Genomic DNA, 57,671 nt, shown 5'->3' on the forward strand with positions numbered 1-57,671 from the left:
CTGAAACAGTTGAAATTGTCGGCCGTTTCAAACGCATATAAAAAGGTTAATAAATTAAAGGGCATAACATATTAGTCATATATAATATGTTATGCCCTTTGTTATTCAACTAACGTACCTTTTAGCATAATAAAATCACTAAGTTTATTACTACAAATCGGAGGATAGCATTCCATATACAATACTGTCTGTCCATTCATCTTTATTCCAAAAATCTTGTATGAAATGGGCTTCCTTTCTCATGCCTATTCGTTCACACAATTTTTGTGAAGCTGTATTACGTGCATCAAGATTAGCCTGTATACGATGTACATTGAATTCATTAAATAATTTCAATACCAAACTACTTACTGCTTCTGTCGCCAAACCTCTCCCAGCTACTTCATTTGAAAAACTATAACCAATCTCAACAGTGTCTTTCATATTTGTGTACCATACGGATAAATCACCAACTACTTTATTTTTGTATATAACTGCCAAACTTAATATTGTTTCTTTAGTAAGTACATGATTTGCTAGCTTCTTATTAAATCTTTTTTGCATGTCTTCATGAGTCCACTTATTATGTAATAGGAACTTACATGTATCATCACTATTATAAATAGCAAATACATCCTGTAAATCAGTACTCTTAAAAGGTCTAATTATTAATCTTTCTGTTGTGAACTCCAAGTTAGCTCTCCTCCCTTACATTCATGCTATAAAACATTTTTTATAGTATTTAGGCCTCATTCTTAGATCTCACCTTGATTACATATTTCATCATAATAAATTAAAATCCTTCTTCCACTAAACTGCACCGTTAATGGTATTTCCTTGCGCTTTTTATTTTTTACACTTATTACAAAATCAGATAATTCTATTATTATGTCCCTAAATGTGTTATAATGAAAGCAGACTCACAAAAAAAGAGTATATAGACTTGGAAGTTTCTCTTATTTTACAAGCAAAAAGAAACGAGCAGTCGGGTATATTTCAGACACCATACACGTAACGGTTTAAACAACCGATCATCTTAGTTACTCTTCAATGATCTTTTTATAAAAAGATACGTACAATTAAAACTCACTTCAATATACTATACCTACCTTTTTGACTTCCAAATCATCTTATTACATAAGGAGATGAACATATGAATCAATATATACGATATACAATAGCTGTCCTGTTTGCTATTATCGGCGGAACAATCTGCTTCTGGACAAACACTCAGCTTGGAGAGAATATCATCTTTAATGGAATCGAAACACTTGTAAGCGCTTCAATTTTAGGCGGATACATTTACTTCCTCTTCAATCCAGAAGAAAACGCTCAAAAAACAATGTTATTAACAATGATCGGAATCGTTGGTGGATGTATTTCCTACTCAATGACAAACTATACATTACCACTTCAATTAAGCTCAGCTTTCTTCCACGGTCTATGGACTTGGTTCATTGCATTCTGCTTAGCAGACGTATTCAACCTATTACAAGACAATGAAGAAGATAGCGGTCGCCAAATTGAAAGTAACTCTTAAGCTGGAAGATACTCTTCCAGCTTTTTTATGTTGGTTTGCATACCCCGCATCACGATAAAAAGAAGTTGCCTTCACGGCAACTTCTTTTCCATATACCCCACTTCGTATTCACTAAAATATATCAACGATTTTTCAAATATATCGATCGTTTCTCCACTTATATCAACGATTTTTTCATTATATCGACGGTTCGACACAAGATATCGATTTACCGACAACCTTCGACACTCAAAACGCACAACATACCCTATCCACCAAGCAACTTACTGCCGAACTCTACGATTAAAAAGATAATTAATAAGATCGCGAGTATCTTTAATGCTACATATGCCACTTTAAAAACAACATAAATGAGCAAGACGATTAAAATAATCGTTAAAATTTCCATCTAGAATTCCTCCAAGCTTTGCTCTTCTTATCTCATTTTACTCGTCCTAGGCTGTTTATGGAACGGCATAAGATGACATAGAAAAAAGAGGATACCTCACCCATCGTAAGATACCCTCTCTTTCAGCTGCTCAAACCATTCTCTTTCTAATTGTAAATATCCCATCTCACTCTTCTCGGCGCTCTCCAATTCTTTATCAGCTTTCTTCATATAAGTATGGGAAGCTTCTAGATCATTCTCTAAATATTTGATAATTCCTTGTGTACGATAATATCCGTTTAAGTCCATTTTTGTAATAGCCTTTGCATGTTCCTTTGCTTCTTGCAAAGAAAGACTATCCATCTGATAAAGGGCTTTATATAAAAGATACCAACTATGAAAACTACTAACGAAAAACTTATTTTCTTTCGTTACAGGTAATTGAACAATTCGTTCTATATACGGTATCGCTCTTTTCATTCCCTCTTGATCTGCACGAGCAAGGAAGACAAGCATAAGTCTACTCATTATCTCTCTTATCCCTTTATTCTCTTTTATTTTCTCCTCACTCAATTCTACTAATCTTTCATCCCAATCTTTCGGTCTTTTATAACTAAATAACTCACTCGATATTTGAATCTCATATAAATGATTTCTAGCTCTTTCATCATCTTTAATTAAAATAAGAAATTGCATCCCATCACTCATAAGCATTCCTTTTATCGGCACAATTGTAACCGCAAAGATTGCAAAATGGAAAAAGGAAAAATATAAAAGATATTGATAATAACTCACCATGTATATGTAACCGGAAGTAATACCAAACAGTAAACTCGTAATCGGTCCACCTAAAGTGAGCCATGCCCACTTTTTCGAAAGATTCGGTGTCTCTATAGAAGGTGGTACTAGTGTTGCAACGCCTCCAAAGTACGCCCATAATTTATTTTCTCGAATGCGTACTTTCCCCTTCTCTTTTTGAAAAGTAATCGGCCCTACTGTCATAAATTTAAAATGTAAACCACCTATTAAACCAAACACTACATGTCCTAGCTCATGAATGGCTAACACTAACAATAAAATTCCAACTATTGCCCATAGGTTCAAAATTACTTCTAATTTCCCAGTTCGGATTACTCCGTATAAAATGGACAGAATTAGCGCCACTGTCATTGAGCCAGCTGGCCTTCTTAAAATATCCACCTTTTTCTCCCCTTAATAAATCATTTTTCTTTGCATTTCGTACATGAACTTCCCGAGATGCAATATCCAAATAAATGAGATTAAGCCAATTAATACAAAATCGATATCACTAGCAGCTGTATATATAACGGCAGCCCACCATACATATGCCAATATTGTATTCGTAAATTCATACGCTTTATATCCAGCCTCATGCACAATGTGCTTTAATCCTTCATCTGCGTTTTTCGTCCACATTTTCATAGATTCCATATACGTTACACCTTGTTCAGGATATAGCTTATTATAACGATTTTTTGTTATAAGTCCGATAATTACTACAGTAGTTAAACAAACAATAGAAGCTACTAAATTCCACACCGCAAATGAAACATTTGTATCCTGCAACAGTGCACGTCTACATATAATAACTGCATATACAAACCATGCCTGCGTAACTATATCGCCTACACGTAAATATATACTTATAATGCCTAATTTTCTGCCTTGTACGCTCTCTTCTTCATCGCGTGCCTCTGCTAACATACGTGTATTCTTCCAAGTATAGTACATCATTAAGATTCCAAAAATAGTACATATACCTATAAATGTATTGGATGATAATTTTCTCGGTTCATCCGAGAGTAAATTTAAAGCTATATAAGACGTTAAAAAGCCCCCCATCATACTTAATGCTATTTTCCCCACAGAATCAAATTGTTTTTTTCGTTTACTCTTCATCGTCCTCTTCCCCCTCTACTAACGTAAATATTTCCTCCACCGGTACATTGAAAATTTGTGCGATTTTTAACGACAATACGATAGATGGTGCATAATCCCCGCGCTCAATTAAACTAATCGTTTGCCGTGATGATCCAATCGCTTTCCCTAAATCCCCTTGTGATAAACGATGCTTTGCTCGCAATTCCCTCACTCGATTTTGAAGCTTCATGTCTTCCCTCTTTTTCATTTATTTAATTAAAATTGTAAATAATATCCTTATCTTTGTCAATTATAATTGTCATTACGACTATAATAATTGACAAGATACTTATTTCTTATCCTGTATCAAATTCCTATAAAGAATGTAAAATGTGCATTAAACATAGTCTTAAAAATAAAAAAGTCAGTGCTTTTGCACTGACTTCCTAAATTCTGACATAGAATGGATTTCATATTAACTTGCGTTTTGTAGTAATACTCGTTTTAACTGCTTACGGAAACGAATACCTAACGTAACCGCTACAATCACAATAACTCCAAAAATGATTTTACCGATATGACCTTCTAGCACTCCAAAGATATCATGTAAGTTTCCACCTAACCAGTAACCACCGATTAAGAAGAATGATACCCAAAATAGAGCGCCTGAATAAATTGTAATGGCAAAACGACGGAATGGTAAATTAATAATTCCTGCAAAGTATCCTGTGAAATGACGTACACCAGGAATAAAGAAACCAATAAAAATCAGGAAGTACCCATACTTATCAAACCACATTCTCGTTAAGTCGATTTTTCTTTGCGTTAAAAATACGTATTTCCCATACTTTTGAATGAAAGGCATACCTAATTTATTTCCTAAAAAGTATTGAATCGTCATTCCTACACTTGTCCCAATAAAAGATAGAATAATTAAAATCGGTAAACTTAAATCACCCTTATGTGCTAAAAATCCCGCATATGCTAATGTTGGCTCTCCCGGAAACGGAAGTGCAATATATTCTAACAGCAAGCCGACAAGTACAACATAGTACCCGTATTGCTGAAATAATTCATGAATCCATTCCATGTCATCTCTCCTTTCAATCACGTACAACTTCTTACTATTATTGTATAAAAAAATTGTCGAAATAACTATCACAATAGCTTACATTTTTATTACATTTTTGTAAGGGTCACACTAATGATTTTCGTTCTTTGGTAAATAGTAAAAATCATTTTTCAGGTCGAAATAGCGAAAAGGCGCATTAATAACATGCAGATTTTATCCATTTTTTAGCACTAAAAAACCTCTCTTATTTTGTTCTCAATAAAAAACCATCACAAACTCATGCTAACTTCATATTAGCTTCATATACGTATTGTAAGATTATATCGGAATTTGTTGAAAAATTTAACCAATATATGACTAAGCATTAATTTGAATAAATATAAGTCGTTTTTCGAAATTGAAAAAAGGGTGAATACGAAATGGAAGCATATAAAATGCACGATTTTATTAATACAAATGTTGAATCTCATCAAAATGAAACCGTTTTTAATTTACAAATATGTGAAACAAGTGAATTTGACGTAAGTTTAACAAAATCTACAACACTATCTTTTATCGTTTCAAAAAAGAATATTAAAATTGTCACGAAAAAATGGATTAATTCAAATCAAGAAAGCATGATTGGCAAAAGCTACATCATTCCAACAAAAGCTTTTCATTATTTCTTACCAATCATCTCTGAAAATGAAGATGAGCTAAATATTCAAGTTCAAAGTTTTGGACTACGTGGTGAGCTTTTATTAAATGAAAGATTACTTATTGATAACAACAACAAACACAACAGCAAAATCACTACATTCTTTGAAACATTAGATGAAAATGTAAATAAAGCATTACGAGGATTACAACTTCATTGTATGTAAGACTCTTACGATAGTAAAAGGAGAATAACAATGAAAAAATTATTATTAAGCGCACTATTATCATTAGGATTTTTAACTCTTCCATTCGCTAGCGCAGAGGCAGCTACAACGAAAGATCAATTAATCGTAGACACTCAGTTAAATAAAATGGATTATTATCAGGATGGAAAATTTATAAAAAGTTTTACTGTCGCTACTGGAAAAGCTGCAACACCTACACCTAAAGGCACTTTTCAAATCGTAAATAAAATTAAAAATCGTCCTTATTATACAGGTAAAATTAAAGGCGGCGATCCACGTAATCCACTTGGTGACCGTTGGCTCGGATTAAATATGGCAGGAACTTACGGAACAACTTATGCGATTCACGGAACTAACAATAATCAAGCAATCGGCAAATGGACAACACTTGGTTGTATTCGTATGTATAACAATGATATACACTGGTTATTTGAGCGCGTTCAGCAGCAAGCTACTGTCACTGTAAAATAGCCTAAAAACAAGATTTATGTGTAGCCAAGAATTTTATGTCTTGGCTTATTTTATTTATTCATTTACAGTAGCAAAACAACTGTATTTACATATATAATAGGAATAGATTTGATTAGCTAATATTTAAACATTGATAAACGTAGATATTAAAATTATACAGTTATAATGTTTTATAAATTTTATAATACATACTATAATAGAACTACTGTAATTCTGAACCATTCAGTAACACTAAACTATTCCCCTTGCTACCTTCATGATTATTTTATAGCGGGGGCTTATTATATGTATAAACAATCTGAGTCACTCGAAAAATGATGAATTCGAATATTGCAGTAAAAAGCGTTATTTAGGAGGTGTTACTATGACGCATATACTGGTGATTGAAGACAACCCAGATATACAAGAACTTATTCGTGAATTTCTAATGGCACAAAACTTTACAGTTGATGTAGTTGGTGCTGGAACAGAAGGTATTCTTCTTTTCCAAAAAAATTCATACGATCTTGTCCTCCTCGATGTAATGTTACCAGATATAGATGGCTATAGTATTTGTAAAATTATGCGAGGACAATCTGATGTACCAATCATTATGTTAACAGGCTTACATAATGAAGAAAGTGAAATTAAAGGATTTGAGTTAGGTATTGATGACTATATTACGAAACCGTTCCATTACACTGTATTTATTAAGCGTGTAGAGGCTGTATTAAGAAGGGCAGCAACGAAGGAAGCAGAAGCTGCAACTATACTACAATTCCATGAGTTGATGTTAAACTCTACAGCATATGCAGCTTATGTTCATGGTAATCAAATTGAATTGACAACAAAAGAATTTGAAATTATTTATACTTTACTGCAAAATCGAGGAAAAGTATTATCAAGAAGTGATTTGTTGAATAAGGTATGGGGCTATGAACATTATGGTGATGTAAGAGTTATAGATACACATATTAAAAACTTAAGAAAAAAATTAGGAATTCCTTATATCAAAACGGTGAAAGGCATTGGCTACAAAATCGAATCGTAGCAAAGACAACATCACCAAAAATATTTTCATCAAAACCTTATTATTTTGTATTCTTTTATCACTTTGCCTTTATCAAATTATTTACTTTCTAGCTTCAAACTACGATAAAGAACGTTTTGCGAAAGAAAATGGAACGCCGACTACAGAACAGGCCGATTCAGATAAGCAAAACGACGGAAGTAAAACGAAGCAAAATAAAGCTGTGTCAGAGGGGAGCATTTCTAATTTCCAATCTTCTATTATAGATTATAAATCTCTTTCTACAGCTATCAATCACCTTTTGCAGCCTAGCCAAACTGTAAAGGCAAAAGAACATACACAAAATCTTTCGGGGAAAAATAGCACTTCTAATCCGCCTACAGAAGCAGAAAAGAAAGCCGCTAATAATGATGCCTTACATACACAAAATGCAGCAAGTAAAACAAATGATACAAATGATAATCCAAAGTTAGCAGATGCGTTGCAACAATTAGCTCCACATATTGGCGCGACAATGCTTGCATTATCACTACTCGGATCATTAATTTATACAAAACTAATTGCCAAACCTTTTCAATATATGAGTGATGCTTTAAAAGATATTATGAATCTTGATTTCTCAGATAAAAAGCTACTTAACAAAAATGCAGATCAAACAGATTTTAATTTGCAAGTAGCTGCTTCACAAGTACCAAATATTGTGAAGAATTTACATGCAAGCAATCAAGATTTAAGAAACGAGCTCAAGAAGGAACAACAATTAGAACAATCTCGTAAAGAATTTATGTCTATGGTATCCCATGAATTAAAAACACCAATCGCAGCCGTTATGGGACAACTAGATGGCATGATTCACGGAATTGGAGCTTATAAAGATAGAGATAAGTATTTGAAACGTTCCTACGAGATGATGCAAGACATTAACATATTAACGGAAAAAATGTCGGAATTATCCAAAATACAAAACCCTCAATTTAAACCGAATTTAGAAGTCATTTCTTTATCTAATATTATTGAGGATGTTATGAAGAAAGTAGATTACTTTGTATCTGTAAAACAATTAAATGTACAATCTAATATTAAACACGACGTACAAATTTTAGCTGATCCTAAATTTATTCAAACTGCTATTTTTAACATTATTTCAAATGCAATTCATTATACAATTGACCATCAGCACGTATATATAAAGCTTTATGAAAAACCAAATGGTTACGCATTAGAAGTATTAAATACAGGTTCACAAATTGATGAAGATAAACTTGCTCATTTATTTGAGCCTTTCTATCGCGCAAACCCTGATAAACACGGTTTAGTACAAGGTAGTGGTCTTGGATTATATATCGTGAAACAAATATTAGATAAACATCAGTTTCCTTACGGGATACAAAACACGCCTCAAGGTGTAAAATGTTCTATTGTATTCCCAAAAGCAATGTAACATTTACTATAATTACATACCCCAAACTTATACTTCATGTGTGAGTGGCGGAATTTTGTAGAGTGTCTTACTCTGTTTCGTTCGCCCGTTATCCTTATTTGGATAGCGGGCGTTTTTTATTACTTAAAAGGAGGATTTTTTATGGAGAAGTTTAAATATTCATTGCTCGTTTTATTCGGTGCTTGCAGCTATGGCATACTTTCAACTATTTTCAAACTCGGATTCATAAATGGATTTTCAGCACATCAACTATTAGGGGGACAATATGTCTTCGGATGGATTGGACTATTTCTACTCGTTCTTTTCTTTTCACGTCATAAGGTAACAAAAAAACAATTCTTTTCCTTACTAACCGTCGGAACAACAATGAGTATGACTGGGATTTTCTACGCTATTTCTGTAGAAGAACTACCCGCATCTATCGCTGTCGTCCTACTCTTTCAGTTCACTTGGATTGGTGTCATTATCGAAGCGATTGCAAATCGAACCTTTCCAAGCCGCGATAAGATCATATCTATCCTTATTTTATTTGCTGGTACATTGTTTGCAGGTGGTGTATTTGAAGGCCTCGGACAAAGTTTTTCTACGAAAGGGATTATCTTTGGACTATTAGCTGCAGTCTCTTTTTCATTCTATGTTTTTGCAAGCGGACGCGTTGCTACAGATGTTCCCCCTTATACGAAAAGCTTTCTCATGACAACAAGTGCGACTCTTATCGTATGTCTATTCTTCCCACCAACCTTTTTAACAGATGGTGCCCTCCAAGCCGGTCTATGGAAATATGCTTTCTTCCTCGGATTATTCGGCGTTGTTGTACCTGTCATTTGTTTTTCAATTGGCGTACCGAAAGTAGGAACCGGACTTGGTACAATACTAGGTGCAGCTGAATTACCAACTGCTATTATCGCTTCTATTACACTTGTACATGAAGTCGTAACATTCATGCAGTGGATTGGTATTATTTTTATATTGGTTGGGATTTTCACTCCTCAGCTGCTTACAGCTAGGAAAGAAAGGAAACACAATCGCGTGCATAGCGCTTGAAAAAATACAGAATTTATATAAAAGATATAACTGCAATTAAAATAAGTAAATTTATCTGGAGGTATAAATGACTATTTTAAGCATCGTATTTTTTGCTATTATGTGTATCTTCTTCCTAATAAGATATATGAAAGAAAAGAAATTTTACGATTTACTTCTCATTCCCGTTTGTATATATGCAGGAGCAGTGAAAACTCCTTTCGTAGAGTACTTAAACTTTAATACTACATTTAAAATAACGTATGATATTGCAGCTATTATTCTTGTAATCCTTGCTGTACTTTTCTTTTTGAAAGATAAGAAAGAGAATCATACTGCATAACAAAAGACCTTTCATTTACTTGAAAGGTCTTTTTCTCTATCTCATTTTATCGCTCCATACAGCTTCTCTATCTCATGCTCAATTTGTTTTACATCGATTCGCTCAAATAGTGGCTGCACACCATCAATTCTACTTGGCAACGTATTTTGAGGTGCCCAATTTCGTTCCACAATCGACAATGTGTTTCGAACTCTTTCACTTGAAAATGGTAAAAATGGTTCAAGGAGATGGGCAAAATTAGCGATAAGATACACACAGTTATAAATCGTTTCTTCACATGAAACTGGATCATCTTCTCTTTGTTTCCAAGGCTGCTTTTCATCAAAATATTTATTTGCAAAACGTACTGCATCAAATATTGTTTCTAACGCCACCTTAAATTTAGTTTGCTCAATCGCCTCTCCTACATGTTTATATAATCCTTCTACTTTATCTTTCAGCTCTACCTCAATACTTCCCTTCGGCACGATACCACCATAATATTTTTCAATAAACTTTAATGTCCGGTTCACAAAGTTCCCGTATGCACCTAACAATTCACTATTATGACTGTAAATAAATTCCCGCCATGAAAAATCAGTATCGCGATTTTCTGGTGCGTTGACGGTTAAAAAGTAACGAATAGAATCTGGATCATAGCGTTCTAATATGTCAGGCACCCATACTGCCCAATTTTTACTTGTAGATAATTTTCTTTTTTCAACTGTTAAATATTCATTCGAAACGATATGACGCGGGATTGCTTCCTCCCCTATTCCAAGTAATACCGCTGGCCAAATGACGGAATGAAACGGAATATTATCCTTTCCGTGCACATAATATGTTTTCGCTTCTCTATCCCAAAACTCTTGATCATCTTTCCCTGTTTCTTCAGCCCAATGTTTACTCGCTGAATAATAGCCTGTCACTGCTTCAATCCATACGTAAATTTTCTTATCTTCATACCCTTCTACTGGAATTGGTACTCCAATTGGTAAATCACGTGATACGGCCCTATCTAGTAATCCTTCCTTTACATATCTCTCTGTTAGTTGAATCGCATTGTCGCGCCATGTCCCTGTTTGTTTGGCAATTTCTACAGCCCTTTTAATTTGCTGCTGAAATGTATGCAATGCAAAATAGAAATGCTCTGTTTCCTCTACAGATGGCGTACTACCACATAACTTACATTTCTTTTCTAACAAATCGAGAGGATCTAAAATAGCAGAACAAGCATCGCATTGATCTCCTCTTGCTGCTTCATGGCAATGTGGACATATTCCTTCTACATAACGATCCGGTAAAAACTGCGTACACGTTTCACAATACGCTTGTTCCACTGTTTTTTTATAAATATGTCCTTCTCCTAATAAACGTAAAAAAACATTTTGAACTGTTTCATGATGGTGCTCACTATCTGTACGTGTATAGCAATCATAAGTAAAACCAAGGCTACGAAAACATCGCTGGAACTCTTCATGATACTTATCAGCAATTTCTTTCGCTGTCACACCTTCTTGTTTTGCTCTAATTGCAATCGGTGTTCCATTACAATCACTCCCTGAAACATACAGCACATTCTCACCTTTTGCCCTGTAATAACGCGCTAAAATATCTCCAGGTAACAAACTCGCAATATGGCCAAGGTGTAACGAACCATTTGCATACGGCCAAGCGCCTCCAATAAAAATACTCATCTTACATTCCTCCTTTTAAATATAAAAAGCCCCGCCCTTATCTTAAAAAAGATAAGGGCGGGGCTGTATAAACAGTCGCGGTACCACCTTATTTCGCCAATTACTCACATAATTAGCCTTAACAAGTACGGAGCTATGTGCTCTTATACTGTGGTTTTGATAACGAGTACCAACTCTCGTCGCCGCCTACTATTATCATTTGATAAGTTCAGGACGAAGCTCAAAGGCCATTGTTCAAATGAATATTCTTGCTTCTTCTCAGCTACCGAAGCTCTCTGGAAAGAATGTGTTCATCCTACTTTTCCTTTTCAACGCTTTTACGTATAACAAGTATTGTACGACTTAATCACAGAAAAATCAAACTTTTATCCGGAAAGAAAAGGAAATTCCATCCCCCTGCCGAATACCTATACGTTCACAAAAGGAGTGATAACATTGAACCAAAAACAACTAAGCACTATAAATGAAAAAAGCTGGAATGCAGCTGCTTATGAAGCTTGGACGAATCGCCATGGGGCACCGGAGGATTATGCAAAAAAAATTATGGAAGATCCCACACGCGAAGTAGCACATTATTTACCTTACATACAATCTCCAAAAGGAAAACGTATTATTAACTTACTCGGCTCAAAAGGAAATAAAGCTGTCGCACTTGCCCTTTTAGGCTCTGACGTAACAGTTGTTGATATTTCAGCAAGTAATGCAAAATATGCAAATGAACTTGCGGACGCAGCAGGTGTCTCTATCCAGTATGTCGTTTCTGATGTATTAAATGTGCAGCTCTCCGAATCATTTGATATCGTATTGCTGGAACTTGGTGTACTCCATTACTTTCTAGATTTAAAACCACTCTTTCAAAAAATTGCTCCTTTACTTAAGCGAGATGGAATGCTTATCCTTCGTGACTATCATCCTGTTTACACGAAATTATTAGGAGTCGACCACCCATCATTTCAGGCCAATGGAAATTATTTTGATGAAGAATTGATTGAAGATGATGTTGCTTATAGCATCCTTCTTACAGAAGCACAGAAAGAATCGCTACCTAAAACAACCATCCGTCGCTGGACGCTAGGAGAAATTATTACAACACTTGCGGAAGAACATTTTAAAATCGAAAAACTAGTTGAAGAACATGGATCTCATCAAAGATGGGTCTTTCCTTCTACTGCACCAGAAGGAATCGAAGAACGTATCCCTGGTCTATATACAATAATTGCGACAGCATGCAAAAAAGGATCCCTTCACGGATAGGATCCTTTTTGCATGCTCACGCATATAAGTTGAGGTTGGAGATTACCATAATTCTGTAGAATAGGACACAAGATATTTCAACACTTCGTCTCTGACTTACGTCGTCAAAAAGGGGTATGACCAACATAACGAAGAGTAATGTTTTCAGTTGATACTGATAATCGTTATCAACTAATTAGAAGTATACATGATGTCATTTCAAATTTCAATAGCATTTCTAATATTTATTTATGAATTTTATGATATGCAAATGTATACATTTTAAGAACTTTTTCTAATATCAATCTGACTCCTTCCATTATCTGCTATAATTTTCATTGAACAGATTAATAACTTCATAATAATGTTTTTATTAATTTTGTTTTAAATATCTATAAATCATAATAAATAGTTTAAATGAGGGTAGGGGTAACGATGAAATATGTTAGTATTCGAAAAAAACTACTGTTCACACTCTTAAGCATTTCTTCTTTATTTAGCATTGCTCTTATTGTTATTCTTTCATTCGCCATGAATCAAGCAAGTGAAATCAAAACGTTAAAAAATGATGTATCAAAAAGAGCGACGATTTTAAAAGAACGTGGCGATTGGTTCCAAGCACAAGTTGCTGGTTTACAAGAATATTTGCTATCACATGATCAAAAAGGATTAGATAAGTTCAATCGAGAAGGGAAAAAATTAGCTGATACTAGAGAGAAAGTAACAAGTGACAAGAAGCTCCCAGAAGGAATGAAAGAAGCTATTTTAATGGGGGGAAAATGGCGTAGCGTCATAGATAATGAGGTACTACCTCTTGCGCGTGAAGGAAAATGGGACGAAGCATCCAAAATTGCTTTAGCACAAACAGATTATGTAAATGATCTTTTAGGTCGTTTTAATAAATATACAAATGAAGAGAATGAGAAACGTGACGCATTAATTGCTGATGTCGAGTCTTCTTCATCACTTATTCAATATATTATTTTCTTCTCACTCATTACATGTACATTAACGTCTATCTTATTAGCATGGTGGTTCTCTGGTAAACTCGTTAAACCAATTCGACAAATTGATGAGAAGTTAAAAGAATTAGCTTCTCAAGATGGAGATTTAACGGCTAGATTACACGTAACAAGTAAAGATGAAATTGGTGACATTGCAAATTCCTTTAATCAAATGCTCACTAACTTACAGCATATAATAAAACAAGTTCAACAAACATCAACAAGTGTAAAAGAAGCTTCCGAAAATGTATTTATCGAAACAACCGCTTCTATGGAAAATACCGCAAGAACCCAAGAAACTATGAATGCTCTTGAACACAATATTCGTTCACAAGTTTCTAGCATTGAAGAAAGTTCAACCGCAATGGATGACATGGCAACGAGTGTTCAGCGTATCGCTGAGTCCGCCTCTTCTGTTACTAGTTTAGCTGTCACAACTTCAGAAAAAGCAGATGATGGGAATAAAGTCATTGAGAAATCTATTACACAAATGCATACAATTAACGAAGCTGTTAACGCTACATCACAAGTAGTTGAGCGACTCATTACACATACAAATCATATAGATACTGCACTTCAATCTATTTCGAATATCGCCGACCAAACAAATTTACTCGCTTTAAATGCTTCTATTGAAGCAGCTCGTGCTGGTGAACATGGAAAGGGATTCGCTGTTGTTGCCGATGAAGTTCGAAAACTTGCTGAACAATCTCAACTAGCCGCAACTGACATTAACCATTTACTTCATCAAATTCAAGCTGATACAAAAATAGCAAATGACATGATGACACAAGGTCAAACAGAAGCTTCTGAAGGAATTACGGTTATTCGTACCGCCGGATCTTCATTCTCAGAAATTGTTAACCACATTAACAAAGTCTCTACACAAATGCAAGAAATGTCTGCAACTGCTGAAGAGATGGCTGCAAGCTCTGAAGAAATGAACGCAGCTTTAAATAATATCGCTTCTATTTCAAACGAAGTTGCTGCAGAAACATCACAAACAGCGCATTCGGCTGGTGATCAAGTAAACAAAATGAGTATCGTGGCTAAAAAATCATCTGAAATGAAAACAATCGTACAAGAACTTGAAGTTCTCGTCTCTCATTTCAAAACAAACGCTTAAAGTGAAAATGACACGAGCTCAAAGGTATAGGAATGAAAGTTTTACAGGCTCTCTTTTTTCACTTTAAAATATCTCTTTCTATCTCTCATTCCGTCTGCTATAATTCCTAAAGGAAATAAGAAAGCTTTATTCCAACTGGAGTAAAGCTTTCTTTCAATTTTTTACATTTATTAATTCTAATACTAAGATTTCACAAAGGAGGCTTTTAATCATATGAATTTTGTAAGTATCAGAAAAAAACTTATGTTCATGATGGGAACGATTTGCGCTTTATTTGGTATCGCCTTAGCATTTATTTTATTTTTTGCTATCGATCAATCTCGTAAAGCTGAAACATTACAAAAAGAAATTTCTCCACTGGCAACAGAATTGAAAGAACGTGGGGACGCTTATCAAGTACAGCTCTCTGCTTTAAGAGGTTATTTACTACAACATGATCAAGTCGAATTAGACAAGTTTAATGAGATGAGTAAACGTCTTGAGGATTCAAAAGATAAACTTCTTTCTAATCCAAATCTTTCTTCGTCCGTAAAAAGCACAATGGAATTAGGGTCTACTTGGAGAAAGTTCATTGAAGAAAAAGTATTCACTCTTGCAAAAGAACAAAAATGGGAAGAAGCTTTACAAGTAGCTTCTTCAGAAAACGGAACGGTCTATAAAGTAATTGGTGACTTCACAAATTACAGTAATGAACAAGCTAAATTACGTGAACAATCTATTGAAAAAATTGATCAATCTGCACTCTTAATCGAATATGTTATTTTCTTATCACTTGTTGTATGTATTATCGTTGCAATTATTCTTGCATGGTGGTTCTCTGGTAAACTGGTGAAACCAATTCAACAAATTGACACGAAACTAAAAGAATTGGCCTCTCAAGAAGGTGACTTAACGGCACGTCTACAAGTAAATAGCAACGATGAAATAGGTGCTATCGCAACATCATTTAATAAAATGTTAGAAAACCTACAACATATCATTAATCGTGTTCAAAAAACATCAGTGGAAGTACAAACCGCTTCTGAAAATATGCTAGAAAAAACAACTACATCACGCGAGGCAACAATAAAAGTTCAACGATCGATGTCTAATTTAAATGAAAGTATTCAATCTCAAACTGCTAGTATGGAAGAAAGTTCAACTGCAATGGACGATATGGCAGTAAGTGTTCAACGTATTGCTAATTCTGCGTCCTCTGTAGCAGAATTGGCTGTAGCCACTTATGAACATGCGAATGATGGAAATAACGTTATCCAAAAATCTATTACACAAATGACAACGATTCACGAAGCTGTAAATGCTACGTCAGAAGTAGTCGAACGTCTAATCACTCATACGAAATATATTGATACAGCTTTACAATCTATATCTAATATTGCTGAGCAAACAAACTTACTTGCTTTAAATGCTTCTATTGAGGCAGCTCGTGCTGGTGAACAAGGAAAAGGATTTGCTGTCGTAGCTGACGAAGTTCGAAAGCTTGCTGAACAATCTAAAACAGCTGCAACAGACATTAATCAATTACTTCATCAAATTCAAAACGATACAGAAATTGCCAATTCTATGATGTCTCAAGGGCGATCTGAAGCATCAGAAGGTATTAACGTTATTCGTGAAGCAGGTTCTTCTTTCACAACAATCTTGGAGCAAGTAAATCAAGCTTCTACTCAAATGCAAGACATATCAGCAACTGCTGAAGAAATGGCTGCAAGTGCTGAAGAAATGAACGCTTCACTTAATAACATCGCTTCTATCTCTACTGAAGTATCGAGCGAAACTGCCGCAACGGCACAATCTGCTGAACAGAAAGTTATTGTTATGAATGAAATGACAGTAACTGCTAGAAAAATGAAACAAACAGTTGAAGAGTTAGATCAACTCGTATCTCATTTTAAAACAGAATAGATGTTCAAAAATATCCCTTCTTTGAAAGAGGGATATTTTTTTGAGCTCATTTCCTGCACATTATGCTCATTTCCGTTATAATGAGAATCGATATCATTAAAGTGTAGGAGGGGCTGCTTATGTCACAAGAAGCATTTGAAAATAAATTACTTGCCAATTTAGAAGCTGTTATTGACCCTGAACTAGGTGTTGATATCGTTAATCTTGGATTAGTTTATGATGTTACAGCAGATGAAAATAATAATGCTGTCATTACGATGACTATGACTTCTATCGGTTGTCCAATGGCTGGGCAAATCGTATCAGACGTTAAAAAAGTATTATCAACAAACGTACCTGAAGTTAATGAAATAGAAGTAAATGTCGTTTGGAATCCACCGTGGTCGAAAGAACGTATGTCACGTATGGCGAAAATCGCATTAGGTATTCGCGACTAAATAAAGTGGAAATTTCATCATTTGCGGATAGCGGGATAAAGAAAAGACCTGACTAGGATGTCAGGTCTTTTCTCTTATTATTTTACACCTACTGCATCATAAGCTTTCGTTACAGCTTGTACAGCTTTAGAGTTTTTACCGTATAAATCTTCAGCTGACTGAAGTGCCGCTTGACGCATCATTTTGAAGTCAGAGTTTGCAGTTAAATATTTCGTAAGCGCACGGTAGTAAATTTTTTCTGTCGCTTCACGGCCCACTCCAGTTACTTTCACGCCGTAATGATCTCCGCCTTCAGAAACTAAATAAGCAGCTTTATTATTAATACTACTGTTAATATGAACGCCGCCATTATCAGCTGTTCCAGTATAACGTTTACTATAGTGATCTGGGTAACCTTCACTTGGTTTTAATGGGTTTGGAATAGATGCTGGATCTTTTAGTGAACGAAGCGCATCACCAGGTTTATCAGGTGTATAAATATCAGCACCTAAATCCCAGCTCTTCTTCTCAACCATAACACCCATAATGTCAGATAACGATTCATTTAACGCCCCTGACTCATTTTTGTAAACAAGGTTTGCTGTATGTTCAGTTACAGCATGCGTTAATTCGTGACCGATAACATCAAGTCCAGCAGATAATGGAATGAATGTTTTTCCATCGCCATCACCGTACATCATTTGCACACCATTCCAAGCTGCGTTATTCCAAGCTGTACCTACGTGAACAGTTGAAATAAGCTTCGCACCTTTATCATCGAAAGAGTTACGATTAAATGTCTTTTTGTAGTAATCATATACTTTTCCTGCATTTACATGCGCATCAACTGCAGCTTTATCTTCGAAGAACTTAGATTTACTTTCAACTTCTTCTCCTGTATATCCAAGAATTTGTGAGAATAAATTAAACCAGTTCTCGTCCATATTTTCTGCATCAAATGTATGAACACCTTGTCCTCGTTTACCATCAAACAAGTTGAATTGTCCTGTTTTCGTATCTTGAGCAATTTCAAATGATTGTCTAGCACCTAATACTCCGTAACCAAATCCAGTAATGTTATCTACAGCGTTATATTTCTCAATAACATTTCCATTCGTTGCATCAACAAAATAATGCCAATATCCTGGAGCTGGTTTTGAAATCGATGCCTTAACTAAGTATGCAAGGTAGTAATTACCGTCCTTTTCATATACAAATAAATCTTTTTTCACACCGTCATAACTCTTTACTTTACCAATTTCTTTCTCAATATCTGCCTTTGCAATCGTTTCTGCTTGTTCCGCAGTAATGCTTGCAGCTGCAGGAATATTTTTATCATCTAAATTCGGAATAACTTGTCCGAAGAATGCTTTTACATTATTCTCTTTATCAAGTGTAACAGTTTGATCAGAACCGTACACAGGAATGTTATTATGTTTCTCAACTAGCTTCACATGTGTCGTATCAGATTCAGCGTCTTTTTCTTCCCCAACGATATTAAAATGCTTTTCAATATTTCCTGCTAATTTAAACATATCTTTCTTACTCTCTAAGTATTGAAAGACCGTCTCTTTTTTATCTAGCCCTTCCGGTGCTTTCCATTCTTCACCTATGTATGCAGGTGTTTTAAATTCTTGATGATATTGAATTTTTTGTTCTTCCGCTTTCGTTGTCGTTGCCCCAAACGCTCCAAATCCCCCGGCGATAACAGTTAACGCTAATGCTGATGAAATGACTTGCTTTTTCACTATAACATTCCCCATTCCCATAAAGATTTTTGACACTTTTATACAATTCTGATTTTTACAGCTGATACCTCTACCCAAAATTTGAGAAACATTTTTCAGACAATTCCAATCAAAAAAAGAGGACATCCTATCGGATGTCCTCTTTTTTTTACGCATTTTATTGTTTTTTCAATTCAATTGCTAAATAGTGTGATTGCTCTTTCGCTTGAATGTGAATATCTTCTTCTACCGCTTCTGCTGCATCCCGCATAACAAACGTTTCACCATTTATTACACTGCTTCCTTCAATTTGTACAAGGTACAATTGACGGCCTTCTTTCACTGGAAAATGAATTTCTTTTCCAGCCTCTAATGATAAAGAATATAAATTCGCATCTTGGTGAATTTGAATTGGTGCATTTCCTTCTACTGAAGATACCATATGGAACCATTCATTTTTACGCTTGCTCCAATCAAATTTAAACTCACCATAGTTTGGTTTATGATCTGCGCGGTCTGGTAAAATCCAAATTTGTAATAAACGCAGCGTTTCATCGCCTAAATTATGCTCGCTATGAAATACACCCGTGCCAGCACTCATATATTGAACATGTCCACGCTCAATCGTTCCGCGATTTCCCATGCTGTCTTCATGTGTTAAAGCACCATCTACAACGTAAGAAATAATCTCCATATCACGGTGCGGATGCATATCAAAACCAGTTTGCGCCGCTACTAGATCATCATTAATAACACGTAACGCTCCGAAGTTCATGTTATTTGGATTGTAGTAATTGGCAAAAGAAAAATGAAAATGTGTATTTAACCAACCATGATTTGCTCTGCCCATATTTTTATGATCAACTTTTCTAAACATATCCTTCACCTCATACTATCTCGAATTCGAGATTTATTTTAAAATTTTTTTCTTACTGTAACTTTTTTAGTAGTGTTAATAATTGATTTTGTTCTTCTATATTTAAATTATGAAACTTCTCTGCTTGGAACGTTTCTTGAGGTGGAACAATTTCCTCATATAAAGCTCTGCCCTTTTCTGTTAATGAAATATATTTCGTAGTACCCTCTTGCTCACGATGAATCCACTCAAGCTGCTCCATTTTATTTAAAAGCTGCGTCACATTTCCTTTCGTAACAAATAGCTTATTCCCAAGTTCTTGCTGCGTTAAACGATTATGTCCTCCAACTTGAGCTAGCACATCAAACTGGGCGGCAGATATATTCCATTTTTTCAAATGCTGATTCGTCTCACGAATACTCTTATTATAAAAGCGTGACAAACGAAACCATAATAGTAGCCCTAGTCTATCTTCTGTTTTCATTTCATCACCTCGCTCGTTTCATATCATTAGTTTAGAACTAAACTTAATAAAAGTCAAATACTTATTTTTAATAAGCATAAAAAGCACAGCGCTATTTCTCCACTATGCTTTACATTAACTTTCTATTCTTATATTCATCCAATTTCCTCTCCGCGAACTTCCTCGCATCTTTTTCAATCCACCGCTCTTCGTACCGTTCACTTCCCACATACAATATATCTCTCTTATGCTGCATCGCATGGCGAAATTCATGCAGTAGCGTTTTGAGAACTTGCTCATACTCTTCCCACATACAAACGAAAATTAATTGTTTTTCTCTATGATAAAAACCACCTACCGGGAATAAGAACTCTTCTTCCTCCTCACCTAATGATAGAAGCACATCGTTTGCATCACACGTATCACAAAAAATAACGGGCGTTTTACATAATTCAATAAGAGAAAACAAATCCTCTCTCAGCTTTTTGACATCCCAAGGAAGCTCCGAATCCAACACATACCAATTCTCTACCTGTTGATATACATTTTGAAACTGGAGTTCCATTTCTCTTTATTCCCCTTTCCAAGCACCCTTTTTCTATATGTATGCCACAATATGGTAAATATTAAACGTATTCTTTCATCCTTGAAAAAATACCAATAAAAAAGGAATCTACGTCGACATAGATTCCTTTTCTGTAATCACTTTTTTTTCATCATTTTTTTTAATACAAAATAACCAATTGCACAAACAATAGCAGTAAGTGCAAAGTATTTCACATATGGCCCCGCAACTTTATTAATACTTTCCCACTCTGTTCCTAATTTAAAACCTAAATATACAAACACAATTGACCACGGAATAACAGCTAATGTAGTTAGCGTAATAAACTTAGCATGTGACATTTTCGCAATACCCGCTGGTATCGAAATAGCATGACGCACAACCGGAATAAAACGTGCGGTAAAGATAACGCCAGTTCCATAACGATTAAACCAATCTTCAGCATAATCAATATGTTTCTTCTGAATTAAAATATATTTTCCATATCGCTCAAGAACAGGTCTTCCTCCATATCGACCAATCCAATAAATGAATAGTTGTGCAATTACACCACCAATTGTACCGAACGCGACAGCGCCCCAAAATGTAATGCTTCCTGTTGATACTAAATAACCTGCATAAGACAATACGATTTCACTTGGAATAACCTCTAGCATTAATCCAAGCATAATTCCCCAATAACCAAGTCCTTCTAAAAAAACTAAAACCGAATGAATCAACTCTCCTAACATCATTTACCTCTCTTTACTGTTTTCATTACAAAAATAAAAGTACAAGCAGGAAATATCTTGTACTTTTATTTTTTTCAATTTAGTTAGTCTTCGTATCCCACTTAAAGATTTTATTTAAGAATTTATATACATTCTTCGACTCTTTTGTCAGAAGTGGGCCTAAAATGGATAGTATAAGCACGTATAGTGCTGAGAATGGTTTCAGTACTGACATTAAGCCACCGGCGATACCGATATTAGCCATAATGATGGAGAACTCTCCTCTTGAAACGATTGTTAATCCGATATTTGTTGATGCTTTATGAGATAATCCAGCTTGTCTTCCTGCGATCATTCCTGCTACAAAGTTACCGATTATCGTAAGAAGGACAGCACCTAACGTTAACCATATCGCTCCGCCTAATGAGAACGGATCAATACTTAACCCGAAGCTGAAGAAGAAAATAGCTCCGAAAAAGTCTCTAAATGGAACAACAAGATGTTCAATTCGGTCACTATGCTCTGTCTCAGAGAAAACTAATCCTAGAAGAAGTGCTCCAATTGCTTCTGCAACGTGAATTGTTTCTGAAAAACCAGCAATGAAGAATAAAGAAGCAAATACTACAATAATAAAGATTTCATCTGAGCTAATATTGAGCAATTTATTTAATAAAGGCGTAGCCTTTCTAGCTACTATAAAGAATAGAAGCATATATCCTAAAGCAATTCCAATTGAAGTAAGGGCACCTAAGAAGGAAGCGTGATCTCCAAGTACTAAACCAGAAACAACTGATAAATATACAGCAAGGAATATATCTTCAAACATAATAATTCCTAAAATTAATTCGGTTTCATTATTACCAGTTCTTCTTAAGTCCACTAACACTTTAGCAACGATAGCGCTAGAAGAAATCGTAATAATACCCGCAATAATTAAGATTTCTAGTAATGGGAATCCCATTATAAATCCGTATAACAAACCAAGTGAAAAGTTAATTAAAATATAAATCGTTCCGCCAATCGCAATAGAGCGTCCAGATTTAATTAGTTTTTTCATTGAAAATTCTAATCCTAGATAGAATAGAAGGAATAGAACCCCAATCCGTCCAAGGAAGGAAATTACACTTGCACTTTCAATAAATTTGAGATCGATAACACCTATTGTCGGTGCATGCGGTCCTACTAACATTCCAAGAACGATTAGAAAAGGAATTACTGAGAATTTAAATTTTCCAGCAATTACTGCTGCAATTGCCACTAAAACTAAAGCTGTACCAACTTCAAAAATTAACGTATCCATCTAATCAGTCCCCCCTATTTGAAAGTAATTCATTAATGATTTTTTTTATTTCTTCTCTCTCACCTGAAACTACAAGCATATCTCCTTCTTCAATTACTGTTTCTGGTCCTGGATTAAATAGCTTCTTCATGTTCTTCTTCATAACTGCGATTATGGTTACGCTATATGTTTTTCTTATTTCAAGATCGCCAATTGTTTTTCCGATTGCTGGAGCTGTATTCTCCACTTTGAACCACTCAATCGCTAAACCTTCAAAAACCATCTCAACATTTTCTAACGCCCTAGGCTTATATACCATTCCACCTAATATTGCAGCGATTTGTCTCGCCTCTGAGTCACGTAGTGAAATACTTGAGATGCTTTCTTCATGATCTGAATCAAAATGATACATTTCTCTACGACCATCATCATGAATGACAATTACCATCTTTTCGTTACCTTTCGTAACGATTTGAAACTTATAACCAATACCTGGAAGTTCACTTTCTCTAATATTCATTTTTAGCTCCTCCATAACTTGTTTATTTTAATTTTCTGTTTTTCTGTCTTTTATTCATCCAATCAACTTTAGAAATTCTAACCACTCAGGATATTTGTGATTTGGAAATCTTTTATTGTAATAATAAGTGAACCCTAAAAAGATACTTAAAGATGTAATGATAAAAAATATATTACTTCTCATTTTCAAACTCTCAAGGCTTACTTTCCATAAAGAATTTTCTTTCAAATTATCCCCACCTTCTCGCTTTAAATTTAGTTTTTTAAAATGTAAATAATTCTAAAAATATTACGATGTAACATAATCATAACACAAAAATGATTTAAGTAACATAATTTTTTAGAAAAATTGATTCTCGTATATTTTTTGCATATAATTTTCTTATTACGAAAAAAAGGAAGTGTATTATATGGTTGATATCTTTAGCAGATTCCTTGAGGTAACGAATAATATTTTATGGTCATATATTCTTATTGCAATGCTAATCGGCTTCGGTCTTTACTTCTCTTTTAAATTAAAATTTGTCCAAATTACTCATTTCAGTGAGATGGTCAGCTTAATTAGTAAAGGGTTTAATCGAAAAGAAAAAAAGAAAGATAGCATCTCACCATTCCAAGCATTTTGCTTAAGTGCAGCAGCACGTATCGGTATCGGAAACTTAGCTGGTGTAGCATTAGCAATTTCAATGGGTGGACCTGGCGCAATATTTTGGATGTGGTTTATCGCAATTATCGGAGCAGCTACTAGTTTTGTAGAATGTACACTTGCGCAAATTTATAAAGTAAAAGATGGAAGTAGGTTCCGTGGTGGACCAGCATATTACATGGAAAAAGGGTTAAACAAACGCTGGATGGGCGTCTGGTTTTCACTTCTTATTACAGTTGCGTACGGATTAATTTTCAATTCAGTACAAGCAAATACAGTAACAATAGCGTTTGAAAATGCTTTTGGACTAGAGCGAACAATCGTAGGAGCTCTATTAGCCTTATTAGTTGCAGTTATTATTTTTGGTGGCATTAAGAGCATTTCACGTATTACAGAAATGATTGTTCCGCCAATGGCAATCGTTTATATCGGCGTGGCTATTTTTGTCGTTATTAACAACTTCAGTATGTTACCAAGCATTTTCATGGAAATCTTTAACGGTGCATTCGGTTTAGACCAAGCTATCGCTGGTGGTATTGGAGCAGCAATCAAGTTCGGAATTCAGCGCGGTTTATTCGCTACAGAAGCGGGAATGGGTAGTTCTCCTAATGCAGCCGCAACATCTGATGTATCTCACCCTGTAAAACAAGGGCTTGTTCAAGCGTTAGGCGTTTTCGTAGATACATTCTTAGTATGTACATCAACAGCATTTATCGTATTATGTTCTGGACTTTACAAAGGATCAAATTTAGAAGGTATCGAATTAACACAAAACGCATTAAGTTCACAAATTGGACCGTGGGCAAGCACTTTCTTAGCCATTATTATTTTCCTATTCGCTTTCAGTTCACTTCTAGGAAACTACTATTATGGTGAAACAAATATCGCATTCATTAAAGAAAGTAAAACATGGTTAATGATTTATCGTGTTGCAGTTGTCGGAATGGTATTCTTCGGATCAATCGCTGCTCTTAAAACAGTTTGGAGTTTAGCTGATTTATTCATGGGACTAATGGTATTCACAAACTTAATTGCCATCTCATTCCTTAGCAAATTTGCTTACGCTGCATTAGTAGACTATTTGAAGCAAAAGAAACAAGGAAAAGATCCTGTCTTCGTTGCAAACTCTATCCCCGGCTTAAAGAATACAGAGTGCTGGGATGGGCAGGATGTAGAAGAAAAACAAAAAGCCGTTTAACAAATAAAAGCGGAAGTGGCTCGTTCAGAACAGGAGGGTGTTGGAACTCCTTCATTTGAGGCGCTTTTTGCCTCAAATGAAGGAGTGAAACAACCGACTGGTCTAGTCACCGGAGCTGGATATTAATTAAAAGTGGAGGTGACTTGCTCAGAACAGGAGGGCATTGGAGCTCCTGACGAAGAGGCGTTCTTTGCCTCACAGGAAGGCGCGAAATGACCGACTGGTCTAGTCACCGGAGCTGGATATTAATTAAAAGCGGAGGTGACTTGCTCAGAACAGGAGGGCATTGGAGCTCCTGACGAAGAGGCGTTCTTTGCCTCACAGGAAGGCGCTAAATGACCGACTGATCTAGTCACCGGAGCTGGATATCACTAAAAGCACAAGCGGCTCGTTTAGAACAAGAGCCATATCTCAAACAAAGGCCCTATTACTTCACCGTAATAGGGCCTTTTATTTACAACAGTTCATAATTTGTTCAAATTAATTCCAGCAAAAGGGTTGATTTATAGAGATTACTAGATTATAATGATTATAAATTAGTAATTGATATCACATAACAACTCAAAAGGAGATTGATCATAATGAACAAACAAGTAATCGAAGTATTAAACAAACAAGTAGCAGACTGGAGCGTTTTATTCACAAAACTTCACAACTTCCATTGGTACGTAAAAGGACCTCAATTCTTCACATTACACGAGAAATTCGAAGAACTTTACACAGAATCAGCTACTCACATCGATGAAATTGCAGAACGTATTTTAGCAATTGGCGGCGAACCAGTAGCAACAATGAAAGAATACTTAGAACTATCTTCTATTCAAGAAGCAGCATACGGAGAAACTGCAGAAGGGATGGTCGAAGCAATCATGAAAGACTACGAAATGATGCTAGTCGAACTGAAAAAAGGCATGGAAATCGCTCAAGACTCTGACGATGAAATGACATCTGACCTACTACTAGGCATCTACACAGAACTAGAAAAACACGCTTGGATGCTACGTGCGTTCTTGAATCAATAATAATTAAAAGCAGAAGCGGCTCGTTTAGAGTCGCTTTTTTATGTAATGGTCGCACTTAACGGTACACGAAATTATATCAACGATTTTTCAAATATATCGATCATAACTCGCAATATATCAACGATTTTTTCATTATATCGATCATTACCCGCAATATATCAACGATTTGACAAAGGATATCGATTTGCCGACAAATCACGACAATATCAGCGCCCCTCTCCCCTACTTTTATCAATATATTACAATCTCATCTATGTTAAAATATAGGAAACACCCTTTAGCTTTTCCAAATTCATCATTTACTACTTAAATGACGGGAGTGGTTCAGTTGAAAGACTACTTAATTAGAGCATTTTTTGCGTTAATAACAGTTGGGATTCTCTTACTTATAGCTAATATTTTCAATATACGTGTCGAGGTTAAGGACTATGCTTTCCTCGTTGTCGTAGCAATTGGTGGCGGCTGGGGTGGCTGGTACCTGTATAAAAAACAAAGCAATCAAAATGATAAAGGCATTCCAAAGTAATATGGAATGCCTCTTTTATTGCCTTCTGTAATAAATAATGAAATTCAGACCGCTAATACAACCAATCGCAATAAACATACAAAACGATTGTGGATCTCCACCTAGATTATAATCATCAACGATAAATCCGGACATAAACAACGTTATCGCGGAAACACCGATACACAATACCGAGATAAACCAAAGCGAAAATTCATTAATCAACTCTTTCTTCTGTCTCAAAACAATTAGCATAACAAGAATAGATGCTGCTAAAATACTTTTAAAAACCGGACGTAAATATACGAATTCCTCCATCTATTTCTCCTTTCCCAAAAACATTACATCTAAATATTAACATATTTAACCAAATTAAAAACACATGCCGTCTTACATTAAAACGACATGTGTTTCCGTATTTGCTATGATAGTTGCTTCCACTTCGTTCCCAAAACAGGACGCTCATAATTTTGGATTGCATGAATTAGTTTATCTGCTGTCTCAGCTGAAACGATCAATTCTTTATTCGATGGATTCATAAATCCTTCTTCCGCTGCACGTTCAACCATTTGCAAAATTGGTCCGTAAAAACCTTTTATGTTTAATAAACCAACCGGCTTATTATGTATACCAATTTGTGACCAACATACAACTTCAAATAGTTCTTCAAACGTTCCGTATCCGCCTGGAAGCGCGATAAAAGCATCCGCAAGCTCTGCCATTTTCGCTTTACGTTCGTGCATTGTTTCTACTTCAATTAATTCTGTTAATCCTGTATGTACAATTTCTCCTCGAAATAGACCGCGCGGCATAACACCTGTTACACGTCCACCTAAACGAAGAACTTCGTTTGCTACTTCTCCCATTAATCCGACACATGAACCACCGTATACGAGCTCATAGTCGTTCTCAACAAACATTTTACCTAACTGAATTGCCTGCTCTTTGAATTCTGGTCTCTCCCCTAAATTAGAACCTGCAAACACACAAATCTTTCTCATTCCTACACCCCGAAACTATATATTGTTATGATACAATGAACATTGTACAACATATTGAGGAGATGAGGAAGAAATGGATATCGTTGCATTTCAAAGATGGGTTGAGGAATTTTACGAAAAACGAAGCTGGTCACAGTATAATGCCTTTATTCGCTTAAATTTCTTAACCGAGGAAGTTGGGGAAGTTTCACGAGTCGTTCGTGCTATTGAAATTGGCCGCGATCGCCCTGATGAAGAGGCGAAAACAGAAGAAGAGCTAAAACAAGAACTAAAAGAAGAACTTGGCGATGTACTATCTAACCTTATTATTCTTTCGCAAAAATATGATTTAGACTTACAAGACATTATGGACGCACACGTCACAAAGCTTTCGAAAAGGTTCGAAGTATCTAAATGAGAATATTATCAATTATGGTATAATATTCTTGTCACAATACTAAGGGGGATTTTATGTTATCAAAAAAATTGCACGACGCATTAAATGAACAAATGAACTTTGAATTTTATTCTGCCCATGCTTATATGGCAATGGCTGCTTACTGTACAGCTGAGAGCTATGATGGATTCGCTAACTTTTTCCTTGTACAAGCTGAAGAAGAACGTTTCCACGCAATGAAGCTTTACAACTATATTAATGACCGCGGAGAGCGCGCTATTATTACTGGATTTGATAATCCGAATAACGAATACGAATCTGTATTAAACGCTTTTGAAGTCGCACTTGAGCACGAGCGTGAAGTAACGAAACGTATTTATAACTTATCTGATATCGCTTGGGACGAGCGTGAACATGCAACAATTACATTCTTAAAATGGTTTGTTGACGAACAAGTTGAAGAAGAAGCTTCATTCGATAGCATCATTCAAAAATTAAAACGTATTACAAGCGATTCAAACGCACTGTTTATGCTAGATGCTGAATTAGAGAAACGTACATTTACGCCTCCAGCTGAATAATACTTTTAATCACCTTAATGAATGGATTAAGGTGATTTTTTAATTTGTTCTTTTCTAAGCTCAATAACCTTAGCCATATCCTTCTTATAAAGCCCTGCAACCTTTTCAACAAAATCACTATGAGTAAAAGTACCCTCTCCCTCTTCTACTATGTTTAAGTACCCATGTGTAAATTTCAAAAATGCTCTAGCATCTTCTCCAGTTAAATGATTAATGTTATCTATAACCTCATCAAGTTCCTTTAAAATACCCTGTTCTTTCAACCTAATTCCTCCTCTCTATATTATTTATCATACAAAAACAAAAAAGTCGTTCATCCCTCTAAGCGAGAGATAAACGACTTCTTTATTATTTATTAAAGCATAACCCCAACGATAATCGCTGATAATATACTTACTAACGTTGCACCGTATACAAGTTTTAAACCGAATGATGATACAACGTTTGCTTGTTTGCCATCGATACTCTTCGTTGCACCTGCGATAATTCCGATAGATGAGAAGTTCGCAAATGATACAAGGAAGATAGATAAAATACCTACTGTACGAGCTGATAAATCACCAGCTACTTTACCAAGATCAAGCATTGCAACGAATTCGTTCGTTACTAATTTTGTTGCCATAATTTGTCCTGCTTGTAGCATCTCTGATGTTGGAATACCCATTACAAATGCTAATGGTGAGAAGATGTATCCTAAAATGCTTTGGAATGTGATTCCGAAAATTGAATCAAATACACCGTTAATTGCTGTAATTAATGCTACGAAACCGATTAACATCGCCGCTACTGTTACAGCGATTGAAAAACCAAGCATAATATATTCGCCTAACATTTCAAAGAATGTTTGTTTCTTGTCTTCTTGTAATTCTAAAATATCGTCTTCTTCTTTTACTTCATATGGATTAATGATATGAACGATAATGAATCCACTGAATAAGTTTAATACAAGTGCTGTTACTACATATTTTGGATCAATCATTTTCATATAAGAACCGACGATTGACATCGATACTGTAGACATTGAAGATGCACAAAGTGTGTATAAACGATTTTTCGGTAATTTGCTTAGTTGATCTTTTACTGTAATGAATACTTCCCCTTGACCAACGATTGCAGCTGCTACCGCATTATATGATTCTAGTTTTCCTAAACCGTTAACTTTACTTAATAGGAAACCGACTGCACGAATGATAATCGGTAAAACTTTAATATGTTGCAGGATCCCGATTAATACTGCTAAGAAAATAATCGGTAATAATACTGTTAAGAAGAATGGTGCTTGTCCATCATTTGCTAGACCACCAAATACGAAATTAACCCCAGCTTCCGCAAATTTTAAAATAGCGCCAAATCCATCTGCGATCCCTTTTACTAATACGAATCCGACCTTTGTATTTAGTAAGAAATACGCAAGTACCAATTGAATGACAAGCATAAGTGCAATTGGTTTATATTTAATTTTCTTACGATCTGAACTGATAAGGAAACCTAGTACAAACACTACAAGTAAACCGACTAGAAACATTACGAACTTCATATGTGAATCCTCCACTTCTCCCACGAGTTATTGGTCGTATAACGTATAACGAATGACGTCTGACCATTGTTGTTAAAAAAATTTAAAACCCCTAAAACTATTCAACTGTCATCTAAAATCAGTAAGCGTTTACATAAATTGCAATTTATAAAAGGTAGCTTCTTCTCTCCTACCATACTTGAAAGTCTGAAATTGATACCACCTACAAATCAAATTGTAAGCGTTATCTAGATGAAATGCAATATAAATTTTAAAAGATTTTTATATGTTAATATATTCCTAATTAATTGGTTTTTTCATGTAAATTTACCATAAAAATAGCCCTAGCTATGAGCTAGGACCACCCTTTTTTATCCCGATTGGTGAGGGCTAATAATGAACGGGGATAAAGCCACCCCATTCATTAAAGTTTCACTTTATAACATAACACCAACGATAATCGCTGATAGAATACTTACTAATGTCGCACCGTACACAAGGCGTAGACCAAATGATGATACAACATTTGATTGATTTTCATCGATACCTTTCGTTGCACCCGCGATAATTCCGATAGATGAGAAGTTCGCAAATGATACAAGGAATACAGAAAGAATACCAACTGTACGAGCCGATAAATCACCAGCTACTTTTCCAAGGTCAAGCATCGCAACAAACTCGTTTGATACTAATTTTGTTGCCATAATTTGTCCCGCTGTTACCATTTCTGCTTGCGGGATGCCCATTACGAATGCTAATGGTGAGAAAATATATCCTAAAATAGCTTGGAATGTAATACCGAACATTGTATCAAACAAGCTATTGATTGCTGTAATTAATGCTACGAAACCGAGTAACATAGCTGCTACTGTAATCGCAATCGTGAAACCAAGCATAATGTACTCGCTCAGCATTTCAAAGAATGATTGTTTTTTCTTATTTTCTAATTTCAGTGTATCTTCTTCTTCTGTAATATCGTACGGGTTAATAATATGAATGATAATGAAACCACTAAATAAATTTAATACAAGTGCTGTTACTACATATTTCGGTTCGATCATTTTCATATAAGAACCAACGATTGACATCGACACTGTCGACATAGAAGATGCACATAATGTATATAAACGATGTTTTGGGATTTTACTTAATTGATCTTTTACTGTAATAAATACTTCTGCTTGTCCAACAATGGCAGCTGCTACTGCGTTATATGATTCTAGTTTTCCTAGACCATTTACTTTGCTTAACAACGTACCAATAGCACGAATAAATATCGGTAAAATTTTAAAGTGTTGCAGAATTCCGATTAAAACCGCAAAGAATACGATTGGTAATAACGCTGTTAAGAAGAATGAAACCTCTCCTTTATTAACAAGACCACCAAATACGAAAACGATTCCAGCTTCCGCATATCCAAGAAGTGCGCCAAATCCATCTGAAATTCCTTTTACTAAAATATAACCAACTTGCGTATTTAATAAGAAATAAGATAATGCTAGCTGAATAATAAGCATAATTGCGATTGGTTTATACTTAATCTTCTTTCGATCGGCACTTATAAGAAAACCGAGTACAAATACAACGAGTAATCCTACAAGGAACATAACAAACTTCATTAATAAAATCCTCCATTTAACTCTTCATTAACGTTGAACGTCTGACCATTCAAAACAAGAAATAATCCGAACTTTCCATTTCTCCTCCAAAATCTTCAATCGGATAGAAAAGATCATAAAACCTCTTATTTCAAAGGCATTTTCCATTCTAACATAAATCACAACTCATATCCGCACTTTTCTTAAAAAAATACATTTTATTATGAACCATTCATGAATGTTCGTCTTTTTCATTATAAAGCGAAACTTTAATGAGCAGGAGTTTCACTTCACACAAATAGCTGAACCAACAAAAAATGAGCATCAAGTTTCACTTGATGCTCACCTCATTATACTGCTTTTTCTTTATCAGCTACCGCTGGCTTATCCCAACACTCTGTATTGTTCAAACCTGGAATAGACTCCGCATAAAAGACTGGATCTTTCCCTTGTTTCTTTTGCTTAATATAATCTGATAACGCTGCGAAAGCGTACTTAGAAAGGAATACAATTGCTACTAAGTTAATAACAGCCATAATTCCCATAAATAAATCTGCTAAATCCCAAACGATTTGAATTGTCGCTACAGACCCTAGCATAACCATACCAAGTACAGCAATGCGGTATGCATTTAATAGCACTTTACTTCCATTTAAGAATTCAATATTTGTTTCACCATAGTAGTAGTTACCTACTAATGAACTGAACGCAAACAAGAAGATCGCAACTGCTACAAATATAGAAGCCCATGGACCGATATGTTGACTTAACGCCTGCTGCGTTAATTGAATTCCATTTAAATCAGCTGCATTATGCACATCTGATAAAAGAATAATAAATGCTGTACAACTACAAATTAATAATGTATCAGTAAATACCCCTAAAGTTTGAATGAAACCTTGTTTAACTGGGTGCGTTACGTTTGCAGTCGCTGCTGCGTTCGGCGCACTACCCATACCTGCTTCATTTGAGAATAACCCACGTTTTACCCCTAATAAAATCGCAGCTCCTAATCCTCCGCCTACTACTTCTTTAATTCCGAAAGCATGTAAGAAAATTTCTTTAAATACATATGGAATTGCCGTAATGTTTGTTACAACAACGAATAATGCCACTGCTACATAAATAATTGCCATTACTGGAACTATCATTTCAACCGCGCGAGCAATTCGTTTTACTCCGCCGAAAATAATAACCGCAAGTAAACCAGCCATAACAAGACCTACTAATCTGCTATCTGTTTTAAATGCACCATCAAAGGCAGCTGCTACAGTATTAGACTGTACAGCGTTAAAAATCAATCCGAAACTTACTGTTATTAGAACAGAGAACACAACACCTAACCAGCGTTTATTTAAACCCTTTTCCATATAATACGCTGGGCCCCCACGGAATGCATTCCCATCTTTTACTTTATAAATTTGCGCTAATGTGCTCTCTACAAATGCAGAAGCACCCCCAATTACCGCAATTAACCACATCCAAAATACTGCTCCTGGACCACCTGCTGAAATCGCAATAGCTACACCAGCTAAGTTACCAGTACCTACACGAGAAGCTGTACTCATACAAAACGCTTGGAATGATGATACGCCGCTCTTCTCTTTTTGCGCTTTCCTCGTTTTCGAGCTTGCTCCATCCCCAAGCAAACGAATCATTTCACCGAAGTAACGAACTTGGACAAATTTCACACGAAATGAAAAATAGAGCCCTAACCCAATTAACATCGCAATAATGACATATGACCAAAGGATATTATTTACATCCCCAATTACCCTAGCTAAAAAATCCATATTTGTATTGCCCCCTCTTCCTAACAATAAGAAAATTATATTCTAAAAACTTTAAGTAATCAAGAACTTTATGTAAGGTTTTATGACATGAGTATGTTAATTATCTTAACATACGTGTTTTTCCATAAAAATATAGCTATTACATGCATTTATCCAATACTCAATCACTTATCCTCTTCGACCAGTCATACTTTTAAAATAGTACGTTCCCCATAAATAACGAGAGAAACAAACAAAAAAAGTTATATTGATAACTACCTCTCACCCTTTTCATCATTTACTACAACAAAAAAGGCGAGCATCGAATTCACCTCGATGCTCGCCTTTTCATTTACACTGCTTTTTCTTTATCCGTTACCGCTGACTTATCCCAACACTCTGTATTCGTTAAACCAGGAATAGAATCTGCACTGAAGACTGGATCTTTCCCTTGTTTCTTTTGCCTTACATAGTCTGCTAATGCTGCATACGCAAATCGGCCAAGAAGTGTAATCGCAATTAAGTTCGTGATTACCATTAGACCCATAAATAAGTCTGCCATATTCCATACAACTTGAAGCGTCGCAACAGAACCGAATAATACCATTCCAACTACCGCAATACGGTAAATTGTTAACCACGTTTTGCTTTGCTTAATGAATTCAATATTTGTTTCACCATAATAGTAGTTTCCTAGAAGTGAACTAAATGCAAATAAGAAAATAATAATCGCTAAGAAACTGCTCGCCCATGGGCCAATTTGTGAACTTAATGCATTTTGTGTTAATTCAATACCTTCTAAATTCGTTGCTTTATACGCACCAGAACATAGTACGATAAATGCTGTTGATGTACACACTAAGAATGTATCTACTAATACTCCAATCGTTTGAATAAAACCTTGTTTTGCTGGATGCGTTACATCAGCTGTTGCTGCCGCGTTCGGCGCACTACCCATACCTGCTTCGTTCGCAAATAATCCGCGCTGAATACCATATTTCATCGCAGCACCGATACCGCCACCTACAGCTGAATCTAAACCGAATGCACCTTTAAAGATTTCCGTAAACACATCTGGTATTAAATAGAAGTTTTTAATGACAACAAAAACCGCTACTGCAATATAAATAAGCGCCATTGGTGGAACAATCATTTCCGACATACGTGCAATACTTTTTACACCACCAAAAATAATAACCGCAACTAATGCAGCTAGTACAATACCAACAATATAACGCTCTAAACCAAATGCATTTTCAAACGCTAATGTTACTGTATTCGCTTGTACTGAGTTAAAAATTAAACCGTAACTAACTGTAATAAGGATAGAAAACCAAATTCCCATCCAACGTTTATTTAAACCTTTTTCCATATAATAAGCAGGACCACCACGGAAGCCACTGCCATCTTTTACTTTATAAATTTGGGCAAGCGTACTTTCTACGAAACTTGAAGAAGCCCCGATAATCGCAATAACCCACATCCAAAATACAGCTCCAGGTCCTCCCATAGATATAGCTAATGCTACACCAGCTAAGTTACCGATACCAATACGAGCTGCTGAACTCATACAAAACGCTTGGAAAGAAGATACACTACCTTTTTTACGCGTCTTTCCAGTTAATCCATCACTCATTAGTCGAACCATTTCCCCTAAATGAGTAATTTGTACGAATTTCAATTTAATAGAAAAATAAAGACCTAAACCAATTAACATTGCAATAAGAATATATGACCAAAGAATTGTATTTGTTGATGAAATAAATTGCTCTAAAATATTCATACAATTAACCCCTCCTTTTCTCCATAAAACGAATTATATTTAAAAAACATTCAAAAATCAACATTTTTCGACAATTTGCAATTTCCAAATATTAGCCAGGTTCACAGTAACAATATCTTTATGACTGACTACCCTCCCTCTAACTGTGCATACTAAAACAAAAAATAAATTCACAAACAACCCTATTGACAAAAATGCCAACCTGTAACTATAATGATTACAACAGGTTGTAACAAACCTAATTACAACAAATTCATTTACTTTCAGATATACACTTTAACAAAACACTTTGGAGGGATTTATTATGAAAATCGGAATTATCGGAGCAACTGGTAAAGCAGGAAGTCGTATTTTAAAAGAAGCATTAGATCGTGGACATGAAGTAACTGCAATCGTAAGAAACGCTGCAAAAATTACAGAAGAAAACGTAAAAGTTTTAGAAAAAGACGTATTTTCTCTTACATCTAACGACCTACAAGCATTCGACGTAGTTGTAAATGCATTTGGCGCTCCAGCAGGACAAGAACACCTTCACGTAGATGCAGGAAACGTACTAATTGAAGCTATGAAAGGTGCACCAAATACAAAATTACTTGTAGTTGGTGGCGCTGGAAGCTTATTTGTAGACGAAGAGAAAACAACACGTGTATTTGAGACATCAGGTTTCCCAGGCGAATACCTTGCAACAGCTCAAAACCAAGGTAAAAACCTAGAAATCTTACAACAAACAAATGATATCACTTGGACATTCATCAGCCCTTCTGCACTATTCGCATTAGGAAAACGCACTGGTTCTTACAAAGCTGGCAAAGACAATCTCCTTGTTAACTCAAAAGGTGATAGCTACGTAAGTTACGAAGACTTCGCAGTTGCAGCACTTGATGAAATAGAAAACCCAAAACACGTAAATGAACGCTTCACAGTAGTTTCTGAAGCTGAATAATAAAAAAAGCTCGTAAAACATTATGTTTTACGAGCTTTTTCTTATTATTGCACTTGCTCTAATCCATTTTGAGTAATCTTAAAGGATATTTCTTGCCCCTTCATCGCATCCTCTTTTTTAAATAACTCATTCTTTTTGTACCAATTCAAACGACTCGGTTCCGCATGGTATACTTTCAGTACATCTCCATACTCAAATGCCGTTCCATTTACTTGCCCAGCAAAATTCTTTGAAGTCTCTTGTCCTTCTGCCGTTACATGCTTCTTCTCTTTTCCATTTTTATCATAAATCGTAAGTCCTATATACTGTTCATTTACAAAACGATAATGTATTTCATCATCGGTAAATGTCGCATGTAATTTCTTTTCTTCATTATTTAACGTAACGATTGAACGTGTTACATTAGCTACACCTTGATATACTATACTATCTCCATATGTTACTTCTAATGAAACTTCCGTCACTTTCTTATTTCCAAAGCGATCTTTCGTTTCTACTTTTACTTTTTGTTCACCAATTTTTGTTGTATTCGGTTTTTCTACAAAACCAATTACTTCTCCGTCTTTTACTTGAACAAAGTTTTTGGCATCTAATTTATCAGCGTTTGTTCCGATTACTACTTTTTGCGGTACAGTTGTTACTTCTTGCTTAGCTTCCATTCTTTCAAAGCCGTTTTCAGTAATTTTGAAGACTAGTTCCTTTATCTCTTTATTCTTTCCTTCTCCCGCATATACATCTTTTTTGTACCAGTGTAAGCGTGAAGATTCAGCATGATACACTTTCACCACATCTCCATATTCAAACGCTAGTCCGTTTATTTCCTTAGCAAAAGCTTCTGTACTCTCCAGCCCTTTTACCTCTATATTTTTCTTCTCTTTTCCCTCTCTGTTGTACAGAGTGAATGCAAAATACTTCTCATCTCCAAAATAATCATGAATCAAATTACTCGTATCCGTCGCACTCATTTTTTTCGCATCATGATGTAACGTTACAATTGATTTCATATCGTCACCACCATAGCTTAACCCATATACAAGTAAGCTATCTCCATATGTTACTTCCAGGAGAACTTCCGTCACTTGCTTATTTCCAAAGCGATCTTTCGTTTCCACTTTTACTTTTTGTTCACCGATTTTTGTCGTAATTGGTTTTTCTACAAATCCAATTACTTCTCCATCTTTTACTTGAACAAAATCTTTTGCATTTAATTTTTCAACTTCTGTCCCAATTACTACTTTTTGCGGTACTACCGTTACTTCTTGTTGAGCTTCCATTCTCTCGAAACCTTGCTCTGTCACTTTAAAGATCACTTCATGAACACCATACTGTGTATCCACTAGTTCATTCTTTTTATATACTTTAAATCTATCAAACTCTTTTTGATATACTTTTACTATATCTCCATATTCAAACGTCATTTCGTTGAATTGTTCCGCAAATCCTTTTGTATTTTCAGATGCTTTTACTGATAGAGTTTTCTTCTCTTTTCCATCTTTATCGTATACAGTCATCGCCATATACTTCTCATCTGCAAATGAAGTATGCATTGGACCTTCTGAATCTGTTGTACTGAATTTCTTTTCTTCATGATTTAACGTGACAACCGATTTAATATTTGTTCCTCCATAACTTGTACCGAAGAACATAATACTATCACCGTAAATCACTTCTAATGGAACTTCTGTCACCTTTTTATTACCAAAGCGATCTTTCGTTTCCACTTTTACTTTTTGTTCACCGATTTTTGTTGTATTTGGCTTTTCTACAAACCCTACTACTTCTCCGTCTTTCACTTGAACAAAGTTTTTTGCTTCTAATTTTTCAGCGTCTGTTCCAATTACTACTTTTTGCGGTACCAGTGTTACTTCTTGCTGAGCTTCCATTTTCTCAAAGCCTTTTTCTGTAACTTTAAACATCACTTCATGAACACCGTATTCCGTATCCACTAGTTCATTCTTTTTATATACTTTAAATCTATCAAACTCTTTTTGGTATATCTTTACCATATCCCCATATTCAAAGGCCATGCCATTAAATTGTTCTGCGAACCCTTTTGTATTTTCAGATCCTTTTACTGATGCTTCTTTCTTTTCTTTTCCATCTTTATCGTATACAGTCATTCCCATATACTTTTCGTCTTTAAATGACGTATGCGCTGCACCTTCTGCACCCGTTGTACTGAATTTCTTTTCTTCATGATTTAACGTTACAACTGATTTAATATTTGTTCCTCCATAACTTGTACCAAAGAACATAATACTATCTCCGTAAATCACTTCCACCGGAACTTCCGTCACCGTTTTATTTCCAAAGCGATCTTTCGTTTCTACTTTTACTTTTTGTTCACCAATTTTTGTTGTATTTGGCTTTTCTACAAAACCTACTACTTCTCCGTCTTTTATTTCAACAAAGTTTTTCGCATCTAACTTTTCTACATCCGTTCCAACTATTACTTGTTGAGGCTTCACTGTTACTTCTTGCAACATATCCATTCTCTCAAAGCCTTTTTCTGTCACTTTGAAGAATAGTTCTTTTGCCCCTTTTTTCTCACCTTGACCAGTAAGTGTATTATTTTGATACCATTTCAAACGAACCGGTTCTGCGTGGAATACTTTCACTACATCTCCATACTCGAACTGCATACCATTCACTTGCTTCGCAAAGTTCTCTGATGTTTCTTGTCCCTCTGCTGTTACATGTTTCTTCTCTTTTCCTGCTCCATCATATAACGTGATTCCCATGTATAGCTCTTTATTAAAATACTCATGAATTTCGCTATCCATATCAGTTGCATGGAATCTCTTCTCTTCGTGCTTTAAAGTTACGATTGAAGCAATATCATCGCCATATCCTGCATATGCAATACTATCTCCATAAACCACTTCTACTGGCACTTCTGTTACTTGCTTATTTCCAAAACGATCTTTCGTTTCTACTTTTACTTTTTGTTCACCGATTTTTGTTGTATTTGGTTTTTCTACAAATCCGATTACTTCTCCATCTTTTACTTGAACAAAGTCTTTTGCATTTAATTTTTCAGTGTCTATTCCAATTACTACCTTTTGCGGTACTGCTGTTACTTGTTGCTGAGCTTCGACTCTCTCGAAACCTTGCTCCGTTATTTTAAAGTAAAACTTTTGTTCCGCTTTCCCTTTCCCCTTGCCTACAAATTCGTTATTTTGATACCAGTTTAATCGATCTGATTCCGCATGATATACTTCGACAACATCACCATATGCGAAATCTAAGCCATTTAATTGATTTGCAAAGTTTTTCGAACTCTCTTGCCCTTCTACTGAAATGCTTTTCTTTACATTTCCACTTCGATCATATATCGTTATTCCCATATATTTTTCGTTTTCAAAACGATAATGAACTTTAGAGTCCGTAAATGTTGCCTGTAGCTTTTTCGTATTATAATTAGCCGTTACGATAGAACGTATCTTATTCCCATCACCTTGGAAGACTATACCATTTTCATAACCGACATTCACCACAACAGGAATTAAATTCTTATTACCTTTTTCATCTATAATTTCTACTTTTACAGTTTTTTCTCCAACTTCAGGCTTATCTTGCATAATCACACCTGTTGTCTTTACACCTTCTCCTAAATTCTGTACAAGTTCCTTTGCTTTTTCCTCATCATATGTAGTACCGATTACCACATTTTGTATTTTTTCATTATTTGGCTCGCCATATGGAACTTCATATAACTCAGTTTGTTTTTCACGAATTGGATTGCTATCTGTAGATAACCATATTTCTTTTTCTAATTTTGGTAAATTTAATTTTTCAATCTTTTCTCTTGTAGCATCATTTGCAATTAATCCCCATTTATCAAAGAAAGGAATTAAATTTTGTCCTGCCACTTTTGACGTCATATAAATAAACATCTGCTTTTTCTCTTCATCAGATTTAGGCAGTTCTGTATCATGTAACAAACGATACATTTGATGTAAATTTGGATAGAATTGATCCCCATAGGCTAAATGCAACTGCCAAAACATAACTAATTTCTCAAATTCATTCATCTTTTCTTGTGCATCCGGTTTACCTAAATAAGCAAATGCAGCTTCATAGCGCCCCTCTTGCTCTAACCTTGTTTTATGCCCGAATGTAGTTTGAACTGCCAAAGAATAAATATTAACGGTTACTTCTCCAAGTCCATCCCATAACCAAGTGTCTTGTTGATGTTGATGTCCAACTTCATGCCAAGGCCCCCATCCATCATTGGTTAACTCTTCTAGATTTAGTACTGACTCTAAATTGCCTTTACTATAAGCTGTTCGATAATAAGTCGCATACATATAATCGTCTGTATACCAGTCTTCAACAAAATGAATGGAATGTTTACCTTGATTCGCAACACCCGCACCATCTTTTGATAAACCTGATATCTTATGTTCTATATTAATTATTTCATCGTGCTTCTTTAATAGCGCAGCTGGATCTTCTTGCTTCAAATGTTCCGCCACAGTTTCAGGATGCATAGTTAATAAACTATTTTCTCCCTTCATTTCTATTGCATATGGATCAGGGTTTTCTGCCAACATACGCTTCCAATCTTTTGTCGTATGCTTTCCTAAAATAAATAAAGGGTTTGGTGTACCACCTTTTTTCACTTTAGCGACTACTTCTGCTGTGTTGTGATAATTGTAAAAGTATAATAGTCCCCCATTTGAAGAAGAAATTTTATTCTCACCAGGATTTAAATTGAATTGTTTAGGTTCTTCTTTTTCATAAGAATATGTACCAATATAAGCTTTAATCTGTTGAGTCCCTTCTACTTGAATAACTACTTCTTCACCTGACTTTACATAAATGCCCGTTGGCTCATAAGGAGAAAAACTCATTCGACGCTGATGCAACTCACGCATCCCTTCTACATCACCTTTTGGCAGTAATTGATACACTCGCTCTTCTTGCTGTTTCTCTTTATCTTCAATCGTCATCTCTGCATACACCTTAGGTAATTCAAGTCCATATGGCGTTAATAACGTAGCTAAACAAACACCAGCTACTAATACCCTACTCTTTTTCTTCTTTGACATAATCTGTGTCCCCTGTTCCTTTATTTAGAGAAACTATCCTATATATCCATTTAATAAAAAATCCTATTATTTTTATAAAAACATTTAATGAATAGACTAACACCTCGCGCACCTGTATCTATTACTACCGCATTTCCCTCCATGTATTCGCTTTCTTACATTGTAAAATTTTTATGTAATATGCCCTCCTCACTTCCCTCTATTTGTGATGAGTTCTCTTGCTACATAAAAAAGAGAATAGTAAAAGATATTTTTCAGTATTGTCATCTATACATCTAAAAATGTGAACAACAATAGATTTTTACATTTTCTTCATATATGACCATCTATAGGTAGTTTTTCCAACTGAATTGTACACGCTTTACACTTTGTTTGATAGCCTCTCTAATTAGAATAATGTTACAATTTCGTGAATAAAATCCATTTATTGTAACGTTTAGATTTCTCCATATTTTATTATTTTTAAATACTTTTTCAAACATTAGAATAGTGTTTCACTCGATTAATTATTATCTTAATATACCTTTAAAGAATTCATATGAAAAAGCATTGGCATATACCAATGCTTTTTCATTATCTCTTTTGATTCGGTTTATGCGGTTCATTTGGAGTATATGGCTTATTTGGTTTATTTGGAGCCTCAGCCTTTTTCCAACTTACCGCTAACTCTGGACTTGTTTTTTCTTCACTACGCTCAAGTAATACTACTGCATTTTGAATAGTCGGTGTACCTTTATGCGCAATCCCTTGTAATTTCGTTAAATTTCCTGATACTTTAAAGCTAAATCCACCAGCTGGTGTTTGTTTCGGAATTAAAATGCGGAACTTTTCTCCTACATTAAATTCTGTTTTTGTTTCGCCTTTTTCATTTGCAAATTTCACGCCCGCTGGTGCACCTGTTGCTTGCACTTTATACGTTCCGCTTTTTGCATTTGTTTCTACTGTATATAAGCTTGTTTCAAAGAAATCATTTTTTAATACTGCTTCTTGTTCTTCTGTAGGAGTTACACTCATCGTAATTTCTTGTAGTTCTTCACTAGCACTTGCTTTTGCAACGATATCTTTCGTTACCTTTTCTACATTTTTATTACGGAAGTCTAAATCATTAATATCGATTTGTTTTAACGCATTCCATACTGCAAGCTGCGTTGCGTAATGCGCCTCTCTCCAATCAGATACTCCTAATTCTTGTGGGCTCTTTTGTGGATATCCATTCAACAGTACACGGTACACATTAATATCCACTTTACCCATTTCTGGTAAATCTTGACCACTCGGAGATTTTAAATCTACATTTAAGCAAAATGCAATTTTTCCATCTGCCGTTTTAATAAGTTCTGTTCGAATTGGTTTCTTCTTTGACTTACTATAACTCCAATTCATTTCATACTTTGTATGATCCATAACTTCTGCGAATGCTTTTTGAAGTGGGAATAATACAAATAAGACACTTAAAAACATAGCTAAAAGTTTGAACGATTGCTTTATATTCATGTTTACAGCCCCTTAATAACAAACTTAATACTAAGTAGTATTTAATTAGAAAATATTTTTATGCACAAAAAAAGAGTGCATAAAAGCACTCTTTTTTCTTTCTTACTTTAATCTTAGAAATCGAAGTTATCAGGATCTGGACCAACGCGATGATTTTGATTTAACGCATCGATTTTTTCCATATCTTCTTTCGTTAATTCAAAGTTAAATACATCAGCGTTTGCAATAATACGGTGTTCTTTCGTTGATTTTGGAATTGTGATTACTCCATTTTGAAGATCCCAACGTAAAATAACTTGAGCTGTTGTTTTACCGTGTTTCTCAGCAATCTCTTGTAATGTTTCGTTATCTAATAATTGACCTTGCATTAGTGGTGACCATGCTTCCATTTGAATACCTTGTTCTTTACAGAAAGCTTGTAGTTCTTTTTGTGTTAAACGAGGGTGGTATTCTACTTGGTTAATCATTGGTTTAATTTCTGCATCTTTCATTACATCTTGTAAGTGATGGATTTGGAAGTTACTTACACCAATTGCACGTACGCGCTTTTCTTTATAAAGTGTTTCTAGCGCTCTCCATGTATCTTTATATTTTCCTTCTGAAGGCCAGTGAACAAGATATAAATCTAAATAATCTAGTCCTAATTTTTTTAGACTCTCTTCGTATGCAGCGATTGTTGTTTCATATCCTTGATCTGCGTTCCATACTTTTGAAGTAATAAATAATTCTTCTCTTGCAATACCAGTCGCTTCAATACCTGCACGAATTCCTTCACCTACAGCTTTTTCATTTCCGTAAATTGCAGCTGTATCGATGCTGCGGTATCCTGCTTTAATTGCTGATTTAATTGCTTCTACAAGTTCTGGTCCTTCTTCTACTTTAAATACACCTAAACCGAACCAAGGCATTTCTACACCATTACTTAATACTGTTTTACTTTGTAAGTTTTTCATTTTATTTTCTCTCCTTTTATTTTACTTGATCTCTTTTTTCTAATGTCATGCTCCACGCTGTTAAAATAACAGCGGCTACTACCATAAGACCGCCTACCCAAGCAGTATGGATTAATCCTAACGAATTCGTTACAAGGCCACCTATATAAGAACCTAAAGCGATTCCTCCGTTAAATGCGGCAATATTAATTGCTGAAGCAACATCAACCGCACTTGGAACAAAGCGCTCTGCCAATATAACTACATATACTTGTAGCCCCGGAACATTCATGAATGCGAATAGTCCCATGAAAATAATTGTGATTAATCCAGCTACTTTAAATGGCGCTGTAAATGTTAAAACAAATAATATAATCGCTTGAATAAGGAACATGTAAAATAGCGCTCGAATCGGATTATGATTCGATAATTTTCCGCCGACCATATTCCCTATCGCAATTGCGATTCCATACACTAATAAAATGATCGTAACGGTACTTGCTTCAAATCCTGTTACTTCTTGTAATAGCGGTGATAAATACGTAAATGTTACAAATGTACCGCCATATCCAAGTGCAGTAATAATGAAAACAAGTAACAGTCTTCCATTTTTAATTAGTTTGAATTGATCACGAAACGATACAGGTACACCATTTTTTAAATTGGATGGGACGAGTATGCTATTCGCGATAAAAGCAATAATTCCAATTACAACAATCGCCATAAATGACGCTCTCCAGCCAAATTGTTGACCGATAAACGTTCCAATTGGCACACCTGTAATAGTCGCAACTGTTAATCCAGTAAACATAATGGCAATGGCACTAGCACGTTTATTCTCTGGTACGATTGCAGCTGCAATTGTAGATCCAATTGACATAAACACACCATGTGCAAACGCAGCTACAATCCTTGCAATAATTAATATAGTGAAGCTTGTTGCTACCGCCGCAATACCATTACCAATAATGAAGATAACCATAATCCACATTAATAATGTCTTTCTCGACATACTAGCCGTTAACGCTGTTAAAACAGGAGCTCCTACTGCCGCCCCTAACGCATATAGGGATACAGTTAAACCAGCTGTTGTAACCGAAACATTTAAATCTTTTGAAATAGATGGTAATAAACCGACACTAATAAACTCAGTCGTACCAATCCCAAACGCACTAATTGCTAGTGCTAATAAAGCAAACATACTTCTTCGGTTCGTCTGAACTTCCGAAGATGGTACTGTATATGAACTCAATTGAATTCCTCCTTATTACAAGAAATCCAATCATAATAGTGCGATAAAAAGGCCCTTTTATCTTCTAAAAAATATATTTAATCTCTACAAATGCTATTATGAATGGTTTCATTCTTTTTTTGAAGAACGCACTTTAAAGTACTATAGGAACCAAAAAGTAACATAGTCACTTTTTGGTACCGTACTACTCATTTGCCTCTTACATGTGCTATTATGAAACATATTTAACATGATAAAAAGTACGTACTTTAAAGTGCTATAGGTACTAAAAAGTAACATTTGTATGATTTAACTTATTTTACTCACAAAGGGAGGATTTCATATGAAGAAATACAATATTCCTGTAGAGGCGACTTTAGAAGTTATCGGCGGCAAATGGAAAGTTGTTATTCTTTGTCACTTAACGAAAGGTACAAAGAGAACCAGTGAATTAAAACGTTCCATGCCTGGTATTACACAAAAAATGTTAACACAGCAATTACGTGAATTAGAAGACGACGGCGTTATTCAAAGAAAAGTATACAATCAAGTCCCGCCAAAAGTAGAATATTCTCTTACTGATTACGGTTGGTCTTTAGAATCCATTCTTGATTCTCTTTGTTCTTGGGGCGAATGCCATCTTGAAAAAGAAGGTAACACATCGATGCTAATTGCGGAAGGTGAATAATAGGAAAAAAGAAAAAACGAACATGAATTTGTTCGTTTCTTCCTTTTTTTCTATATATATATGTACATTTCTAACTGAAACAAAATATTTTATACGCTTTCATACCTTGTCAGCACTACGTTATACACTCAATATCAAATAATTAGGAATCATTTTTATGTTAACATAGGTGTATATAGTATATAATATAGGATATATATTATATACACTTTCCGGTAACGGAGCTTTTCCATTATGCGGACAAGCCATGTATCGGACAGTTCATAAATAATAAGTAAGACGTTATGGTTTTAGATTTATGTTTGCAGCTTACTTGCTGTCATAAATTTAAAGGCATTTTATTGTGTTTTGTGAAACTTTGTATAAAGTTTCGTAACCGTTTACTATCTTACTTATCAAAAATAAGAGTATTGCTATCGTAAAGGAGAATTGGAGATGCCAGAAACTATGACTCAAACAAAGCCAGAACAAGAAACTGTACAAATTTCTGCTAGCCAAGGACAACTTGATGTACTTGATCAGTTGTTAAAACCTGAGGTACAAGAATCATTAACAACACTAGTAGAACAGCTTCCAAAATTAACTGAGCTTGTTAACATTTTAACTAAGTCTTATGACTTCGCTCAAACTGTTGCTACTGATGAAGTATTAAAAAGCGACACTGTTGGTGCAATTACAGAGCTTGTAGAACCTGTAAAAGATACAGTGAAAAGCATGGCTGCAACTGCAATCGAAGCGAAAGATCGTGCTGACGAAAGCAACGAAGTTATCGGCCTATTCGGTCTTTTAAAATTATTAAAAGATCCACAAGCACAAAAAATGTTCCGCTTTGTGAACGCATATCTTCAAATTAGTGCAGAACGTAACAATAAATAATTTAACTTATAACAACAATTAGTAAAGACGGGGGATATCATACTATGTCAAAACAAATTGTCATCTTAGGCGCTGGTTATGGCGGTCTTCTTGCCGCTTTAAACGTACGTAAATATTACAGCAAATCAGAAGCACAAGTTACAGTGATTAACCAATACCCAACACACCAAATCATCACTGAACTACACCGCCTTGCAGCTGGTAACGTGTCTGAGCAAGCAATTGCAATGCCACTTACAAAGCTTTTCAAAGGGAAAGACATCGATCTTAAAATTGCAACAGTTGAGTCATTCTCAGTTGATAGCAAAGAAATCAAACTAGCTGGTGGCACTACTTTATCTTACGATGCACTTGTAGTTGCTTTAGGAAGTAAAACTGCTTACTTCGGTATTCCAGGACTAGAAGAAAACAGCATGGTATTAAAATCTGCTGCTGATGCAAATAAAATCTACAAACACGTTGAAGACCGTATTCGTGAATACGCGAAAACGAAAAACGAAGCTGATGCTACAATCGTAATCGGTGGTGGCGGATTAACTGGCGTTGAGCTAGTTGGTGAGCTTGCTGACATTATGCCTAAACTTGCAAAAAGCCACGGCGTAAATCCAAAAGAAGTTAAACTTCTTCTTGTTGAAGCAGGTCCAAAAATCCTTCCAGTATTACCAGACCACTTAATCGAACGTGCAACTACTAGCCTAGAAGCGCGCGGCGTTACATTCTTAACTGGTCTTCCTGTAACAAACGTTGCTGGCAACGAAATCGACTTAAAAGACGGTCAAAAACTTGTTGCTAACACATTCGTTTGGACGGGCGGCGTTCAAGGTAACCCACTAATCGGTGAATCAGGTCTTGAAGTTAACCGTGGACGTGCAACAGTTGATGCATACCTACAATCTACTTCTCACAAAGACGTATTCGTTGCTGGAGACAGCGCTGTTGTCTTCGCTCCAGACGGACGTCCATACCCACCAACTGCACAAATCGCTTGGCAAATGGGTGAGTTAATTGGATACAACTTATATGCAGCACTAGAAGGCAAAGCATTAGAAGAGTTCGCACCTGTAAACTCTGGAACACTTGCTAGTCTAGGACGTAAAGATGCAGTTGCTACAATCGGAGCAAGCAATACTCCACTTAAAGGCTTACCAGCATCATTAATGAAAGAAGCAAGTAACGTTCGTTACTTATCACACATTAAAGGTCTATTCAGCTTAGCTTACTAATCTGAATATAAGCCCGAATCATGCCCTGCATGGTTCGGGCTATTTTTATCCGTAATTTTCTCTAACTTATTTATTCGGCAGAAGAATAATATAACCCTTTTAATTATCTAAATTTACTGATTATTTTATGTCCAAATTGTGTATACGAAAGGATGGAAGTATTCTTCCTACTCCCATCCTTTCACACAAACTATTCGCCTAACTTCACAAGGCTGTAGTTCTTCTTCCCTTTACGAATAATAATAAATCTTCCATCAAATGAATTTTCTACAGTAACATCCGTACCCACATCTGTTACTTTATCACCATTCATAGAAATCGCTCCGTTATTAATATCTTCACGTGCTTGTCGTCTAGATGGTTCAATTCCTAAATCGACTAACCACTCTACGATGTTTTTCGTCTCTTTTGAAGACTGGAATGTTGGCATTTCTTTAAAGCCTTGTTCAATTTCATCAGCTGTTAACGATTTAATATCTCCGCTAAATAACGCTGCTGTAATTTTCACAGCTTGCAGGAATGCTTCTTCTCCATGAACGAATTTCGTCATTTCTTCTGCTAGTACTTTTTGTGCTTCACGTTTATGAGGCTCTGTTTCCACCTTAACCGCTAATTCATCAATGCGTTCTTTCGTTAAGAATGTAAAGTATTTCAAGTATTTAACGACATCACGATCATCCGTATTCACCCAGAACTGATAAAATTCAAACGGTGTCGTTTTTTCAGGATCAAGCCAAACAGCGCCGCCTGCTGATTTACCGAACTTTGTACCATCTGATTTTAATAATAACGGAATCGTTAATCCGAATACTTTCGCTTCGTGCCCTTCTAACTTACGAATTAAATCTAAACCGCTCGTAATATTGCCCCATTGGTCACTACCACCAATTTGCAGTTGAACATCTTCTTTCGTGTATAAATGATGGAAGTCCATCGCTTGCAAGATTTGGTACGTAAATTCTGTGAAAGAGATCCCTGTATCTAAACGACTCGCTACGATGTCCTTTGCTAACATGCTATTGATGCTAAAGTTTTTCCCGTAATCACGTAAAAACTCAATAATATTTATTTCATGTGTCCAATCATAGTTATTTACCATCTTCACTTCGCTATTTCCACCAAAATCAAATAGCTTTTTCATTTGTGCTGTTAACGCATCTACATTATGCTGAACCACTTCTAACGTTTGAAGTTGACGCTCTGATTGTCGTCCACTCGGATCACCAATTGTTCCTGTTGCTCCGCCAATTAAAATAACAGGATGATGACCAGCTAACTGGAATCTTTTCATCATCATAAACGGAATTAAATGTCCGATATGCATACTATCACCAGTCGGATCAACTCCGCAGTATAGCGAAATCTTCTTCTCTTCTACTAACTTACGTAAACCTTCTTCGTCAGTCTGTTGATTAACGGCGCCGCGCCATTCTAACTCATCAATGATATTCATCTTTTGTCATCCCCTTTATTTTTTTAAAACAAAAAATCCCTATGTCTATGACATAGGGACGATTATTCACCGTGTTACCACCCAGTTTGTATAAATAGCATAGCTACTCATACCACTCTTAGCAATAATATCGATTGCCAGTCCGCTTAGCATTACCTAAGATACTCCAGAGTGTAATTCACAAGTTTGTTTGTGCTAGGTTCCAGCAACCCCTAGCTCTCTCGTTAACAGTGACAAACTGCTACTGGGCTCTTTCAACGTATGTTATTTGTTAAATTATTAGCCATTATATTGAATTGAAAACAAATTGTCAACAATACCCAAATATTATTTTAAAATAATTCATATCTTCATACGTATTTCTTTATTCCTTATCTTCTCCAATAATCCTTACTTCTCGCTCCAACTTCACGCCAAATTTCTCTTCAACTGTCTTTTGTACGAAGTGAATTAAATCGATGTAATCTTGTGCTGTTCCGTTATCAACATTCACCATAAACCCAGCGTGTTTTAAAGAAACTTCTACTCCACCAATTCGCTTACCTTGTAGTCCTGAGTCTTGAATTAACTTACCAGCAAAGTTATTTGGTGGGCGCTTAAATACGCTACCACATGAAGGATATTCTAGAGGCTGTTTTGACTCACGTTTAAACGTTAAATCATCCATTTTTGCTTTAATTTCTTCATGTACACCTTCTTCAAGTTCAAATCTCGCTTCAAGAATAATGTAATGGTTGTTCGCAAATACACTCTTACGATATCCAAATTCAAATGCTTCTTTCGTCAAAGTACGTAGCTCTCCATCACCTGTCATTACGACAGCTTCTGTTAATACAAACGAAATTTCACCGCCGTATGCACCAGCATTCATATATAATGCTCCGCCAACTGAACCTGGAATACCACAAGCAAACTCAAGACCCGTTAAGTTATGGTCTAAGGCAATACGTGATACGTCAATAATTGCTGCACCACACTGTGCTACAATCGTCGTTCCTGTTACAGTAACACCTGTAATATGAATTAAACTTACTGTAATCCCGCGAATTCCACCATCTTTAATAATGACATTCGATCCATTTCCTAAAAACGTAACTGGAATATTATATTCGTTCGCATATTTGATAACTTCTTGAATTTCATCATAATTTGTAGGCGCAACAAAAACATCTGCTTTTCCGCCAACTTTAATATGCGTATGATTCTTTAACATTTCATCTTGTTTAACATGTCCTTCAGGCAATACCGTACTTAAATATTTATAAACCTCTTGCATATTCATTTTACGATTCCTCTATTTCTATATTCATTTTATCCCGTTATACGGGCCCATAATATCCCCACGTACATGAAAGAACCTAAAGTGGTGGATACAGTGTACCCAAAATCAATTCGAGACACCTATAAACCTCTTAATTTATAAGAGGTGCCACTCATATTAAAATATATATTGCATAATAAAGCAACCCAAATGGACTACTAAACTTGACATGTCATCAGAAAGACAACAATTTGTAAAATATGTGACTTTTTCAAAACACTATCCCTCAGTATCTTACTATACCACACAAAAAGAAAGTGGTATTTTTTTGTACTTTTTACTTTATTTACATCAATAAAAAAAGAGCACATCCCACAGAATGCGCTCTTTCTATACTCTTTATATTACTTTTCGTTCTCTTCTTTTTCTTTATCAAACCATAACAGCTCATCGTTATCAACTTCACCATTATAATTGATTAAAATTTCTTCTCCTGCTTTTATATCTTTATAAGCATAGAAGTTAAACGTATGGTTCTCGAAGACAATATCATACGTTGCATTCGGTGTATATGAATGATTGAATAACATACCGTATCCTAAAAGGATTGCCGTATGATTGATTCCATACTCAAATGCGTAGTCAGCAAGTAATGTTTTCTCAATGTGTTCATGCTGTTCATTCGGATAAGAGATAACTGGTGCTGCGTGTATCAACTCACCTTTTTTAATATCACGAGTTGCAAATACACCTCTATTAAATTCTCCATCACTAAGTTCAGAAGTCTTAACTTCGATCATATGCGTCACCTATTTAATTCTTTCTTTGAAGTATTTTATTCCGCTATTTGCGGATAGCTTGATTGGTGAGGGCTAATAATCAGTATGTACTAGTCTCACTTTATCTCCTTAAGCTTGGCAGAAAACGCGCAGAAAAGCAATTAAATTCCTATCAAGTATTCGTTTCAATGAAAAAAGAGCACATCATTCGTGCTCTTTCCAAGCAATATTACTTTTCTAAAATATCTTCTAACAACTTCACTTGCTCGCTAACAGTTTGTAACGTCTTCACTGACGTATCATTTCGATGTTTTTCTTCTTCCACACTCGCTAGCACTTCTTCTGTAGCTGTAGAAGTTTGCTGAATTACGTTAGAAGCATGCGTAACATCCTTTACGATATTCGTTGTTTTAACTTGGAAACTTTCTTGATGAACAACAACCTCTCGCATTACTTCATTAATCGCATCAATAAACTTCCCTAAATCAGTTACATTTGTTAAAACGCTTACTAACATCTCGTTACATTCTTCTTGTACTCTTTCTGACTTCTCTACTTGCACTTCTACCTTACTTGCTTGATTACTAAACTCCTTCAAAATCCCTTGAATTCTTCCCGCAGAACGATTTGATTCTTCAGCAAGCTTTAACACTTCACTCGCTACAATAGCAAAACCTTTTCCATGCTCGCCTGCCCTCGCAGCTTCAATATTTGCATTTAAAGCTAGCAAACTCGTCTGACTTGAAATATTCGTTATTACATCTACAATTTCATTAATTTGTTTCGATTGCATCATTAAATCTCTAAATATAATTCCAGACTGTGAAACAACATCATTTAAACTTCTCATGTTAGTTTCAAAATTTCTTAGAGTATGTACACTACCTTTTGAAATTTCTAAGCTTTCATCCACACGAGCCGATGCAGTTCTTACTTGAGAGATGATTTGTTCAATATTTCCCTCCATATCATTCAATACTTCTACCGAACGATACATCATCTCTGATTGTGATTGCGTACCAACTGCCACCTCTTCAAAGGCAAAATTAATTTCACTCATCGATTCCATCGACGTGTTCATATTTTGTCTTAAATGATTGAAATTACTATCTAGTTTCACAACTGTTTCTTCAATAAGTCTTTGCGTCTCTTCTAACTCCTGAGCTTTTCTCATTACTTCTTGCTTCTCATCACTTAAACGAAGGAGCAGATTAGAACCGATTTTCGTGACGCCCCACATAGCGATTGTTACAATCGCTAACAAACTTGCGAAATTAGCAGCTTCAGACGAGGCTGTATAAGCAAAAAATTGCTCCGGCCAATAGCTACAAAGGATAAATGTGATCACAACAGCTACCCCGCCAAGAATTAAAATGAGGCGCTCACTTAAGTAAATAAGTGAAACAGCTAATGTAAAATAGACCATTTGAAATACAGCCGGGCTTTCATTAAAGGCTTGTACCATAATGTAAGACATTGTAAGCAACATAAATGTCATGATATATTTATACGCTGATTCCATACTTTTTATAAAAGTAAAAAGCGTTCCAAATGCAACGACAGAAATACCACAAATCCAAAACGCTATTGCTCTCTCTGTAAAAATATATCCATAATACCCAATTGCGATTATCCCAAGAAAGAAACTACAAATCGTTATAAACAGTAATAAATGATTTTTCTGTGATTCTTTCTCAAGGTTAGAAAAACAAGTCCTCTTTAACCACTCCATATGAAGCCCCACCTTCTACTTATACATATCAATTACTTCAGTTTAAATACCGCACTTACTGGGTTATGATCGCTATTTTCAAACTTTAAATCTCTCCCTTGTACATTTACAATCTCTACATTCGGTGAAACGATAAAGCCATCAATAATAGTGACGAAATTTTCACCTTCTACATATTTCTTTACATCATCTCTCACAGTCATAACAGACGGATCTACAGCCCACTTAAAGCCGCCGTCTGTAAAGTCCTTCGGTAACTCTACTAACCACTCAGGGCGCTCTTTCACGAACTTCGGATCACTTAATTGAGCGTTTGAAACTAATTGATTCCAATCTCCGCCCATTATTACGTAATCACCATTTTCATAATGCTTGTTCATATATTCTTTTAAGTACTCTACTTGCTGTTTTCTAATTTTCCCGCCTTCATCATAAGCAGACAAATGTAAATTTACGAGTCTAACATGTTTCCCATTATTAACAGGAATTTTATATTCCACAATTGCTCGATCTAAATCAAACAAACGCTTTGGCCAAGGCTCCATTCCAGGCAGCTGGAACCTCTTCGCTTCTTGAACAGTGTATTTAGAAAACGTACTTAATCCAGCCTCCGCATATCCCATTGGATTTGTTATTGGCACTGGAACCCATTTCGTATCGTAGTTCTTGCCAAATGACGAAACATAATCAGGTAATCCTTTTTTCAAAAATTCATGTTCATTTACATCAAATGAACGAAGTGACTTTATATCAACTTCTTGTAATAGCGCAAAATCACTATTCTCATTTTGTAAAAACGAAAGCATATTCTTTAAATTAGTTTCCGTTTGCTCTTTACTACTTGAACCAGATCCCTTTCCACCATCCATAAAGAAATCTTGATCCTTATCTAACCCAGCATATCCAATATTAAATGTTGTAACTTTAAACTCATTTCCAGTCGCTAATACGCGCTCCTTATTATTCTCTACCTTCAAGCTTATAACATCAGCAGGCTGTTCTTTAGTAAGTGTCATATAAGCTAGAAATCCTCCTACAATGCCCGCTACTACTAAAACACATGTAAATACGATTTTTAAAAATTTCTTCAAATAAATGACTCCTTTTCACGCAAATTTATTTTTCTTTATTTTCAGTCAAATAAAACAAAACGACACACATAAGAAACATTTTATCATAATTAAAACCGTATATCACTATATTTAGTTGATAAGTAATCGATCCCATTTTAATTACTTGAAAAACCTTCATACATCAAAAAAAGAAACGTTACACCCACCTCCTCACTGGAAATTAAACGGTATATTTAGTACACTATATGTAATAATCATAGGCGATGGAGTTCGCCATAAACGCTGCTTAGCTAATGACTCCTACCAGTATGGATACTGGTAGGAGTCTATTTTTTTGAGCAAGCTATTTAAAGAGGTGAGAAAATTGATTTATATTATCGTTGGCATTGCTGGTATATTAGGAGCTCTTTCTCGTTATTATTTAGGTCTTAATATCAACACATTTTGGCATCATTCATTTCCATTGGCAACATTACTCATTAACTTAATCGGTTGCTTTTTCTTAGCGTGGCTAACTACTTATATCGCTCGGCTAAACATCTTACCTTCAGAGGTTATCACAGGCATCGGAACTGGATTCATCGGTTCCTTTACGACTTTTTCAACATTTAGTGTAGAAACTGTGCAATTGATCAATCATTCTGGGTGGAGCATAGCCTTCTTATATGTATCATGCAGCATACTGGGTGGCCTCATTATGTCTGGCCTTGGCTATACACTTGGAGATTTCTTAATTAAGAAATCTCTTACAGAAGGTGATTACTCATGATAGAAGCTTTATTAGTCGCAACAGGAGGATTTTTCGGTGCGATTACACGATTTGCAATTAGCAATTGGTTTAAGAAAAGAAATAAAACACAATTTCCAATTGCTACATTCCTTATTAATATAACAGGAGCATTTTTACTTGGATATATAATCGGCAACGGAGTTACTACAGGCTGGCAACTATTATTAGGTACTGGATTTATGGGCGCATTCACTACATTTTCTACGCTTAAATTAGAATCTGTTCAGCTTCTCAATCGTAAAAAGCTATACATCTTCCTTTTATATTTAAGTGCTACTTACATAATTGGTATCCTCTTCGCCTTCCTTGGAATGAAGCTAGGCGGAATATAAAAAAAGCGACTCTATTGAGTCGCTTTCTTTCATAAGAAATATGTCCCGCCATATGGAATGGAAAATAAACCAGCTGGATGTACATCGTAATGTACAATTTGCATCGGAAGTTGTGAATACGGCATATACTGACTTTGCATCATTTGTGCAAAATATGCTTGTTGCTGCATTTGAATAGCTTGATTCACAGCATGAATTGTCCCTTGTGCCCCAGCCAGCGTAATAGCAGCTCCTACTTGTCTACCATTATAAAAATAATGATTCATCATGATTCATCTCACTTATTCTTTTTCTTCCATATGGTATGTTTCTATTTCATAGTGAGTGTTTTGTCCCTATCTATTGCCCTTTTTCAGCTTTGAAGTAATAAATCCAAATAGCAATATACCAATACCACTAAGGAACAATATATAACTTATCGGTACTAGGAAAAAGAAAGGTTCTTCAAGAAATCCATCCGCTCCTACTTTACTGTTTGAAGCATGTATCGTTAAAGAAATAATCGCTAAAATCATGAAAGAAATAGCTACTACGTATTTATTTTTCATTTCACATTCTCCTCTACTTATGTAATTCCCCTTAGATTCTTACCATCATATTATCTAAAAAAGAATTAACAGTCAATAATTATTTATTGTTAAACAATAAATAATTATTGACTAAACAAACAACAAAAAGGTTTGCAAAGCATCTTAAATCACTTCGCAAACCTTCTAAATTATAAATATTTACACTTCAAACCTCTTGCTTAATACAATATACATTGCGCAAAATAGCACGAATATCCCAGCATAAATTAACAAAATCTCTACACTAAACATATCCGACAACGGACCAAATATTATCATTCCTAAAGGAAGCGCGCATGAATTCGCAATTTGTACAAGGCTAAACATCCGTCCGTGCATTGATGGTTCTACTTTCTCCTGCAATAACACAGTAACTGGTGTATTGAAGCACGGCATTGTTATACCAATTAAAAAATTAAAGACTAAATACATAATAAATATCGGTGCTATTCCGAGTCCAATCATAAGCAGTCCATATAATGCACAAGCTAGCGCTGTTGTATGCATACGATTACGAAAACCACCCCACGCTGCAATCAATACGCCACCAGCTGCCGCACCCGCACTAAAGGTCATCTCACTAGCAGTAAGTCTCCACATTTCGGCCCCGAAAGAACGAGTTACCATTAAAGGTGTTAAAAAAGCAGCTGGACTTATTAAAATCATGACGATAATCAATAAAACGATTAGCCTTTTAATAAATACATTTTCTTTTAAATAAGTGAACCCTTCTTTAATTCCTTGTAGATTAGATTTTTGCTTACTTTCTACATTCACATGTCCTTCCACATGAATGACAAACATAATACTAATTCCAATCATAGCTGTAATAACATCAATAAAAAATGTTGTTTCAATGCTGGCAATAGAAAGAATCGCAGCACTTGCTGCTGGAGAAAGAAACATAATTAAAGATGTAATACTGCTATTTATTCCATTTACTTTCATAAGATACTCTTTCGGAACGATTTGCGGAATTAATGCATTCACAGCTGGCGTTTGTACTCCTGTTCCAGCTGAACGAATGAGTAACACAATAAAAAGTAACCAAATACTTTTATATCCTGTTAAAAATAAAATTGCTAAAACTAACGTCGCAATCGCTATAATTCCATCCGATAACATAATCATCTTTTTACGGTCATAACGATCAATCCAAACACCTGCAAACAAAGATATCGCAATTTGTGGTAGAAAACCGCAAACAGTTGAAATAGTCAACATCACTCCTGATGATGTTGTAAGGGTGATATACCATATAATCGCGTATTGCACGAGAGAGGAGCCGAACAACGAAATAGTTTGAGCGGTCAAAAATAATATAATTTTCGTTTTCCAATTGTTTTCACTCATATGTTTCACACCCCCTTAACTAATCCCGTCTCTATATGAAAGATGCTATCTGCCCAATCAAGATAAAAACTTGCTTCGTGAGATACGAGTATAATACTGCCCTTAAACTTAATTAACGCCTTTTGCAAAGCTTCCTTCGCTTCTGCATCCAAATGATTTGTCGGCTCATCTAAAATTAAGAAGTTACAAGGTGATAGTAATAATCCACACAGTTTCACCTTCGATTGTTCACCACCACTTAACGTACGAATTTCTTGCGAAACGTGCGTATCCTTCACTCCACACGCAGCTAAATGATGACGTATTTCCTTCATATTCAGTTTAGGAAACTGTTCTGAAATAATTTGAAGCGGCGTTAAAGAATCATTGCTCCAATTTAAATCTTGCTCATAATATCCAAT

The 57,671-nt window shown here is 35.3% G+C and carries 57 protein-coding genes, 1 riboswitch and 2 other annotated features (2 of these 60 running past the window's edge); of the genes, 23 read left to right on the forward strand and 34 right to left on the reverse strand.

Going from position 1 to position 57,671, the window contains the following annotated elements; translation table 11 throughout:
• Positions 1–41, forward strand: the 3' end of a protein-coding gene (locus DN404_RS16345; protein ID WP_000530044.1) for a YitT family protein. It extends 853 nt beyond the left edge of the window; the window shows 41 of its 894 coding nt (coding positions 854–894); the start codon falls outside the window, past its left edge; its stop codon occupies positions 39–41.
• A 109-nt stretch (positions 42–150) separates the two neighbouring features.
• Here DN404_RS16345 and DN404_RS16350 read toward each other — a convergent pair whose 3' ends face one another.
• Positions 151–672 (reverse strand): GNAT family N-acetyltransferase, encoded by a 522-nt coding sequence (locus DN404_RS16350; protein WP_000397302.1) that lies wholly within the window; start codon positions 670–672, stop codon positions 151–153.
• A gap of 460 nt (positions 673–1,132) precedes the next feature.
• Between DN404_RS16350 and DN404_RS16355 the strand changes: the two genes are divergently transcribed.
• Positions 1,133–1,519, forward strand: a complete 387-nt coding sequence (locus DN404_RS16355) for a DUF3938 domain-containing protein (protein ID WP_001077773.1) — start codon at positions 1,133–1,135, stop codon at positions 1,517–1,519.
• A 247-nt stretch (positions 1,520–1,766) separates the two neighbouring features.
• Here the strand turns inward: DN404_RS16355 and DN404_RS16365 are convergent, their stop codons facing one another.
• The 5 genes from DN404_RS16365 to DN404_RS16385 all read right to left on the reverse strand — a co-directional run bounded on the left by DN404_RS16365 (position 1,767) and on the right by DN404_RS16385 (position 4,857).
• Positions 1,767–1,907, reverse strand: a complete 141-nt coding sequence (locus DN404_RS16365) for a DUF3985 family protein (RefSeq protein WP_000404784.1) — start codon at positions 1,905–1,907, stop codon at positions 1,767–1,769.
• Between the two features lie 96 nt (positions 1,908–2,003).
• Positions 2,004–3,056, reverse strand: coding sequence for a site-2 protease family protein (locus DN404_RS16370; RefSeq protein ID WP_016123713.1), 1,053 nt, complete (start codon positions 3,054–3,056; stop codon positions 2,004–2,006).
• Between the two features lie 42 nt (positions 3,057–3,098).
• Positions 3,099–3,806 carry a DUF3169 family protein gene (locus tag DN404_RS16375; protein ID WP_149215232.1) on the reverse strand — a complete coding sequence of 236 codons (708 nt, stop codon included), beginning with the start codon at positions 3,804–3,806 and terminating at the stop codon, positions 3,099–3,101.
• Positions 3,796–4,017, reverse strand: a complete 222-nt coding sequence (locus DN404_RS16380) for a helix-turn-helix transcriptional regulator (protein ID WP_000776168.1) — start codon at positions 4,015–4,017, stop codon at positions 3,796–3,798. The genes DN404_RS16375 and DN404_RS16380 overlap by 11 nt, the downstream gene beginning before the upstream one ends.
• A gap of 225 nt (positions 4,018–4,242) precedes the next feature.
• Complete coding sequence (locus DN404_RS16385; RefSeq protein WP_000454754.1) at positions 4,243–4,857, reverse strand: DedA family protein; 615 nt, start codon at positions 4,855–4,857, stop codon at positions 4,243–4,245.
• A gap of 401 nt (positions 4,858–5,258) precedes the next feature.
• Here DN404_RS16385 and DN404_RS16390 point away from each other — a divergent pair, with 401 nt between their 5' ends.
• The 6 genes from DN404_RS16390 to DN404_RS16415 all read left to right on the forward strand — a co-directional run bounded on the left by DN404_RS16390 (position 5,259) and on the right by DN404_RS16415 (position 10,010).
• Positions 5,259–5,702, forward strand: a complete 444-nt coding sequence (locus DN404_RS16390) for a DUF3978 family protein (protein WP_000388769.1) — start codon at positions 5,259–5,261, stop codon at positions 5,700–5,702.
• Positions 5,703–5,732: 30 nt separating this feature from the next.
• The gene (locus DN404_RS16395; protein WP_000735058.1) at positions 5,733–6,194 is read left to right on the forward strand and encodes a L,D-transpeptidase; all 462 of its coding nucleotides are present in this window, start codon (positions 5,733–5,735) and stop codon (positions 6,192–6,194) included.
• 364 nt (positions 6,195–6,558) lie between these two features.
• The gene (locus tag DN404_RS16400) at positions 6,559–7,224 is read left to right on the forward strand and encodes a response regulator transcription factor (protein WP_000148833.1); all 666 of its coding nucleotides are present in this window, start codon (positions 6,559–6,561) and stop codon (positions 7,222–7,224) included.
• Positions 7,202–8,644, forward strand: coding sequence for a sensor histidine kinase (locus DN404_RS16405; protein WP_016123715.1), 1,443 nt, complete (start codon positions 7,202–7,204; stop codon positions 8,642–8,644). Before DN404_RS16400 ends, DN404_RS16405 begins: the two co-directional genes overlap by 23 nt.
• 141 nt (positions 8,645–8,785) lie before the next feature.
• Positions 8,786–9,688 (forward strand): EamA family transporter, encoded by a 903-nt coding sequence (locus DN404_RS16410; RefSeq protein WP_000410483.1) that lies wholly within the window; start codon positions 8,786–8,788, stop codon positions 9,686–9,688.
• A gap of 67 nt (positions 9,689–9,755) precedes the next feature.
• Positions 9,756–10,010 carry a hypothetical protein gene (locus DN404_RS16415; protein ID WP_000154129.1) on the forward strand — a complete coding sequence of 85 codons (255 nt, stop codon included), beginning with the start codon at positions 9,756–9,758 and terminating at the stop codon, positions 10,008–10,010.
• Between the two features lie 41 nt (positions 10,011–10,051).
• On the opposite strand, the gene metG is transcribed toward DN404_RS16415, so the two are convergent.
• Positions 10,052–11,686: a methionine--tRNA ligase gene (metG, locus tag DN404_RS16420; RefSeq protein WP_149215233.1), complete on the reverse strand. Its 1,635-nt coding sequence runs from the start codon at positions 11,684–11,686 to the stop codon at positions 10,052–10,054.
• Positions 11,687–11,736: 50 nt separating this feature from the next.
• Positions 11,737–12,007: a binding site (T-box leader), on the reverse strand.
• 114 nt (positions 12,008–12,121) lie between these two features.
• On the opposite strand from metG, the gene DN404_RS16425 reads away from it, so the two are divergent.
• The 4 genes from DN404_RS16425 to DN404_RS16440 all read left to right on the forward strand — a co-directional run bounded on the left by DN404_RS16425 (position 12,122) and on the right by DN404_RS16440 (position 17,391).
• Positions 12,122–12,940 (forward strand): class I SAM-dependent methyltransferase, encoded by an 819-nt coding sequence (locus tag DN404_RS16425; protein WP_139848888.1) that lies wholly within the window; start codon positions 12,122–12,124, stop codon positions 12,938–12,940.
• A gap of 414 nt (positions 12,941–13,354) precedes the next feature.
• Positions 13,355–15,049, forward strand: a complete 1,695-nt coding sequence (locus tag DN404_RS16430) for a methyl-accepting chemotaxis protein (protein ID WP_149150021.1) — start codon at positions 13,355–13,357, stop codon at positions 15,047–15,049.
• A 213-nt stretch (positions 15,050–15,262) separates the two neighbouring features.
• A complete protein-coding gene (locus DN404_RS16435; RefSeq protein WP_149215234.1) occupies positions 15,263–16,954 on the forward strand; it encodes a methyl-accepting chemotaxis protein in 1,692 nt (563 codons plus the stop codon).
• A gap of 119 nt (positions 16,955–17,073) precedes the next feature.
• Positions 17,074–17,391, forward strand: a complete 318-nt coding sequence (locus DN404_RS16440; protein WP_000076422.1) for a metal-sulfur cluster assembly factor — start codon at positions 17,074–17,076, stop codon at positions 17,389–17,391.
• 77 nt (positions 17,392–17,468) lie between these two features.
• On the opposite strand, the gene DN404_RS16445 is transcribed toward DN404_RS16440, so the two are convergent.
• From DN404_RS16445 to DN404_RS16475, 7 genes are all read right to left on the reverse strand, one after another.
• Entirely contained in the window at positions 17,469–19,118 is a 1,650-nt protein-coding gene (locus DN404_RS16445) for a M4 family metallopeptidase (RefSeq protein ID WP_149215235.1), read from the reverse strand.
• A gap of 157 nt (positions 19,119–19,275) precedes the next feature.
• Positions 19,276–19,974, reverse strand: a complete 699-nt coding sequence (locus tag DN404_RS16450) for a pirin family protein (protein WP_006918782.1) — start codon at positions 19,972–19,974, stop codon at positions 19,276–19,278.
• 52 nt (positions 19,975–20,026) lie between these two features.
• A complete protein-coding gene (locus DN404_RS16455; RefSeq protein ID WP_000845466.1) occupies positions 20,027–20,437 on the reverse strand; it encodes a MarR family winged helix-turn-helix transcriptional regulator in 411 nt (136 codons plus the stop codon).
• 109 nt (positions 20,438–20,546) lie between these two features.
• Positions 20,547–20,981 (reverse strand): DUF3920 family protein, encoded by a 435-nt coding sequence (locus tag DN404_RS16460; RefSeq protein WP_149215236.1) that lies wholly within the window; start codon positions 20,979–20,981, stop codon positions 20,547–20,549.
• 137 nt (positions 20,982–21,118) lie between these two features.
• Positions 21,119–21,712, reverse strand: a complete 594-nt coding sequence (gene uptA / locus DN404_RS16465) for an undecaprenyl phosphate transporter UptA (protein WP_149215237.1) — start codon at positions 21,710–21,712, stop codon at positions 21,119–21,121.
• A 79-nt stretch (positions 21,713–21,791) separates the two neighbouring features.
• A complete protein-coding gene (locus DN404_RS16470; RefSeq protein ID WP_000380223.1) occupies positions 21,792–22,991 on the reverse strand; it encodes a cation:proton antiporter in 1,200 nt (399 codons plus the stop codon).
• A gap of 4 nt (positions 22,992–22,995) precedes the next feature.
• A complete protein-coding gene (locus DN404_RS16475; protein ID WP_001026075.1) occupies positions 22,996–23,490 on the reverse strand; it encodes a cation:proton antiporter regulatory subunit in 495 nt (164 codons plus the stop codon).
• Positions 23,491–23,899: 409 nt separating this feature from the next.
• Between DN404_RS16475 and DN404_RS16480 the strand changes: the two genes are divergently transcribed.
• The 3 genes from DN404_RS16480 (at position 23,900) to DN404_RS16490 (ending at position 26,881) form a co-directional block, all read left to right on the forward strand.
• On the forward strand, positions 23,900–25,333 hold the full coding sequence (locus DN404_RS16480) for an alanine/glycine:cation symporter family protein (protein WP_000227591.1): 1,434 nt from the start codon (positions 23,900–23,902) through the stop codon (positions 25,331–25,333).
• A gap of 581 nt (positions 25,334–25,914) precedes the next feature.
• On the forward strand, positions 25,915–26,355 hold the full coding sequence (locus DN404_RS16485; protein WP_088361706.1) for a Dps family protein: 441 nt from the start codon (positions 25,915–25,917) through the stop codon (positions 26,353–26,355).
• A 328-nt stretch (positions 26,356–26,683) separates the two neighbouring features.
• Positions 26,684–26,881, forward strand: a complete 198-nt coding sequence (locus DN404_RS16490; RefSeq protein ID WP_000656312.1) for a hypothetical protein — start codon at positions 26,684–26,686, stop codon at positions 26,879–26,881.
• A gap of 15 nt (positions 26,882–26,896) precedes the next feature.
• Here DN404_RS16490 and DN404_RS16495 read toward each other — a convergent pair whose 3' ends face one another.
• Both DN404_RS16495 and DN404_RS16505 read right to left on the reverse strand, forming a co-directional pair.
• Positions 26,897–27,178 (reverse strand): hypothetical protein, encoded by a 282-nt coding sequence (locus DN404_RS16495; protein WP_000390909.1) that lies wholly within the window; start codon positions 27,176–27,178, stop codon positions 26,897–26,899.
• A gap of 104 nt (positions 27,179–27,282) precedes the next feature.
• Positions 27,283–27,861 carry an LOG family protein gene (locus DN404_RS16505; protein ID WP_001225751.1) on the reverse strand — a complete coding sequence of 193 codons (579 nt, stop codon included), beginning with the start codon at positions 27,859–27,861 and terminating at the stop codon, positions 27,283–27,285.
• A 73-nt stretch (positions 27,862–27,934) separates the two neighbouring features.
• Here DN404_RS16505 and DN404_RS16510 point away from each other — a divergent pair, with 73 nt between their 5' ends.
• Positions 27,935–28,258, forward strand: a complete 324-nt coding sequence (locus DN404_RS16510; RefSeq protein ID WP_000355758.1) for a MazG nucleotide pyrophosphohydrolase domain-containing protein — start codon at positions 27,935–27,937, stop codon at positions 28,256–28,258.
• A gap of 53 nt (positions 28,259–28,311) precedes the next feature.
• Positions 28,312–28,818: a ferritin gene (locus DN404_RS16515; protein WP_000949403.1), complete on the forward strand. Its 507-nt coding sequence runs from the start codon at positions 28,312–28,314 to the stop codon at positions 28,816–28,818.
• A gap of 26 nt (positions 28,819–28,844) precedes the next feature.
• Here DN404_RS16515 and DN404_RS16520 read toward each other — a convergent pair whose 3' ends face one another.
• The 5 genes from DN404_RS16520 to DN404_RS16540 form a co-directional block, all read right to left on the reverse strand.
• A complete protein-coding gene (locus DN404_RS16520; protein ID WP_000662911.1) occupies positions 28,845–29,081 on the reverse strand; it encodes a hypothetical protein in 237 nt (78 codons plus the stop codon).
• 92 nt (positions 29,082–29,173) lie between these two features.
• Positions 29,174–30,355 (reverse strand): NupC/NupG family nucleoside CNT transporter, encoded by a 1,182-nt coding sequence (locus tag DN404_RS16525; protein WP_000673874.1) that lies wholly within the window; start codon positions 30,353–30,355, stop codon positions 29,174–29,176.
• A gap of 416 nt (positions 30,356–30,771) precedes the next feature.
• A complete protein-coding gene (locus tag DN404_RS16530; RefSeq protein WP_000673841.1) occupies positions 30,772–31,953 on the reverse strand; it encodes a NupC/NupG family nucleoside CNT transporter in 1,182 nt (393 codons plus the stop codon).
• A 329-nt stretch (positions 31,954–32,282) separates the two neighbouring features.
• The gene (locus DN404_RS16535; protein WP_000346413.1) at positions 32,283–33,725 is read right to left on the reverse strand and encodes an alanine/glycine:cation symporter family protein; all 1,443 of its coding nucleotides are present in this window, start codon (positions 33,723–33,725) and stop codon (positions 32,283–32,285) included.
• Between the two features lie 331 nt (positions 33,726–34,056).
• Positions 34,057–35,487: an alanine/glycine:cation symporter family protein gene (locus DN404_RS16540; protein ID WP_149215239.1), complete on the reverse strand. Its 1,431-nt coding sequence runs from the start codon at positions 35,485–35,487 to the stop codon at positions 34,057–34,059.
• A gap of 304 nt (positions 35,488–35,791) precedes the next feature.
• On the opposite strand from DN404_RS16540, the gene DN404_RS16545 reads away from it, so the two are divergent.
• Positions 35,792–36,430: an NAD(P)-dependent oxidoreductase gene (locus tag DN404_RS16545; protein WP_049107568.1), complete on the forward strand. Its 639-nt coding sequence runs from the start codon at positions 35,792–35,794 to the stop codon at positions 36,428–36,430.
• Positions 36,431–36,474: 44 nt separating this feature from the next.
• Here DN404_RS16545 and DN404_RS16550 read toward each other — a convergent pair whose 3' ends face one another.
• From DN404_RS16550 to DN404_RS16565, 4 genes are all read right to left on the reverse strand, one after another.
• Positions 36,475–41,484, reverse strand: coding sequence for a putative mucin/carbohydrate-binding domain-containing protein (locus DN404_RS16550; protein ID WP_149215240.1), 5,010 nt, complete (start codon positions 41,482–41,484; stop codon positions 36,475–36,477).
• Between the two features lie 573 nt (positions 41,485–42,057).
• Positions 42,058–42,978 carry a thioester domain-containing protein gene (locus DN404_RS16555; RefSeq protein ID WP_149215241.1) on the reverse strand — a complete coding sequence of 307 codons (921 nt, stop codon included), beginning with the start codon at positions 42,976–42,978 and terminating at the stop codon, positions 42,058–42,060.
• 113 nt (positions 42,979–43,091) lie between these two features.
• Positions 43,092–43,931: an aldo/keto reductase gene (locus DN404_RS16560; RefSeq protein ID WP_000793568.1), complete on the reverse strand. Its 840-nt coding sequence runs from the start codon at positions 43,929–43,931 to the stop codon at positions 43,092–43,094.
• A 16-nt stretch (positions 43,932–43,947) separates the two neighbouring features.
• The gene (locus tag DN404_RS16565; RefSeq protein ID WP_164876544.1) at positions 43,948–45,111 is read right to left on the reverse strand and encodes an MFS transporter; all 1,164 of its coding nucleotides are present in this window, start codon (positions 45,109–45,111) and stop codon (positions 43,948–43,950) included.
• Between the two features lie 373 nt (positions 45,112–45,484).
• Between DN404_RS16565 and DN404_RS16570 the strand changes: the two genes are divergently transcribed.
• From DN404_RS16570 to DN404_RS16580, 3 genes are all read left to right on the forward strand, one after another.
• Positions 45,485–45,829: a winged helix-turn-helix transcriptional regulator gene (locus DN404_RS16570; protein WP_000760481.1), complete on the forward strand. Its 345-nt coding sequence runs from the start codon at positions 45,485–45,487 to the stop codon at positions 45,827–45,829.
• 435 nt (positions 45,830–46,264) lie between these two features.
• Positions 46,265–46,705 carry a DUF1641 domain-containing protein gene (locus tag DN404_RS16575; RefSeq protein WP_001115309.1) on the forward strand — a complete coding sequence of 147 codons (441 nt, stop codon included), beginning with the start codon at positions 46,265–46,267 and terminating at the stop codon, positions 46,703–46,705.
• A 44-nt stretch (positions 46,706–46,749) separates the two neighbouring features.
• Positions 46,750–47,928 (forward strand): NAD(P)/FAD-dependent oxidoreductase, encoded by a 1,179-nt coding sequence (locus DN404_RS16580; RefSeq protein ID WP_063538010.1) that lies wholly within the window; start codon positions 46,750–46,752, stop codon positions 47,926–47,928.
• Between the two features lie 190 nt (positions 47,929–48,118).
• On the opposite strand, the gene tyrS is transcribed toward DN404_RS16580, so the two are convergent.
• The 5 genes from tyrS to DN404_RS16605 form a co-directional block, all read right to left on the reverse strand.
• Complete coding sequence (tyrS, locus tag DN404_RS16585; protein ID WP_149215242.1) at positions 48,119–49,381, reverse strand: tyrosine--tRNA ligase; 1,263 nt, start codon at positions 49,379–49,381, stop codon at positions 48,119–48,121.
• Between the two features lie 51 nt (positions 49,382–49,432).
• Positions 49,433–49,648, reverse strand: a binding site (T-box leader).
• A 97-nt stretch (positions 49,649–49,745) separates the two neighbouring features.
• On the reverse strand, positions 49,746–50,663 hold the full coding sequence (gene murB / locus DN404_RS16590) for a UDP-N-acetylmuramate dehydrogenase (protein ID WP_001057102.1): 918 nt from the start codon (positions 50,661–50,663) through the stop codon (positions 49,746–49,748).
• A gap of 383 nt (positions 50,664–51,046) precedes the next feature.
• Entirely contained in the window at positions 51,047–51,442 is a 396-nt protein-coding gene (locus DN404_RS16595; RefSeq protein WP_000573649.1) for an SET domain-containing protein, read from the reverse strand.
• A 208-nt stretch (positions 51,443–51,650) separates the two neighbouring features.
• Entirely contained in the window at positions 51,651–53,153 is a 1,503-nt protein-coding gene (locus DN404_RS16600; protein ID WP_149215243.1) for a DUF4077 domain-containing protein, read from the reverse strand.
• 32 nt (positions 53,154–53,185) lie between these two features.
• The gene (locus DN404_RS16605) at positions 53,186–54,244 is read right to left on the reverse strand and encodes an endonuclease/exonuclease/phosphatase family protein (RefSeq protein WP_149215244.1); all 1,059 of its coding nucleotides are present in this window, start codon (positions 54,242–54,244) and stop codon (positions 53,186–53,188) included.
• 232 nt (positions 54,245–54,476) lie between these two features.
• Positions 54,477–54,536: riboswitch (Fluoride riboswitch) on the forward strand.
• A gap of 54 nt (positions 54,537–54,590) precedes the next feature.
• On the opposite strand from DN404_RS16605, the gene crcB (DN404_RS16610) reads away from it, so the two are divergent.
• Positions 54,591–54,995 carry a fluoride efflux transporter CrcB gene (gene crcB / locus DN404_RS16610; protein ID WP_179951866.1) on the forward strand — a complete coding sequence of 135 codons (405 nt, stop codon included), beginning with the start codon at positions 54,591–54,593 and terminating at the stop codon, positions 54,993–54,995.
• Complete coding sequence (gene crcB, locus DN404_RS16615) at positions 54,992–55,348, forward strand: fluoride efflux transporter CrcB (RefSeq protein ID WP_000568585.1); 357 nt, start codon at positions 54,992–54,994, stop codon at positions 55,346–55,348. Before crcB (DN404_RS16610) ends, crcB (DN404_RS16615) begins: the two co-directional genes overlap by 4 nt.
• A 29-nt stretch (positions 55,349–55,377) precedes the next feature.
• Here crcB (DN404_RS16615) and DN404_RS16620 read toward each other — a convergent pair whose 3' ends face one another.
• From DN404_RS16620 to DN404_RS16635, 4 genes are all read right to left on the reverse strand, one after another.
• On the reverse strand, positions 55,378–55,617 hold the full coding sequence (locus tag DN404_RS16620) for a DUF3947 family protein (RefSeq protein WP_000980956.1): 240 nt from the start codon (positions 55,615–55,617) through the stop codon (positions 55,378–55,380).
• Positions 55,618–55,683: 66 nt separating this feature from the next.
• Positions 55,684–55,896 (reverse strand): DUF3955 domain-containing protein, encoded by a 213-nt coding sequence (locus DN404_RS16625; protein WP_000792610.1) that lies wholly within the window; start codon positions 55,894–55,896, stop codon positions 55,684–55,686.
• Between the two features lie 180 nt (positions 55,897–56,076).
• Positions 56,077–57,270 (reverse strand): MFS transporter, encoded by a 1,194-nt coding sequence (locus DN404_RS16630; protein WP_001293750.1) that lies wholly within the window; start codon positions 57,268–57,270, stop codon positions 56,077–56,079.
• A gap of 5 nt (positions 57,271–57,275) precedes the next feature.
• Positions 57,276–57,671, reverse strand: partial view of an ABC-F family ATP-binding cassette domain-containing protein gene (locus DN404_RS16635; RefSeq protein WP_149215246.1) — the final stretch only. The gene runs 1,152 nt beyond the window's last position; the window shows 396 of its 1,548 coding nt (coding positions 1,153–1,548); its start codon lies beyond the right edge, outside the window; the stop codon is at positions 57,276–57,278.

Source organism: Bacillus sp. TE8-1 (assembly GCF_008368855.1).
GTDB classification, from domain to species: Bacteria; Bacillota; Bacilli; order Bacillales; family Bacillaceae_G; genus Bacillus_A; species Bacillus_A cereus.

What these genes read in the sequence shown, in the direction of transcription:
- DN404_RS16355 (WP_001077773.1), top strand. Translation starts at nt 1,133, where the DNA reads ATGAATCAATATATACGATATACAATAGCTGTCCTGTTTGCTATTATC.
- DN404_RS16365 (WP_000404784.1), bottom strand. Translation starts at nt 1,907, where the DNA reads ATGGAAATTTTAACGATTATTTTAATCGTCTTGCTCATTTATGTTGTT.
- DN404_RS16370 (WP_016123713.1), bottom strand. Translation starts at nt 3,056, where the DNA reads ATGACAGTGGCGCTAATTCTGTCCATTTTATACGGAGTAATCCGAACT.
- DN404_RS16375 (WP_149215232.1), bottom strand. Translation starts at nt 3,806, where the DNA reads ATGAAGAGTAAACGAAAAAAACAATTTGATTCTGTGGGGAAAATAGCA.
- DN404_RS16380 (WP_000776168.1), bottom strand. Translation starts at nt 4,017, where the DNA reads ATGAAGCTTCAAAATCGAGTGAGGGAATTGCGAGCAAAGCATCGTTTA.
- DN404_RS16385 (WP_000454754.1), bottom strand. Translation starts at nt 4,857, where the DNA reads ATGGAATGGATTCATGAATTATTTCAGCAATACGGGTACTATGTTGTA.
- DN404_RS16390 (WP_000388769.1), top strand. Translation starts at nt 5,259, where the DNA reads ATGGAAGCATATAAAATGCACGATTTTATTAATACAAATGTTGAATCT.
- DN404_RS16395 (WP_000735058.1), top strand. Translation starts at nt 5,733, where the DNA reads ATGAAAAAATTATTATTAAGCGCACTATTATCATTAGGATTTTTAACT.
- DN404_RS16400 (WP_000148833.1), top strand. Translation starts at nt 6,559, where the DNA reads ATGACGCATATACTGGTGATTGAAGACAACCCAGATATACAAGAACTT.
- DN404_RS16410 (WP_000410483.1), top strand. Translation starts at nt 8,786, where the DNA reads ATGGAGAAGTTTAAATATTCATTGCTCGTTTTATTCGGTGCTTGCAGC.
- DN404_RS16415 (WP_000154129.1), top strand. Translation starts at nt 9,756, where the DNA reads ATGACTATTTTAAGCATCGTATTTTTTGCTATTATGTGTATCTTCTTC.
- metG (WP_149215233.1), bottom strand. Translation starts at nt 11,686, where the DNA reads ATGAGTATTTTTATTGGAGGCGCTTGGCCGTATGCAAATGGTTCGTTA.
- DN404_RS16430 (WP_149150021.1), top strand. Translation starts at nt 13,355, where the DNA reads ATGAAATATGTTAGTATTCGAAAAAAACTACTGTTCACACTCTTAAGC.
- DN404_RS16435 (WP_149215234.1), top strand. Translation starts at nt 15,263, where the DNA reads ATGAATTTTGTAAGTATCAGAAAAAAACTTATGTTCATGATGGGAACG.
- DN404_RS16440 (WP_000076422.1), top strand. Translation starts at nt 17,074, where the DNA reads ATGTCACAAGAAGCATTTGAAAATAAATTACTTGCCAATTTAGAAGCT.
- DN404_RS16450 (WP_006918782.1), bottom strand. Translation starts at nt 19,974, where the DNA reads ATGTTTAGAAAAGTTGATCATAAAAATATGGGCAGAGCAAATCATGGT.
- DN404_RS16455 (WP_000845466.1), bottom strand. Translation starts at nt 20,437, where the DNA reads ATGAAAACAGAAGATAGACTAGGGCTACTATTATGGTTTCGTTTGTCA.
- DN404_RS16460 (WP_149215236.1), bottom strand. Translation starts at nt 20,981, where the DNA reads ATGGAACTCCAGTTTCAAAATGTATATCAACAGGTAGAGAATTGGTAT.
- uptA (WP_149215237.1), bottom strand. Translation starts at nt 21,712, where the DNA reads ATGTTAGGAGAGTTGATTCATTCGGTTTTAGTTTTTTTAGAAGGACTT.
- DN404_RS16470 (WP_000380223.1), bottom strand. Translation starts at nt 22,991, where the DNA reads ATGGATACGTTAATTTTTGAAGTTGGTACAGCTTTAGTTTTAGTGGCA.
- DN404_RS16475 (WP_001026075.1), bottom strand. Translation starts at nt 23,490, where the DNA reads ATGAATATTAGAGAAAGTGAACTTCCAGGTATTGGTTATAAGTTTCAA.
- DN404_RS16480 (WP_000227591.1), top strand. Translation starts at nt 23,900, where the DNA reads ATGGTTGATATCTTTAGCAGATTCCTTGAGGTAACGAATAATATTTTA.
- DN404_RS16485 (WP_088361706.1), top strand. Translation starts at nt 25,915, where the DNA reads ATGAACAAACAAGTAATCGAAGTATTAAACAAACAAGTAGCAGACTGG.
- DN404_RS16495 (WP_000390909.1), bottom strand. Translation starts at nt 27,178, where the DNA reads ATGGAGGAATTCGTATATTTACGTCCGGTTTTTAAAAGTATTTTAGCA.
- DN404_RS16505 (WP_001225751.1), bottom strand. Translation starts at nt 27,861, where the DNA reads ATGAGAAAGATTTGTGTGTTTGCAGGTTCTAATTTAGGGGAGAGACCA.
- DN404_RS16510 (WP_000355758.1), top strand. Translation starts at nt 27,935, where the DNA reads ATGGATATCGTTGCATTTCAAAGATGGGTTGAGGAATTTTACGAAAAA.
- DN404_RS16515 (WP_000949403.1), top strand. Translation starts at nt 28,312, where the DNA reads ATGTTATCAAAAAAATTGCACGACGCATTAAATGAACAAATGAACTTT.
- DN404_RS16525 (WP_000673874.1), bottom strand. Translation starts at nt 30,355, where the DNA reads ATGAAGTTCGTAATGTTTCTAGTCGGTTTACTTGTAGTGTTTGTACTA.
- DN404_RS16530 (WP_000673841.1), bottom strand. Translation starts at nt 31,953, where the DNA reads ATGAAGTTTGTTATGTTCCTTGTAGGATTACTCGTTGTATTTGTACTC.
- DN404_RS16535 (WP_000346413.1), bottom strand. Translation starts at nt 33,725, where the DNA reads ATGGATTTTTTAGCTAGGGTAATTGGGGATGTAAATAATATCCTTTGG.
- DN404_RS16540 (WP_149215239.1), bottom strand. Translation starts at nt 35,487, where the DNA reads ATGAATATTTTAGAGCAATTTATTTCATCAACAAATACAATTCTTTGG.
- DN404_RS16545 (WP_049107568.1), top strand. Translation starts at nt 35,792, where the DNA reads ATGAAAATCGGAATTATCGGAGCAACTGGTAAAGCAGGAAGTCGTATT.
- DN404_RS16550 (WP_149215240.1), bottom strand. Translation starts at nt 41,484, where the DNA reads ATGTCAAAGAAGAAAAAGAGTAGGGTATTAGTAGCTGGTGTTTGTTTA.
- DN404_RS16555 (WP_149215241.1), bottom strand. Translation starts at nt 42,978, where the DNA reads ATGAATATAAAGCAATCGTTCAAACTTTTAGCTATGTTTTTAAGTGTC.
- DN404_RS16560 (WP_000793568.1), bottom strand. Translation starts at nt 43,931, where the DNA reads ATGAAAAACTTACAAAGTAAAACAGTATTAAGTAATGGTGTAGAAATG.
- DN404_RS16565 (WP_164876544.1), bottom strand. Translation starts at nt 45,111, where the DNA reads ATGTTTGCTTTATTAGCACTAGCAATTAGTGCGTTTGGGATTGGTACG.
- DN404_RS16570 (WP_000760481.1), top strand. Translation starts at nt 45,485, where the DNA reads ATGAAGAAATACAATATTCCTGTAGAGGCGACTTTAGAAGTTATCGGC.
- DN404_RS16575 (WP_001115309.1), top strand. Translation starts at nt 46,265, where the DNA reads ATGCCAGAAACTATGACTCAAACAAAGCCAGAACAAGAAACTGTACAA.
- DN404_RS16580 (WP_063538010.1), top strand. Translation starts at nt 46,750, where the DNA reads ATGTCAAAACAAATTGTCATCTTAGGCGCTGGTTATGGCGGTCTTCTT.
- tyrS (WP_149215242.1), bottom strand. Translation starts at nt 49,381, where the DNA reads ATGAATATCATTGATGAGTTAGAATGGCGCGGCGCCGTTAATCAACAG.
- murB (WP_001057102.1), bottom strand. Translation starts at nt 50,663, where the DNA reads ATGAATATGCAAGAGGTTTATAAATATTTAAGTACGGTATTGCCTGAA.
- DN404_RS16595 (WP_000573649.1), bottom strand. Translation starts at nt 51,442, where the DNA reads ATGATCGAAGTTAAGACTTCTGAACTTAGTGATGGAGAATTTAATAGA.
- DN404_RS16600 (WP_149215243.1), bottom strand. Translation starts at nt 53,153, where the DNA reads ATGGAGTGGTTAAAGAGGACTTGTTTTTCTAACCTTGAGAAAGAATCA.
- crcB (WP_000568585.1), top strand. Translation starts at nt 54,992, where the DNA reads ATGATAGAAGCTTTATTAGTCGCAACAGGAGGATTTTTCGGTGCGATT.
- DN404_RS16620 (WP_000980956.1), bottom strand. Translation starts at nt 55,617, where the DNA reads ATGATGAATCATTATTTTTATAATGGTAGACAAGTAGGAGCTGCTATT.
- DN404_RS16625 (WP_000792610.1), bottom strand. Translation starts at nt 55,896, where the DNA reads ATGAAAAATAAATACGTAGTAGCTATTTCTTTCATGATTTTAGCGATT.
- DN404_RS16630 (WP_001293750.1), bottom strand. Translation starts at nt 57,270, where the DNA reads ATGAGTGAAAACAATTGGAAAACGAAAATTATATTATTTTTGACCGCT.